A 57,671-nucleotide genomic window follows, 5' to 3' on the forward strand; every position below is an offset into this window, starting at 1 on the left:
TAACTATGTACACAGATATACAGATTATATATAATTATTTTTGTAGTTAAATTATAGAAAGAAGGGATTTAATTTGAAAAAATTAATGAGTTTTGGTATCGCCGCATCATTGCTTCTGTCACTAAGCCCTGCTGCTTTTGCGCAGGATTCAATTTCAGCAAATCAAACTGATAATGGTTTCATTAAAGTGGTTGAAAATACTGAGAATCAGGACGGGCATGTTATTACTCCTTTTGATGTTCAATTGATTAATCCAATACATCACACTGGAAAAGGAGCATTTGAGAAAACCTTCACCATGATCCCTGAGAATGGGGAAGACGCCAATGTGTTCGTTAAAAATAATGGAAGTTCAACAATTTATGTAGAGATTAAGAAATTAGGTTCTAGCACCTCTATAGACACTTCAGTTTCACCTGGTAGTCAAAAGACCTTGCAAATTTATTCTCAAAGTAAAAATTCATATAGTGTATACATTTACACCCAGGACGGTTCCCAAATGGACCTCAATATAAGCGCAAGACAATTCTAATTAATGTACAGAAATTACTAAGTGGCTTCATATACATCCGACTCACATAAAAAAGAAAAGGACTCTATCGGCTAAATTGAACTGTGACCCGTAAGATGGACACCCGAGCGCTATCAGATAATCAACCTTACGATCCGACAATATAGCCTAAAGCGCATGACACGCTACCTGTGCAAACTGTCTCACATCAGTGCAAGCGGCTATTATCGCTGACTTCATGCCGAGGAGAGACGCCAGTTGCAAGCTCGCGCAGATGAACATGACTTAGCGCTCATCAAGATGCATTTTGATGCCCTACATGGCAAAGCAGGAGCATTGGTAATTAAAATGAGGCTTGAACGGGAAAATGGTGTTATTATGAACCACTAAAAGATCCGACGGATCATGCGAACGTACAAACTTGTCGCCACGATTCGGCAAGCTAATCCATACCGTAAAATGGCCAAGGCGACTCAGGAACACCAGACATGCCCCAACCTGCTAAACGTCAGTTTGACCAAGGGGAACCAGAAAAAGTATTGCTCACAGATATCACCTATTTGCACTATGGTCACGGGCAGTGTGCCTACTTGTCTTGTGTGAAGGATGGGGCAACCAAGCAGATACTTGCTCACTATCTGTCATCTTCTCTGGAGCTCGTCTTGATGAAGCGGACGCTGCAGTTGTTAATTGAACGGTTCGATGGGAATGTTCGTCCTGAGGCCATCTTGCACTCTGACCAAGACATGCACTATACCCACCCCAAAATTCGCCTTCTGGTCCGTAAAGCAGGCTTCAGGCAGTCTATGTATCGGAAGGGAAATTGTTGGGACAATGCCTCTATGGAAACATTCTTCGGTCATATGAAGGGTGATCTGGAATACAAATCGTGCGCAACCATTCAAGAATTACGGGCATGCATCGATAACTACATTGCTTACTACAACTCAGGCCGCTACCAATGGGCGTTAAAAAAGATGATTCCTGACGAATTCAGAAGCCATCTATTGGCTGCCTAAGCGGGCTTTATTCAAAGTGTCCTCAATTGGGGTCACAGTGGTTACATACCAGCAGAGTCCTTTTTTACATCTACGCTAAATTCAAATTGATCAACGAAAAAAGCTCTCCCACCAACTAAGGGGATTAATTCACTTACTTGCTTGAACAGTTAACCTTTCTCATCAAATGGCCAGAAGGACAAGTTGTATTCCTAGGGAATTTAGAGGTTTCCAGGCTGTGAATCAGCCACTCCCCATGTTTCTCCGTCAACTTTATAATCGCTGCCTCTCCACTGAAGTATGTAGTCTCCAGAACGCAAACCGTCGCTAAAACCTTGGTCAGTAGATTTCCAAGTCACTGTATCATGAGGAGCGATTACTAATGCTTCAATATATAGTTTGTTCGAACCGCTGTGAGTTAAACTTACTCTTACTGGATGATCAGAGTGATTCTTCATACAAAGTTTAACATGACCCCATCCTTTAGGAACACTAAAGGCTTCTTTTACAGTTGCGCTTCCGCCCGATCTTTGAGAAATTATGTTGTTTCCACTAGTTTTACTGGGTGAAGCTGAAGCTGCACCTATCGTAGTTGCTATAGATAAAGATAAAATCAAGAACAGAAATATTCTTTTCTTCATCATTTCCCCCTCCTATTTTTTGATATAGTCTACCTTTAAGGGACACCGTCTACAATCTGGTAGGTTCTTTCACTTCTACTCTAAATTCAAACTACTTACGAGAGAAGTAAGATCCGTTAATCTTGATCGACTCTGGTGTAATCTTCTCCATTACGCCACCGTAATCCACAATATCTATCAAATCCCCACCCAACGGCTGTACTACATATACTCTTACTGTCTTAATGCAGCTTGTAAATAGTTCTATATCCGACTTTAACATTTTATATGTATGGTTCATGCTGATCACCTCAGATAGTTATTCTGCCGTATGTGTGGTAATTCCTGCACTAAAGAAAGCCCTACCAACCATAAGTTTGGCAGAGCTTTAGCTTTTAAAATCCTCCAATGGTAACGTTAGGCTGAATACTATGGTGGTGGTTAAAGGCTTGATCCGGCACAGTAACAATCAACAAAAAGCTAGCCGCAATGATTAGAAGCACCATTTTTTTGAACATTGTTTTCCCACACCCTTTCAATAAGATTGAAATACTCAGCTTTAGTTTCAGGAACCGCATGGGCTTGAAAACGAACAAATAACCCCATACAGTTTATAAAGTAAGTTTCATTATTTATTATATGTGACTTTACCATTGCATTCATCAAATATTTAAAGCCATCAATGTACTTCCCTCGATGTAAATAATAAAAACCTAACTCGTAACCAAACCACGCGATATAATCCGGTATCACTTGTCGGGTATACATATCATCTGATGATGGTTGTTGCGAAAAAGTCCCAATAAGAGTTTCAAATCGTTTAAGTATATCGTCTACATCTATGCTATATTGGTTTGCGGCAATTAAAACATTAAGCAGTTTTGATATCTTTTCATTTTCGTTAGTGTCTGATGTCGCTACAATATATTCAACATAATCATGCAGCACATTTATATCTCCATATAAAAGCTTATATACGTAAGTATTACCTTCTGCCCACTGACTGAACAAGTTCATCCAGTACTTAGTATCCTCGTCGTCCTCTTTAACCCAGTCTAAATCCGCATAGGTGTATGTATATTGTAAAGCTTGCTGATAATCGCCTCGGGCTTCACAAACACTGGCACACAACAGGTCAGCATAAGCAATGTATCCAAATAACGGTCCTCTTGTTTTCTTTTCTGGCGTTCCAACTTTGTGTTTCTCGTTATGGACAAACGAATATTGGATTTCAGCTTTAGCTCTCATTTGCCTTGCCATTTCGTCTACCTTGTCCCATTTACGCAAAGACCTGTACACGTTAGCTAAATCCTTCAATGCATCAAGTTGATCTATTTCATCTAGGCGTTCGACAAAAGCCTCAAAAACGGCTGCTACCCTAACATTTCGGCTTTGATCGTCTCCGATTTGAATGGTGAATATACGGTATTGGCAGACTGCCAAACGTTCAGAATGTTGATATCTCTCCGCTTCAGCCACACCTGCATAGAGCAGTAGTGCAGCCTCATGTCGTCCCTGCGCCAACAATCTTTCTGCAATTTCAAATAGCTTGGGTGAATACAGCAGATTATCCATGATGGCTCCCACCACTCGACGGATTGCATCCAACTTGTCCAACTCCGCACAGCGAAACAAAAACGGCTCGATTCGTCTCATATTGGGAGGATGGTCGATGATGAAGTTTTCTATAAACAGATCGTAAAACTCCCCTTCTGGTAAACCCATAGCCTCAGTGATTAAGTCAAGCTGGTTAACAGACATTGACTTATTACCTGTCACAATAGCACTTATTGTTCCCCTATTCATGCCTGCAAGTTGTCCAAATTGCGCTAAGCTCAAACCCTTTTGTTCTAGATAGGAAATATGCATTTTCGAATATTAAAATTTTTTCCATTTTGTTAATATAAAAGTACATTTTATTCCTTTTTATGTGCTTTGATTGGTCATTAGTACAAATTATACCATTCGAAAGGACGGTTTTTGATGAAGTTTAAAAACACATTAATCATTCTTACAGGTCTATTGGCTCTTACGGCAGTAGCTCCGCTGGCTGCTTCCGCCACACCATATATGGGGGTTGAATTACCAAAGGGGCGTGGAGGTATAGTTATCCAGTCAACTGGTCAAGAAGTACATGAGGTTCTTGGCGGGACAAGTCCGACGATGGAGTTTACTGTCAAAAAAGGTTATGGACATGTAAAGATTAAAGTGAAGAATACAGGAAGCAACACAATTTCGTGGAGCTTGCAGGGTAACGGGAGAGAATACCTTAATAAAACTGTTGGCAAAGGTGATACATTAACGTGGACTAGTCTTAATTCATACTCTAACGGGATGCCATCAGGGGAATACGTAATTCAATTCCGAGCTGGCGGTAACAAAGTTGAAGGCGAAGCTTGGGGTACTACTGGCCAGTACCCATCAGACATTAACTAACTAACCTCAAGCAGGGGAGTATCTTGGAGTTATATCCGAGACACTTTATGAATACAATGTTGCCATACTTAGTGTCTAGCAAAAGCCCAGCTACACGATTATCCTTTGGACTTAATTTCCCCCAACTGAATGCCTCCCTCTAATACAAAAAAAATACCCCACCAGCACAGCTAGCAGGGTCAGTGCACGTTTTTTGGAGTTGTACTGAGTGAAGTGAAAAAAGTGTGTGTGGTCCTTCAGCCTTTTCTTCACATAATTAAATCCAAAGTGATTTAGTGATGATAACCAACAAGATAAAGAGCACTAATATTGCTCCTGTAGAAGTCCACATACCACCAACTGGAGCTGGAGTTGTGTTGTCACATCCACTCATAGCTTTAACCTCCTTTACTTGTTGTACACCTTAATATATGTATCAATTCGTATAGTGACAGGGTATGCAGGTAAACAAAACAAAGGCTCACACCAGATAAACCGGCAGAGCCTAAAAACTTTTATAAAAGGGTTAGTGTTAAGATAACTACCAACAAAATAAAAAGTGCCAGGATAACAGTTATCGACATCCAAACTGTCCTGTCAGTATTCCCGCCACCTCTTTCAGCTCCACTCACACATAACGCCTCCCTTGTTTACTCCACAGGTTATGTGAGACATTGTTTAGGGAATGGACTTCTAGGTAAACAAAAAAAAACCACCAGCGTATGCCAGCAGGGTATCACCGATGCTTTCGGATTGCACAACGGTGCTTTCGTATGTGCTGTTACGATTATAGTACGGTTGGACTATTTTGTAAATAATTATTCCAACTTTCCCCAAAAAAGGTCAAATGATGTAGAATTATCAAGTGCGAATTACCTATGACATTTCTACTATGTGGGGGAGATGATCAATGGATATATCTGAAAGAGAATATCTTGCTGAGAGACTTGATGATCAGATTAATTGGTATGATAAAAAGAGTATAGAGTGTCAAAAATACTACAAACGGTGGAAAAGAGCGGAGATAGTTGCCGCTGCTCTGATTCCTGTTTTAACAAGCTTTTCCTCCGGATTAAGATGGATCGCCATTGTTATCGGCGCTCTAGGGGCATGTATAGCATTATTCGAAAGCATACTTAGTCTACACAAATCCCATGAAAATTGGATTGAATACAGGGGAATTTGCGAAACTCTGAGGCAAGAAAAGTATATGTATCTTACGAGAACAGGAATTTACAAGATCGCAGACGGGGCATTTAATTTGCTAGTAGAGCGTGTGGAAAGTGTTATTTCAAAAGAAAATGTCAATTGGGCTAATTTGCATGCAAATGAACAAAAAAAAGAAGAGCCATCAGCAGCAAGCGCCTGCTTCAAACGGCTCGTAAGTTTTCTGGAAGATATCAGGTTTACATGGATACTTTTCGCCGTTGATTCCAGTAATAACCCAATCTCCGGGCGAGGCTTTTAATGGACCTTCAAGCGTCTGAATAATTAACTCTTCATGAGTTTGGTAGGCTTCTACCACAACGGGCTTTTTTCTGAATTTATTCATACAATCTCACCTCTGCATTATATTATCATATGGAAAAGGAGCTTCATTTATATGGCATTATACAATATTTTCATCAGCCACGCTTGGAAATATACTGAACATTATGAGGATTATCAAGACCTAATTTTAAAAAAGATAGAAAATTTAAAGGGTTCTACATATTAGATATGACTAATATGTAGAACCCTTTCTTCTTTTACTAAAGCACCCGTTAGTACAATAAGTTCAATAAAAAAGACCATCAAAAATGATGGCCCTACTTCACAAACTATTACACAGTCATTAAAAAAACTAAGACATTAAAGCTAATAAAATCCTTCAACTTTAATTTTATTGTTCCATAACATTTCTAACAAATAATTGCTTGTTTTTATGAGCAATTGTACTTACTATCGCAAGTAATAGCCCCGAAATAACGAATACAATTCTAATTCCTAACAAATCTGCTAATACTCCCATAACAAGAGAGCCAACGCCAAAAATCCCAGTTCCGATAGCACCTAACGAGGTATAAACAGTTGATAACTGTTCTTTTGACACACTAGTTTGTATAACCGTTTGTTGAGGAATTTTTTTAATTTGTCCAAAAAGCTCTACACAGAGCGATAAAAGTAAGGAAATCATTGGAATGCTGTTTATGCTAAATAATATTGTGAATAAGAAACTTGCAAATGAACCGACAAAAATAAAGGTTCCTATTTTCTTTTCAACAAAAGAAGAAAATTTAATACAATAAGCACTTCCTAAAATCAGACCTAAAAAGTTAGCTCCATTGATAAATCCCCACCATTTTTCATCAACGTTCAAAGCCTCGTTGACAAACACATATAAAATAGCAGCTATCCAAACCGTTGCAGCAATTGTTTCCAAAAATTCTATCCAAGCAATCCTTCTTAATACTGGAGTGTTAGATAAAGTTTTCCAACCTTCTTTAATTTTTTCTAGTTTCCCTTTTTGCTCGGTTGTTTTATGGTTTACACTTTCTAAAAGGCAAAGTAATATGCTTGCAATTACAAATAAACATCCAACTAACCAAATAAGTTGTTGAGAACTCATAATAATTAGCAATGAACTTCCTACGAACCACATACCTGCTTGTATGGTCTGCGTAATTGTTTCTGCAATTCCATTAGCTTGAATTAGACATTCAGGTTTAACATAGTATGGAGTTAATGTCTGTCTTATTGGATTTGCACATCCGTCAAAAAAAGCAATCAATCCTATTATTAAAAAGATAAAATAATAATTAGCTGCTGTTAAACCAATTAACATAAACCCTAGAATAAAGAGTAAAATCGTCTTTACAATTTGTGACCCAGCAAGTAACCATTTAAGATTTAATTTCTCAACCAAAAGAGGAGTCAGCAGACTGGATATAAACATAGAAGAAGCAATCGTAAATGGAACAAACGATGCTGCAATTGCAGAACCTGTTAATACAAAAATTGTACTTATAACACCGACTATATATAATACATCGCCTATATTAGCGAGTGATTGACCCAAAAGTAATAAAGAAAAATTTTTATTCAATTTCATTATATATCCCCTATTATTTCATTCGAATTTGGCTTAATAGGGGTATATTAGATTGGACTATTCATTAAAATTTGACTCCTGTCATATATGGGACAAATCTGGGGATATAGATTTATCACAAATACAGCAGAAATGATCTCAGTTAAATCCTCAACAGGTCTGGTTAGATCCAGTTGTATGTCCAATGTGGATTTTATCTTTGCCATGGGTTTCGTCACCCCCTCAAGACGCAAAATAAGCCCCTGATTTATCAGAGGCTTTCATACTTATATCTTAAATTGGTTTTATTACTATAACGGTGCGGATTTTAAACAGAAATATTGCTCAGCAAAAATAAGGTTGTAGAGTGACTATACATCTTTAAGCTAACAGGAAGTAAAGTTCCAATTATGGTAATATGGAGGATGACCAAATCTTCTGTTTGAGTTAGGAGCGAGTTACCTATGGATCTACTCATAATTATTTTAGTGATCGGTTTTATAACCATAGTAAGTTATCTCAGGGCAATTCATATTTCTCTTCAACGAATTATAGAATATAAAGGTAAAGAAAATGACTAGCTATTTTCAAATATGCCCAGTTTCAATATTTTGTAATATATTGGCGTATAGCTACATTATAACTATTCGACTGTCTTAACTTAGGAGGTTCTAAAGAATGCCTTATCCAATGGTCCATTTTGCTATAGCTTTAGAACTTTGCTCGCGTACTCCATCTTCTAGTTTCTTAATTGGGAGTATTGCTCCAGATGCTGTCCATGTAAGGGGAGATGTGACAAGAAGCGAAAAGGGTATTACACATTTTGTTTGTGAAGATAGATTCCCTAGTAGTGAGGTACTTAAGGAAAGATGCCAGTATTATTTAAACCTTAATGTTGAGACTAACTGGACAGATTACATACTAGGGTATTTTGCCCATATCTATGCGGACATAAGATGGACGGAAACAGTCTATTCGAATTTTGAACGTGAGTATCAAGGAGAAAAAGATGAAATGAGAAAAATCTATAATATGGAAGCAAACCAAGTAGAATTTAATTTAATCAAAAGAGAAGAATGGGCAGAAGATGTTCTCAACAAGCTCTATGTAGGAAATGCCTATAGTATTGAACCATTGTTAACACAAATTGAAGTAAATCAGTACCGAGATATAAAACTACAATGGCTACGTAATAAGAACAATGAACCCCAGATAACCCCAATTTATTTAAAGGTAGATGTGGTTAAGAGTTTTGTTACAAAGACATCGCATGAACTTAACGACTTATATAAAGAATGGGGAATCGAGTCTCTATAAGTAAGACTTGTTTAAGCTATCGTGACACAGCAGTTTAATATCACACATCGTTGAGCAGGCACATAAGTCTGCTCTTTGGGTATTAGACACTAATTTGATTATTTTTAAAATGGAGTTGTTTATCATTTTAAAGCATTATAAGATGGTTTCAGACATCGATGTACTTTAAAAAGAAAGAGAAGAAAATATGAAGGCTGAAATTGAAAAAATACCGTCTTGTAGAATTGCATACATGAGACAGATTGGTCCGTATGGAATTGCAAATTCACAACTAATGGAGAAATTTAAATACTGGGTTGAATCGAATAAATTATTTAATAATAAGTCTATTATCCTCGGCATTGCCCAAAATAATCCTGCATTTGTGAAGCCGGAAAATTGTCGCTACGATGCATGTTTGGTTATTCCTGATGGTTACTGTGTTAATACTGATGAAGTAAGTCTAAGCAATATTAGTGGAGGAAGATACGCTGTTTTTAAGATAAATCATACAGCAGAAGCTGTTCAAAAGGCTTGGGGCGAAATATTTCTAGAGTTGAAAAACCAAAAGTTCAGATTAGATGAAACCAAACCTATCTTGGAGCGCTATACAATTGAACTTATTAATAATCATCGTTGCGAAATTTGCGTTCCGATTCAATAAACGTGTTAAGATACCTATTATTAAAGGTAGTCTAATACTAATCCCTCTCATAAAAGTAAAAGCCCTCTGTTTGGTATTATCCCCTTCTAGTAGACAAGAGAGAAAAGACATCTGTTAAGATGGACTTAATCTTGTTGAACGGAGGGGATTTTTCATGGCTAAAAAGGGACAATCATTCCGGCAATACTCCTTAGATGTAAAGATGGAGGCAGTCCGGTTGGTGAACGAAGAACATATGAGTATTCGTGAAGTGACGAAACAATTGGACATTCGTAATAAATCCCAAGTGCAAAGCTGGGTGATGAAACATCGAGCGGGGGAGAACCTCCAGCCAACGACCACAAGGCAGGGACGACCCAAAACGAAATTTTCCAGTATGGAAGAGGAGATGGCGTATCTACGGGCGGAGATTGAATATTAAAAAAGCAGTATCCAAATCTACACAAGGAGTGACGAGGAAAGAAGCGAGGTTTGAAATTATTGAGGGAATGCGAACACGATATTCGTTGAAATGGTTACTTGAATTAGCCCATGTTTCTCGGGCAGGATATTATAAATGGAGAAAGAATCAGCAAACAACCCAGCAGCGTAAGCAAGAAGAAGAGCTTCTGGAATCGCATATGTTGTCGATCCACCGGATCCATCCCTATTTTGGTTATCTGCGGATGACCGTTGCTTTACGTAGAGAAGGTATCTTGGTCAATCACAAAAAGGTGTACCGCCTAATGAAGAAATTAGGGATCCGTTCCGTCATTCGAAAGAAGCGGCGCTTTTTTGGCAAACAGGCATCTGTGGTAAATGCCAACCGATTAGATCGACAATTTCAGGCAGATTCTCCTTTATCCAAGCTGGTTACCGATATTACATACATACGAGCTGGAGAGCGGTTTGTATATCTCTCTGTCATTCAAGATCTGTTTAACAATGAAATCGTGGCTTGGCGTCTTTCGGAACGAAATGACCTTGCTCTAGTTAGCGAGACGCTAGACGTTCTAAGTAAGAACGTGAACATGGAGGGTGTCATTCTCCATTCAGACCAGGGTTTTCAGTATACCTCCAAGCCGTTTAACCGCAAACTTAAGCGGCTTGGCATGCTTGGGAGCCATTCAAGGCGTGGAAATTGCCTAGACAATGCCTGTATAGAATCCTTCTTCTCCCATCTTAAAACAGAGAAGATTTATTTAACGAAACCCGGAACCCTAGCGGAGGTAGAACAACACGTACGGGAGTACATTTCTTTTTATAATGAAAATAGATTTCAGAAAAAATTAAACAACCGTTCCCCGATTGAATACCGAGAAACGGTTGCTGCTTAAAGATGTCTTTTTAGTTCTGTCTACTTGACAGGGGTATGACCAGTTTAAGAGGGCTTTTTGTCACGGTGACGGTTTTTTCAATGCGCTCAATAAGTTTTTGATCGTCGCCTGCCGCACCTATTCTTCTATCGATGTCAGTCAATGACTTTTCAGATTTTGTAATATCATTATTAAGTATTTCGATCAATTCCTCCACAGTCCCAGAGTGCTTTACAATTAGTTCCTTGGACCAATTGGTATGTGGGTTATTCTTCAAAGCCATTGCTTGTGACTGCTCTTCAACAACCACATATGAAGAAGGGGTTCCTGTTGTAATTTCAATAGTTTTCCCCTTCACCGCTAGGTTCGTCCCCAAAGATTCTGAAATCGGGCGCAAAGGTACATACGCTGTACCATCGACGGCAAATAGCGTTTTCAAACAATGTTGTTCCATTTACGCTCACATTTTATTCCCCTAAAACCATCTTTCCAACTAGTGGAAATTTCTTGGTGATGGATCAAATGTAGCGTTCACAATTACATCATCGTACATATCACCTCTTAGTGAAGCAACATCGTTTCTCAACTCTCTGATTGTTTCCCCGAGATTTTCAATAAAATCTTCAACTCCGAGCTTAAGCCCACTTACAGTAGCTTCAGTAAAATTAACCTCATTTTGAAAATAAACCATATTATTCGTAGATTTAATATATCCCCCACCCATATTATCTACATGAAATGAATTCAAGTCCCCAAAAATACGCCTACCCTCTTTTGCTGTACAGAATAAGGCACCTGTAATAATACCGCCCTCTATCTCATTACCAATTAACTTACTGGCTCTAATAATCATCTTGGGCCCGTATCGCTGCTAATGCATTTCCTATCCTATATCCAAACCTTTAAGTATTTCTTTCCGGCGTGCTGGTTGCGAAGCAATGATAGCAGAAGATAGTTGAATAACAGTAATCAATCTAAGGAGCATGTCGACCTACGCGAGGCTTCATCCTAAATGAAACTAACGCAGCTTGTAGTTAAATTACTATTGTGATAAACTGGATGTAATTTAATGATGGGAGTTGAACGGATACATGTAGAACTTTCTTGCTTCGAGATCACGAAAAGAACGGACTCAGCGATTGGCTAGGGTCGTTTTATTTCGTCTCTGCAAGAAAGGTCTGCGTTTCGTTTGCGCTCCCTCTCCGGACAGTCATATGGCCCCCTTGTAATGGGGTCTTATTTCCTCGTATGGATTAGAGCCGCAAGAAAGCACCTTTCTTGCGGCTCTTTTTTATTTCCAAACGAAAGGATGATTGCCATGCCCGCCATTCAGGTAACCAATCTTACTTTTGCCTATCCAGGCAGCTATGACCCTATATTCGAAAATGTTCATTTTCAAATTGATACAGACTGGAAGTTGGGCTTTACAGGACGAAACGGTCGGGGTAAAACGACGTTCTTAAACCTGCTGCAGGGGAAGTACGAATACAGCGGTACGATCTCCACACCAGTCGCCTTTGATTATTTTCCGTTTCCCGTCGAACATCCGGAGTATTTGACTTTAGATGTCGTCGAAGAGATCGTGCCAAGCTATGAGAACTGGAAGCTGATGCGTGAACTGAACCTGCTTAAGGTTTCAGAAGACGTGTTGTACCGACCATTCGAATCGCTGTCCCAAGGAGAACAGACGAAGGTATTGCTGGCTGTGCTATTCATCCAAGACAATCGATTTCTGCTCATCGACGAGCCGACCAATCATCTCGATTTGCACGCACGCAAGCTTGTCGCCGATTATCTGAATACGAAGCGTGGTTTTATTCTTGTTTCACACGACCGTGCTTTTCTCGACCGCTGCGTGGATCATATTCTGTCGATCAACAAAACGAATATTGAAATCCAAAAAGGCAACTTCTCCAGCTGGTGGACGAACAAAACTCGCCAGGATACATTCGAAATAGCACAAAACGAAAAGCTGTACAAAGACATACAGCGTTTATCAGCTTCCGCTAAACGTACTAGTAGCTGGTCTTTCGAGACCGAAAAATCGAAAAACGGCACACGAAATTCCGGTTCCAAACTTGACAAGGGGTACGTCGGACATAAGGCAGCCAAAATGATGAAACGCTCAAAATCCATCGAACAGCGGCAACACACTGCTTTAGAGGAAAAATCGAAACTGCTCCGAAATATCGAACAGTCAGAAAGCCTTGCGATCTCTCAGCTCGTGTATCCCAAATCGGAATTGGCGATACTGGATCACGTTACGATTTACTACGGGGAAAGAGCAGTATGCAAGAACGTTAGTCTGACGATTGAACCAGGAGATCGGATTGCAATTTCAGGTCCAAATGGTTCAGGTAAGTCTAGCTTGCTTCACCTGCTTAACGCTGAGGAGCTGTACTATACAGGTACGTTTCAACGAGATCCGCAGCTTCGCGTTTCCTATGTATCCCAGAATACTTCTCATTTGCGAGGTACGCTTTCCGATTATGCAGCAGAGCACAGAATTGATGAAAGCTTATTCAAAGCCGTGTTGCGTAAGCTAGATTTCGCCCGCATCCAGTTTGAGAAGGATATATCAGCATTTAGCGGCGGGCAGAAGAAGAAAGTTCTGATCGCGAGAAGCCTATGTGAGGAGGCTCATCTGCATATTTGGGACGAACCGCTCAACTTTGTCGACGTGATTTCCCGGATGCAAATTGAGGATCTGCTGCTTGAATACACGCCCACCATTGTATTCGTAGAGCATGATCAGGAATTTCATGACCGGGTCGCCACGAAAACGATTGAACTCGGTGGGGATTAGAATTTTACAAAAGTGACTTGAATTAAGACGTGATTTCAATGGCAGAAACCTTGGCACAACAACTTTTATGAAAAGAGAAAAAATTGAACTAAAGGCACATGATAGTTCAAATCGAACATCGGCAGTCTAGGATTTTATTTTTTCGTCCATGGCTGCCGATGTTTTTATTGAAGACAGTTTAATAGTTATCTCAATAAGACTAAGAAGCTTATATTATTTTACAGTGGGTTTTGCTTCTTCTACTCTACTCTCACTGTCCATTATGGGAAATTCCGCTTCAAATGCTATTGCAAAACGGACAACAGGATCAATAAAATTTGATCAAGGAAGTATAAGCCAACTTGTTTTAGCTGTTTGTGACTTTTACCAGCAACCAAGATTACAATGTCGCCAAAGTAATATAAGTTTGGTAATCCCCCAATTGAAAGAAAAAATATTGAGTGAGTTGAATTTGTATTTGCTTAAGAGTGTAGAAAACTTATATACAGATATGGAGAAAGATTTATTCGTATCTATTTATGCGAACGTAATCCATGAGGCTGGTTATTTATGGGCTTCCGGTCATGCTCTCAATAGTAGCCTCTTCATCCATTTTGGATTCAGTTTGAATGAGCATAACTTCAGCGCCGTCAGTTCCGCGATATGATTTTCTAATAATCAGACCATACTTACCTTTTATAGCGGTTGTATTTAATGGTTTCAAGCTGTGCTCTTCAGCCGCTGCTGTTTATGCGAGTCTCCCTGCACTAGGTTGAGAATATGGATATCTTCTGCTTTCGCCTTAGCCGATATCTGTGATGGAGCTTCCGATTCGGCAGCATATGAATTATAAACAAATGCACCTATTACGAATGCGCCACCCAATGCTACAGCCACTAATTGTTGTTTCAACGCAAGTCCCTCCATGGTTTCTTCCAGCCTACTTAATTGCTTCTGGACTCAAATAGGAGGGATACCATCCCTACAAGGACTATGCTTTGTGTTATGCTCCTTTTTTTTATTATTGGCCCAATTAAGTAATGTTTGTTTCAACTGATTTGCCTTCTCTCCTACCCAATCTTTCGAATGAGACTTTCCTGTTTGTTCCTCAATGATAGATTCTACCTTTTCAAACTCGTTGTTCAGACAACTCTGCAGCACTCTAAGGGCAGTAGCTGAGAAGAGATTTCCGAACACCTTCTCAAACGCAGGAAATACCTGATCCAGTAAAGCTCTCGAGTTTAGCTTTGCCTGAACATACATCGAGGTTATAAACTCATGTTGTCTCGTCACATGCTGTAGCTCAGTGTACAACTCGTCCCATGTACGATGTGGCGTTACATCACCCCGATAGTACATGTCGGCCAAGTGCCATGCATCTGCAGCGTCGTTTTTTTACTTTTCGCAGTTGCGTGTTTCTCGCACGTTTAGATTGAAGTGGATTGATTATAAAATGCCTGTACTCCTTACGTATTAAATAGGAAACTAATCCTCGATGGTAATGGCCGGTTGCTTCCAAAATAATAACAGGCTCCCTGCCCGAGAGTACCTTCAATTCATCAAGTAATTCTCCCAATCGTTCAAAACCGCTCCCCTCGTGCGTAAAACTCTCCAATATTCCGTAAGGTTCATTTCTTCCTAGAAAAGCCTGAACGACGCTGGCTCCTTTAGCCACATCTAATCCTACAACCGGCTCCATAACACACTCCCTAATTTTAAAGTTGTCGTCACTCCCTCGATGGTCCAAACCCCATAGCTTCGCTTGTGATATGATACGAGATCCCTGTCTCAACCAGCTCAAACATGGTCATTGGGGGCAGTGAGAGAACTTTTTTCACGACGGGGCCCGCCCCAATAAAGCCCAAGTTCTCTCGGCTACCGCCATCATATGACGCCTAAGAAAAAAGGCCAACCAGAAATCTCTGGTTGACCTAATAATACGAAATAAAGGCCTAGCCTGTCGCTATTGCATTGAACTAACGTATCCCGTTAGTTCAATGGATTAATATACAACTAAAATCCAAACTCTGTTACTCTTTCAAGCCACTCACGCATAAGTGACTCAAATAATAGAGTCTGTTCAATCTGAAGATTATGGCCTGCTCGATCTAGAACGGCAAAGGTTGCTCTAGGATAATTGTCTAAAATTCTAAAAGCATCTATGTAACCAACAACTGCATCTTGTCTCCCAAGAGTAAATACTGTTGGTTTATCAAAAACTAATTCATCTATATTGGTGGAAAATCCATAATTTCTTTGAATCTTGCTAAGAAAATCGTAGTCAGCGATCTTACAACCTGCCATGATCTCTTCTGAATACCTTTTCCAATTATATTCATTGAGAACGACTTGATTTGCGCTAAAATCACTTACTTGCTCTTCACTTAAGGTGTCCATAAACTCGCGATCACTATGAACAACAAAATGCTCGGGAAGTATTCTTCTTTTGTGTTCAGGAATAATTAATGGGCAAATCAGTGCAGCCCCACCAATACGATCTTTATGTCTATTAATTATTCCTTTTGTAATATATCCACCGTATGATTCACCTGCTATGAGATAATCTTGGTTTGGGACAAGAGTTTCAATAAAATTTATAACTGCTTCTAGCATATCATCTGAATTACATATTTGATCGTAATCCTTTGTTTGTCCCATTCCAGGCAGGTCAAGATAGATACGACGCCAATTAGAATTATCTTCAAATATCGGTTCCATACACCCACTCATTAACCGATGGTCTGGTGTAAAACCATGGATCATTATAATTGGTTTGCCTTTACCAATTTCCTCGTAATATATATTGGCATTCTTGACTTTACAATATGGCATACAGACTCCTCCAAAATTGAGTTATTATTATAATATTCTTACACTAAAGAAGAATCTACATGTTTTATCAAGCAAACCAGATCTCCTTTCCGTTTCGTTTTGATTATATACTCATATATTATATATGTAAAGAACACTTGTTCTCGTTCTCGTTTCCGGAGTTAAACTAACCTGCCCGTTAGCGTAACAAACCTGCCATTGAATCCACGGCAGCCTCATGGTTTAGTTTATTGAGCTACCTTAACAAAGACCTCTTCTTTTGCTTCCCTTTTTACGGCTTCAATCAGTGTTTAGACAATCATTTTACATGTTTGAAATTTACAATTTTTCCCTCTAAGCCTTCCTCATCCTGGTCCCTTCCTCTTCCACCATGAGCTCCCTTCTAAAGGAAGTCTTTATGCATAGGTATACTCCGGTCCCAATCGTTCGATAACTCGATCTAACTGTCTGGTTAGATAAGGCGAAACGTCACCAATGCCAGACACTGCTTCTAACAAGGGAAAGGATTGCCCACCCCACGGGCCTTGTGGATCAAAGACTTGTCTACCGATTCGCAAGCCTTCTGTTTCCCTGAAGATGTTCAATCGTTCCAATCCTTCAATAAGCAGCCCGACCGGCAGCGTTTTGTTCCTACGTCGGGACCATTCTGCCAAGAAGGACATGCCACGTAATATATCATATTCAAAAAACCTCGGAAAACAAGGCTTCAGCCATTCCATATCGATGACACTTCTATTTTGTTTAGAACATACAAGACGATGCTCAATTAAATAACGTGCGCCTTCATCTAAGAAAACGACTTCCTGTTCAGTAAATTCACGGTCTGTATGCCATAAGATAGCTTCAAGCGGAGGAAGTGTCGAAACAATAGAGCTCTTTTTAGAATGAATATAAGCTTCAGGATCGCAGTTCAGTCCGCCATCAGGTAACTGATGCTTTAAGAGCCATTCGCGAATCCAAGGCAGTTCCTTGTCCAAATCACAGCCATACGCCATTAGAATCATATAGTATACGGCAAGTTCACAATGGCAGCAATCCATCTTCATCTTATCACATTCACTTGTTGGATGGTCATCGGGGAATATGATGAAGGTGGGCCAAACCTGAGTTTCGAGTAAATATTTTGCTCCAGTAATAGCAGACTCGGGAATTAGTTTCACCTCACCCATTTCATAAAGAGCAGCCATATGCCACCAAGCTCCATCCCATTTTCGACGGCTGCACTCGCCGTGAGTCATCCCCAAATGCGGAGTAGATTCAAGGAACTGTATAGATTCTTCGATTGCTAAACGAATATTTTGATTTGCTTCCATCTGGGTATCTCCTTTTTGATTACCTCTACTTCACACTTCAGTTAAGCAACGCCTCACCTCGTATACCCTTCCACTCTTAAAAAATTCGATATGTTATTAAACTATCCTGCCCGTTAGCTTAATGAGGCATCGTCAGAATATTACTTTATTTTTCAGTTTAGAACTTTATTTTCTTCTGACACCTATAATAAAGACCGCAAAGGCTTAAGCCCTTTGCTTCTGGCATTCTAAGTCCAATTTCTCCTTCTTGGTTTCGCCCCCGACCATAGTCGATCATCACAAAATCCAATGTTCGGTTGACAGACTTTTTGCTAAATTTTCTTTGACCTTGCGTCTTTTGTCAGCGAATGTTGTGGCTGATATACCATGAATACCTTTTTTATACTCTGCTCATATACTGTTGAGCTTTTAGATACAAAAGCTTTGCAGCAAGCCTTTCATGCACATCTCTAATGTTAGAGATTGCAAAACGGATATTGTTTGTAATGAGGAAATAGAACTTGTAATGAGCTGTTACTCTTTAGAGCTATCCACATCCAGAATGCCACCCAAGGGTGAGCCATCATCCAATCAGCTTATGGTCATGAGCGGCCACGCTCCACGGAATCGCTTATACTCTTCTGTTCTTTTAGGCTGTAATAGCTGAGCTCATGTTCAGGTTGCACACACTTTGACCTTTTATTGTCGTGGTAACCGTAGACCTTCAACAGACTTCTTGAGCCTGGCTATCTCGTTATCCTTTTGTTGCATAAGGGTTTCAACGGCGATTAAATCATCGTTCTAGCCCTTAGCCACCTGTTGAAATCTCTATACCCCCTTTCTATATCTAGCTGCTGTGGTGGGTCTGGATCAATCCTTCCACTATTGAATGGTTGTTGCTCCACATCTCATTTATATGTTTTTCCACACTCATCCGCCGTCTCGGCTCCATCCACTCTTTGCAGCATCAAATGGCATTTTACAGTCATATACAATTAAAAATCCCTTTCCGCATTACTGTAAGTACACTGTCCGAATGCGTACATGCCTCTTCTTTCATCCGTAGGAGTATTTTTAAAATCGAAATCAACATTTTCAGTGAGGAAGAAACCTCTACATCTGGCATCATTACAACGATGCTTCGACAGACATTGTATAAGGCTGTTTTCTCTTTCTTTACTCCCTATGAGCTAAAATATGATATATCCTTACTGCCCTCAACAATGAATATGTTCTGCATAAACTATCAAAAAGGAGATGAGAACATGACTAGATTGTTAGATGCTCGAACATCTCAAAACGCAAGTTACGGTAATACGATCTCAATTCCCTTGCCAGCCAATACTGCTGGTGCCATCGCGGAGCTTGGTTTAGATGTAACGGAATGCCCTTTACTCTGTGAGTGTCTCCGAAACAAACCCAAACGCTGTACAAGTCGTCACCATCAATGCTTCTGATTACAATATCCCTCTACCACCATCAAATGAATTGGTATATACCTTATATATATTTTGCACAGCAGATGCTACCCGAATAGGAATAGAAAGTTTTAATGCTGTTGCCTACTCGGATTAAAATTCACCGTAACACGGAGAACAAAGCCCTCTTATTTTTGTTTCATCTGCTCTTGGAGACAATAATTTCTATCTGTCGTTCATTTTTTGGTATAATTTACTTAAAGGGGGTGATCAAATGGGAATTATGCTTATTCTTATTGCTATTATTTTTTTCGCGCTTGGTATTTTAAGTAAACGGAAACCCACTTGGGGATGGCGTGCAAACGAAGCCTGGAAAATCAAAGGTGACTCAGAACCAAGCGACGCTTACATTGATGACATGAAATTTAGGGGCTCTGTATCTATTCTCTTTGGGTTCTTCTTCTTAGCGTGTGGACTTTTGGTTATCTTTCTGTAAGCTCTGCGATCTGTTATTAGTCATCACCCTCAAACAAAAAAATCCCTCAACGCTTAGAGCGCCAAGGGATTCCGCATTTTAGTAAAGCGTCAGATATTGATCACGTTCCCATTGATGTACTTGGGTGCGATACATATCCCATTCAATTTCCTTAAGCTCATAGAAGTAAGCCAGAGCATGATCACCCAGTGCGTCAGAGATCACCTCGCTCCGAATAAGCTCAGACAGAGCTTCTTTCAGGTCTGCAGGCAGACTAGGAATGCCTTCTTCAATTCGCTCTTCCTCGGACATCACGTAGATGTTGCGATCGATTGGGGCTGGCAAAGCCATCTGACGTTTGATACCATCCAAACCTGCTCTCAGCATTACAGCCAAGGCTAGATAAGGATTCGCTGCCGGGTCAGGGTTCCGAACTTCGACGCGAGTGCTCAGGCCACGAGATGCGGGGATCCGAATCATCGGACTGCGATTGCTTGCAGACCAAGCAACATAACAAGGCGCTTCATAACCTGGTACGAGACGTTTGTAGGAATTTACTGTTGGATTCGTGATCGCTGCCATTGCACGTGCATGTTTAAGAATACCTGCCATATAGTGGCGAGCTGTCTGGCTTAATCCGAGTTCATCCGTCTCATCATAAAATACGTTTTCATTGTCCTTAAACAACGATTGGTTGCAGTGCATACCGGAACCATTCACGCCGAACAAAGGTTTTGGCATAAAGGTTGCATGCAAACCATGCTGACGAGCAATGGTCTTAACAACGAGCTTGAACGTTTGAATCTGATCGGCAGCTTTAACTGCATCTGCATATTTAAAGTCAATCTCATGCTGACCAGGTGCGACCTCATGGTGGGATGCTTCAATTTCGAAGCCCATCTCTTCAAGCTTAAGAACAATTTCACGACGGCAGTTCTCACCCAGATCCATTGGAGCCAGGTCAAAATATCCGCCTTGGTCATTCAGTTCTGTGGTTGGATCGCCTTTTTCATCGGTTTTGAACAAGAAGAATTCAGGTTCTGGTCCGACATTCATCGAAGTGTATCCCATTTCTTCAGCTTCCTTAAGTACACGTTTCAAGATCCCCCGCGGGTCACCTGCAAATGGAGAGCCGTCTGGCTTGTAAATATCGCAGATCAAACGAGCTACACGATCTGAGGTTACCCATGGGAATACAACCCAAGTGTCCAAATCTGGATATAAGTACATGTCAGATTCTTCGATACGTACATAGCCTTCTATGGAAGAACCGTCAAACATCATTTTGTTATCCAAAGCTTTTTCCAGCTGGCTAACAGGAATTTCAACGTTCTTAATGGTGCCCAGCAAATCTGTAAACTGCAAACGAATAAAACGAACATTTTCTTCTTTCGCAATCCTAATGATATCTTCTCTGGTATAACTCACACTAACCTCTCCCTTTCTGTAACGACTATATGCAAATCGGCTGTATCATAAATGACTTAAATGATGAGACCGTTTTTAAGTAGAATAAACTTATGCCAAAAGGTAAGCCACAGCATTATCTTTTGTTGAAAAACCGTGATAATTCGCCTTGGATCAAAGATACCTGTCCTGGTCTTTTGCCTGCAACAAGTTGTTGCTTCAACAAACGATGAAGCTGAGTGTCGGACATTTCACGGCGTTTGACTTCCGTATCTGCAGTAATAACTGTAGCTTCCTCCGATTCCTTGGTAACCGGATTCATGACTTGTTTAATTCCTGCAATGTTTACACCCTTCTCGATCAACGCCTTAATTTCGAGCAGACGCTCTACATCATTAAATGAAAAAAGTCGTTGGTTACCTGATGTACGGGCAGGAACTATCAAATTATGCTGCTCATAATAACGAATCTGACGTGCTGACAAGTCCGTTAGCTTCATGACAATACCTATTGGAAACAAGGCCATATTTCTGCGAATTTCATCGCCCATTTGTCATCAACCTTCCAGTGATCTATTATTCACCTTATTGTACATTTAGCTGATGCAAAGTGTCAATGATATGTTAGAAAAACTCACAATAATTTACGTTCTTTCATCGTTTGCAGAGCCATAAGTACTCCATATTTGACATGAGAGTAGGTTAAGCCCCCTTGCATGTAACCAATATAAGGCTCTCGAATCGGAGCATCTGCGGATAATTCCAAACTTCCACCTTGTATGAATGTACCTGCTGCCATAATAACCGGATGCTCATAACCCGGCATATCCCACGGCTCTGGCACCACATGGCTATCCACGGCGGCTGCGCGCTGAATGCCCTGTACAAAAGCAATTAGATGTTCTGCTCCGCTAAAAGAAATGGCCTGAATCAAATCCGTACGCTCTTCATGCCAGGCCGGTTTGGTCTCAAAACCCATTTCCTCAAAGACTGCAGCTGCGAATATACTTCCTTTAACCGCTTGCCCCACCAATGTAGGAGCAAGGAATAGTCCCTGGTATATGCCTCGTGTAGTACCTAGCATCGCTCCTACTTCTCCCCCGATACCGGGTGCTGTTAATCGGTAGGATGCCAGCTCTACATATTGATGTTTGCCGCAGATATATCCACCCGTTTCTGCAATGCCACCACCGGGATTTTTAATCAACGAACCTGCCATCAAATCAACACCGACCTGAGTAGGTTCCAGCTTCTCAGTAAATTCCCCGTAGCAATTGTCTACAAAGACAATAACGTCAGGCTTTATCTTTTTCACTCGTGCCGTCATTTCTTCAATATCTGCCACACTAAAGGAAGCTCTCCAATCATAGCCGCGTGAACGCTGGATACCAATCACTTTGGTATTGTCATGGATTGCGGACTCCACCGCTTTCCAGTCCACTTTACCTTCTGCTGTCAGCGCTGTCTCTCCATAAGTAACACCAAAGTCCTGCAATGATCCTGTTCCGTCGCCGGGCTTACCAATCACTTTGTGTAAGGTATCATATGGTCGCCCTGTAATGTATAACAACTCATCCCCTGGTCGCAGCACACCAAATAAAGCCGTGGCGATGGTATGCGTTCCCGAGGCAAAATGCGGACGCACCAACGCTGCCTCCGCACCGAACACATCTGCATAGACTTCTTCCAGCACTTCACGCCCCCGGTCATTGTAAGCATATCCCGTTGAACCTGCAAAATGAAAATCGCTCACTTGCTTGCGCTGGAAGGCCTGAATGACCTTCCACTGATTTGCATCTACAATATGATCTATGTGCTGTATACGTTCTTGTATTTTATGTTCTACCGTTTCCTGAATTTGCTGAATTTCCGGACTAAAAACTACCATTTACCTTCTTGACCCTCTCTCTTCCGCAGCCTTAGGCTAATCATGTTATATTGTTGTTCAATTTTGAACGATAAGCATTATCATCTTATTGACCCAAAAACGTCATTAGATGTTAACTTTCTGTGAACTCACTGAGAGCATGACCATACTTTTCGTATTCGCCTCTTTGAATTTCTACCTCATAAATGACATCATTGCCATCATACTCTGTCAGCAGTACATCTCCAATTCGATAAAGCACAGATGTTAAATCCCCACGTTCCGCAGGAATACGGAATCTCAGTGTGTCACCGCTCAGATGCTCCTGAACCAGTTCGCGAATGCGTAGCAAATCCGCTTCATCAAATGCACTGATTTTCAAATAGCCTTCCCCGGAAGGAAGCATTTCCAATTGTTCAGGGGTGCAAGCATCTTTTTTGTTAAACAATACAATCTGAGGCTTGTCCGCAGCCCCAAGCTGTTGCAGAATTGACTCTACAACTTTCATTTGTTCGTCACGCATGTCTGAAGAGGCGTCCACGACATGTAAAATGAGATGGGCCTCATTGGCCTCTTCCAAAGTGGCCCGGAAAGAGGCTACCAAATCATGAGGCAGATTTTGAATAAATCCTACTGTATCTGTGAGAATAACTTCTTTGCCACTCGGCAATTCCATTGTTCTGGAGGTAGGATCGAGCGTTGCAAACAGTTGGTTCTCAATATATACATCGGCAGCTGTCAGTTGCTTCAACAGTGTTGATTTCCCGGCATTCGTATAGCCAACAAGTGCCACCTGAACGATGCCAGCCTTTTGTCTGCGCTCCCTGTGTAAATACCGATGACGCGTCACTTCCTCAAGTTGGCGTTTCAGATCACTAATTCGGTCACGAATGTGACGACGGTCCGTCTCGAGCTTGCTTTCACCAGGACCACGTGTTCCGATTCCGCCACCGAGCCGTGAAAGGTTTTTACCGTGTCCAGACAGTCGAGGCAGTAAGTATGACAACTGCGCCAGTTCAACCTGGATAATACCTTCCCGTGTTTTTGCACGCTGAGCAAATATGTCCAGAATTAACTGTGTTCGGTCAATTATTTTGAGATCCAGGCTCTCTTCCAGATTTCGTACTTGAGCTCCCGAGAGCTCCTGATCAAAAATAGCTGTATTCGCTCCCAATTCTTCAGCAACTGCACGCAATTCATCTACTTTTCCTTTGCCAATAAACCATTTCGAGTCTTTGGATTCCCTATTTTGTGTGAGGACGCTCAGGACTTCAACTCCCGCTGTTTCAGCCAGCTTCACCAGTTCTTCCAGCGAATATTCCGTATTGATGCCAGATCGTTTGACTTCATCCGTAATTAAACTGACCAGTACCGCCTTATCCTGCATTTCGGTTTGTGTATCATGAGTGGAGTTCGCCATATTGTTTGCTCCTTTATTTTCATGTCAACTCTCGAACAGAAACCGACCTGATGTCAGGCCGGCCCTCGTTCGATGTCATACAATTCGATATGATTCAGATTCCTATTATCGCCTATCTTTTGTCCATTTTCAAATCCTCTGGTCGCAACGTCATCAACTCCTGCTTACCGGGTTGCCCGCTCCTGTACTGATTAAGCAGCCTGACAGCTTGGTGTCGAATCGCTTTTTCAATCACATTACGAACATAACGTGCATTACTAAATGCATGGAGACTGTCATTTCGCTCATTTAGCAAATGCTCCTTCATTTTGAGTATAGACTGAGGCATGAGAATATAATCCCTTTCCTTAGCCATCAATTCCGAAATTTGAATGAGCTGATCCACAGTGTAGTCAGGAAAATCCAACTGGATTGGAAACCGAGAAGGAAGACCAGGATTTGTCCGTAAAAAAAAGTCCATTTCTCCCGAATACCCTGCGAGGATCAAAATAAATTGATTTTTTTGGTCTTCCATGGCCTTTACCAGGGTATCAATCGCTTCTTTTCCAAAATCCTTTTCCCCTCCGCGTGCTAAACTGTAAGCCTCATCAATGAACAGCACGCCGCCAAGAGATTTCTTTACCAGGTCCCGCGTTTTTTGTGCGGTGTGGCCGATATACTCACCTACCAAATCAGCCCTCTCCACCTCAATCAGATGGCCCTTACTCAGCACCCCCATTTTTTGCAGCATTTTAGCGATAATGCGGGCTACTGTCGTTTTCCCCGTACCTGGATTTCCTTTGAAAATCATGTGATATACGTGTGCGTTGCTCAACAGACCTGCATCAGTGCGCATGTGGGCGATTTGTAAAAAGGCATATACCTCAAATACCAGCTCTTTGATGTTATCCAAGCCGACGAGATGATCGAGTTCTTTCTGAATTTCCTGATAAAGACTGAGATACTGCGGTAGCGCCTGCGACTTGGTCGAAGCCACTGATTCCGTCTCGTCCACAGTCACCGAAGCGATCGGCTCCGGGCTACGCAGCACGACATTGATTTGTCTGGAAGGTCTCTCCTCCGACCGCTTGCCCGCGGCGATTCCCCGTCCGTTCATGCATCCATCACCTCAACATTTCTTCAGGCACAGCTTACCCTATTAATGTATTCGGTCCAGCATGTCCTTATTAGCATAAAAGCAACGAGAACGTGCACTAAGCCTTCCCTCAATTCAGGCAATCCAAGTTTGAGCACTGATCCACCACCGTTGCAGCGTCCATTTAGCGTAAGCCAACACTTCTCTTGATTGATGGATTGGCATATTCAGCACTTTGGATTCGGTCAGAGCCATCTGAGGATGATCAAAATTCAAAAATTGAGCAATCTCCATCGCCCGAGGTCCATGATAGCTATGTGTGATGATTACGGTGGAGTTCCAGTCATATTCCTTCATGATACGCTGGCTGTAGAGCAGATTTTCGTAAGTACTGGTCGCCTGGTTTTCTAATAGAATATGCTGTACAGGGACTCCTCTATCTACCAAGTAGCGTTGCATCCCCTCGGCCTCCGTGTACGGAAAATCAGGTTGATCCAGTCCTCCACTTACAATTAGGCGCTGCACCGTCCCGTTGCGATATAACCGCAAGGCTTCTTCTAATCTTTCTTTTAAACCAGGACTGGGTTCAGCTCCCCACATAGAAGCACCTAGTACGATACCAATTTGTGCATGCTGGAGTGGATTGGTAGAGGCAGCTGTATTCATATTCCATACTCGGATACCTGCCCATACGAATCCGACCAAAAAGAAAATCATCAAACCAAGTATGAAACGCTTCGATACCATAAATATTTTCCCATTGCGACTTTGCCTGCTTTTTGGCTCATGAAGTTGGGGCCCAGTGCTTTTAATCCACTGCAAAAATTTCACCGTTCTCTCTTAAAATCACCGTTGTGAAACCATTCAGCCCGGTGTTTCAGCGACATTTTAAAATAGGGGAACATATGAGCATCGATCTGATGTAACAAGTCAGCCGCCGTTCGGTTAGCCAATTCTGCTTCTTGCGTAGAAATATGCCCTCGTTGTAGCGCCTCCTCCAGTTCATCCTCATCCACCAGAAAGATTTCACCGTTTTTAAGCACGACCACATCCAAATACAAATCATCAAACCAAGGAACTCCTTGATCGGTTACTCCTTGATTTCGGCAGGTGTCAATGTACCATTCAACGATTTGCTCTCGATTGTCAAACATAGCAGTCACCACATAATGCTTACCTTTGGGATAATATTGTAACCAGGAATAACCTTTATCGGCTATGCAAAACGTATGACCACCATAACTTTTCCATAATGGCTCCTTGAGACTCAAAATAGTATACAGGGTCACATATCCTGTAAACGCATCACTTTCTACATACCGGCAAGCAAACTTGCGATTGGTGATTCTGCGCCAGTTGGCCCGGTCTCCGAATTTGCGCTTCATAAATGATGTTCCTCTCCAACATTGGTAAAACCAGCTTACCATATTTAAACTGTACACTCAAAAATAACCCCTGTATTACAGCAAAAAAGGTATTTTCAGACTGTCAAAACAGTCCGAAAATACCTTTGATTTGAAGCCACTATCATCTTACATAAAACATATTTGCTAATCCCGGTTGTGACGTCCACGATTGGAGTTTGAATGACCGTTGGATGTGCCTTCCTGACTTCCATCCATAATAGCACCTGTGGTAGATGCATCTGTATTTTCTGGATTGGTCATAGTATTTTCATCAGTTATACCTGAATCCGGTGTAGTCGTCTGACCATTCCCCGTATTTGTATCGTTTCCGTTCCCAAAATTGTCGTTACTGTTGCCTGTGCCTCCAGTACCATTTCCATTGTTACCTCCAGGAGACGTTGGAACTTGGTCAGTACCAGTACCGTTATCAGTACCTCCAGGAATCGTATTCCCCTGGTCTGTGCCGTTCTGACCGTCTATATTCTCGCCATTATCCGGTACGATTCCATCCTGATTAGGATCGTTTCCTGGCTGCGGATCTATCGGAGTAGTCTCTACCGGAATTTCAACACTAATCGTATTGGAAGCTGCGGATTCTTTACCATCCGCTCCATAAGCTACGACATAGTATTGATACGTTTTTCCAGCTACAGGAGACGTATCTTCACCACTCGTGCCTCTCATCGCCTCCATAATCGTCCGGAAGCTTCCTTCGGAAGACTCTTTACGATAAACACGGTATTGTACATTGTCTCCCTCTGCCGCATTCCAAGACAACGATACAATTTGGGTATCCTGACTATAAGACCCGCTCAGTCCGCTAGGAGCGGTGGCCTGAACCGGCTCTTCTGGCTTCTCTTCAACCGGTGGTTCATATCCCTTCGGCTCGCTAAATTGCGTTACCGGATGCCCCTTGAGAGCTTCACCCATGACCCTTCCGAAAAAGGCAGCCGACTGCCCACTGTAGTTTCTCAACATATGCTTACTGTCCGGCTTGTCATACCCCATCCATACAGCTCCGGTATATTCCGGCGTATAACCGACAAACCAAATGTCCCGGTTACCACTGTTGCCGCTGATTCCACTTTGGGTCGTACCCGTTTTACCAGCTACAGGCCAGTCAATACGTGCTTTGCGACCTGTACCGCTATTGACCACATTTTGCATCATTTTTGTCATTTCATAAGCCGTTTTCTCACTCATAACAGATTTGGATTCCTCATTATGAGTATAAACCACTTGATCATCACTATTATTAATTTGTTTAATGGAGTAAGCTTTTTGGAATTGTCCCTTATTGGCAAAAGCGCTATAGGCCTGCGCCATTTCGAGGGTATTTGTTCCTTTGCTTAATCCCCCTAATGCGATAGCAAGCGAGTGATCATTTTTGTCCATCGGTATGCCTACGCTCTCGGCGAATTGAACCCCTTTTTCCACACCGATTTGGTTCAACAACCATACAGGTGGTATATTTTCAGACTTCGTAATGGCATCAATCATGCTGATGGTCGAAGAGTAACCATGCAAGTTTTTCGGACTGTATCCGTTAAAGCTCTGCCGTTCGTTACTCAAAGGAGTATCTATCGTAAATTTACCGGATTCAAGAGCTGGCGCATAGGCTACAATCGGCTTAAAGGCCGATCCTGGCTGTCTGCGGCTCTGTGTCGCACGATTGAAGGTTCCCTTTTTATAATCCCGTCCGGGTGCCATCGCGGCAATACCACCTGTTTGGTTGTTAATAATAACCATAGAGGCTTGAACAGGCTGATCGTCTGGACTCTTTTCGAACATATCATCATCTGCCATCGCTTGGTCCAGCGCATTTTGAGCCTGAGCATCCATTGTCGTATGAATTTTATAACCGCCAATAATCAGATCATTGCCGCTGACTCCTGGCAAGGCATCCTCTGCCTCATCCATGACATATTCCATAAAATTTTGATACTTTTGCACTTTTTCCGGTTGTTTGTAATCGTAATTTATAGCCTTGGCCTCTTCCATTTCCTGCTTGCCAATCATTCCCTGCTCAAACATCAGCTGGAGAACCACAGCACGTCGGGCCTTTGAGTTTTCCGGGTTACTGATCGGGTTATACTTGGAAGGCCCTTTTGGAATAGCTGCCAGTGTAGCAATCTGCCACAATTTTAGTTCTTTTAAGTTCGATTGCCCAAAATAGCCTTCCGAGGCTGCTTTAATACCGGAATACGAGCGTCCAAACCAAATCCGATTCAGGTATAGCGTAATAATTTCATCTTTAGTCAAATTCCGCTCTAGCGCCATTGCGATGGATACCTCTGTCGCTTTACGGAAAAAGGTTTTGTCACGTGTCAAAAACAAGTTTTTGGCCAACTGCTGAGTCAGCGTACTGCCGCCCTCCACCGCAGAACGAGCAACGATATCCTTCACTGCCGCCCGACCGATAGACCAAATATCAACTCCTTGATGCTCCATAAAACGCTTATCCTCAGTTGCGATAAAAGCTTTTTTGAGCAACGGTGGAATTTCTTCACTCTTCACTGGGTCACTTTTTTGCACAGACAGCTCACCCATGAGCACACCGTTGCGGTCATAAACCTTTGATGTCTCGTTCACTGTAATTTTGTCCTTGTTGGCTTTGTAGATTTTTTCGCCATTAACCATGACAAATAAATAACCACCAAGTGCGCAAAATATGGCTAATGCTGCTGTAATAAACAGCGTCCACCCAACTCGCTTACCTGTTATTTTCTTTTTCTTGCCCTTCGGCTTCTCTTTAGATGTGTTTCTATTGCGATTGCCGGATCTGGACAATGAATCGTTTGGCATTCCCCTGACTCCCTTTCGCGAATAATCATTATGTCACCGAGCCTAAGCTTAGAGCTAGCTGTCGGCAGCATGAAAGTAAACGGAATGAAAAGAACAACCCTGATCAGGTTGCTCCCGGTCACATTCCTATACAGTTAGACGAGACGGACGCCTGAAAAGTTTCATTACCCGGGCGTCCGCCCAGCCGTAATCAGTTATCGCTAGCGTTATCTTGTTGTACAAGCGATACGTTGCGTTGCGGTGTAAAGGTGGAGATGGCATGCTTGTAGATCAGCTGTTGCTTTCCATCCGAATCGATAACAATTGTAAAATTGTCAAATGCTTTAATCGTTCCTCGCACCTGGAATCCATTGATGAGGTATACCGTTACAGGTATAGAATCCTTGCGCAATTGGTTCAGAAACGTATCTTGGATATTAATAGACTTGTTCATTTTAGCCGTACCCCCAATAATCATTTGGATTGTTTTGAAGTATATTCAAGGTCTGTCCGGAACTTTCCTGCTATAATTTCGTGTATTCGGGCTACATGAGCAGAAAAATTTTCGAAATCAGTGACATCTACCCACTGGATATCCTTCATATGGCGAAACCACGAGAGCTGTCGCTTCGCAAAATGACGCGTATCCCGTTTTAGCCAAGTCACCGCCTCCTCCAAAGACACCTCTCCCCGCAGGTAGGAGGATATCTCTTTATAGCCTAGACCTTGCATGGAGATGGCATCGCTTCGCACTCCCCGTTCCATTAAGGAGGTTACCTCAGCAACAAGCCCTTGATCGAGCATCCCGTCAATTCGGTCTTCAATACGTTTATATAGCATTTGCCTATCCATTGTCAAACCTACGATGCAGAGTTGGTAGGGAGATTCCTTTTTTTGACTGGCAAGTTGAGAGCTAAGTGTTGTTCCGCTAACATGGTAAATTTCCAGCGCTCTCACGACTCGACGACGATCATTAGGATGCAGACGAAGTGCACTTTCGGGATCAACTGCCTGTAGTCGCGCATGAAGCGCTTCGGCCCCAAACTGATCGGCATAGTCAAGCTGTTCCTGGCGAAAAGCTTCATCAGCCCCTACCTCAGAAAACTGGTATTCATAGCAAACCGATTCTACATACAAACCCGTTCCGCCTACGATGAAAGGTAGCTTTCCCCTAGATTGAATATCAGGTATGAGACGACGACAGTCTTCCTGAAATTGGGCTACTGAATATGGGTATTCAGGCTCATGAATATCGATTAAATGGTGCTTGATTCCTTTCATTTCCTGTTCGGAAATTTTGGCAGTTCCAATGTCCATATGACGGTATACCTGCATGGAATCCCCGGAAATAATTTCTGCTTCAAATTGTCGAGCCATTTCGATGCTTAGTTTCGTCTTGCCAACCGCAGTCGGGCCAACAAGAACAAGTAGTTTAGGCTTAGATGCCACTGTCAATATCAATCACTCCGTACACTGTTTTCGTTGTGCCCCGTTGCTCCACACGGAAGCCGAGGCGGGCAAACTCTCCGCTACCCCTTTTTTCTTTCATTACGATTGTTTTTCGTGCAACCCTTTTCGCATGAGCAATACTTTCTTCATTCAACGCATCTGGATTAGCCAATCCTCTCAATGGACCGATTGCACTGGAATCAAGCAACGGATCACGGAACATGGGGTCAAAATAAATAATATCTACACTTCGATTCGGCAAGCTACGCAAATAGTCCAGATGATGACCATAACGAACGTCAATGTCTGAAAAGGCTTTATCCACTGCAGCGTTACCGGAACGGTAATGCCTCATCCCATCCTTGATTAATGCATAGACAGGGAAGGAACTCTCCACAGCTGTAACTTGTCCAGAGCTTCCCGTTCCAATCGAGAATAGAAGAGAATCCGTACCGAGCCCTGCCGTGCAATCGAGCACCGTATCACCCGGGGCAAGTCGGGCAGCCGTCAACATCGGATCAGCCTCGCCCTTTAATACCCTTTTAGCTCGAATGAATCCCATGCTTGGATGAAAAATCATCGGTGATTGTTCCGGGCCAATCAGCCTCACCCCGCCCTGCACCAGCACCAGAGCCTGACGGACTCTGTGAGCAGCGATTAGCTTAGCTACTGATATGCCGCGACGTGGAGCGTACAGCACCCCAAGCTCGGTTGCAAGCAACTTTGCGCGCTCCACAACCTCGTCCGAGGGAGAATCTCCTGTCGTGACCAGTAATTCAGCTTGCTTCTCACGAAGCATCATCTGCTTTTCTTCTTCACGGTTTTCCCAATCCTGCAACATATTTATACTCCCTTACATTACTCTTTTAAACAGCTTCTCCAGATCATATGTGGAAAAGGAAACAACGATGGGGCGCCCATGGGGGCAGGTATAGGGTTGTTTGCAGGCTGCCAAACGCTCTATCAGCACGGAAGCCTGTCGGTCAGTCAGCTTCTGATTTGCCTTAATCGAAGCCCGGCAGGAGCACATGATTGAGGCTGCTTCCCGCAGTTTAGCAAGATCAATGGCTTTTTCCTCCAGCACCCATCCGGCCATTTCCTCAATGACATCCGCTTCTTCTCCTTTGGGGAGCCAGTACGGATATGAGCTGACACGGAAGGTTTGCCCGCCAAAATGCTCCAAATACACCCCCGCCTGTTCAAACCAGTGCAACCTCGTTTTCAATTTTTCCGTCTCGGAAGGCGTAAATTCCAATGTAATTGGCAGTAACAGCTCCTGTGATACTGATTCAGGATTGCCAAATTTTTCGTAATAAAATTCGTAATTGACCCGCTCATGGGCGGCATGCTGATCAATTAAATACAAGCCCTGGTCATTCTGCGCAATCAGATAGGTCCCATGGTGCTGACCGATTAAATTCAGCTCAGGAAAAGTAGGCACCTCAGGGGCTGCCCCCGACAACGCTGTCAATTGCTCTGTATTTAGATGCTCCTGGCGCGGCTTCTGATCCGTGAATTTAGTAGTGTTGTCTGCAATTGGTGAAACAGCAGGACGGTAAGTAGCAGAAGCAGCCGTTTCCTGTATCCCTTCGCTGTACGAGGAAGAGACATCTGTTTCGGCATGATCTCCTGTGGATATCCGAGTAGTCGTCCCATCAGGAAGCGACACGCCTCCTCTAACATCACCCTCGTTGTTTTCTTCCACAAAATCTGCATCCAGCTCATCATCACTAATACTTTGACGAGCGAGAGTGTTGGCCTGTCCAATGACGGAATGGCTCCCCCTATTCGGAAGTTGCTCATGTTCATGGCTAAACTTCTTACTCTCTTCATTACTTTCATTACTGCTTATATTATCTGCAGAAGTATCTACTTTTGCACTATTTCCTTTCGAGAAATGAAACTGCTCCTGCACAAATGAGCCGCTATCCTTGCCGCCAATTTCGCGTTTGACTGCCTTTGGAATCAGCACTTGCTGCCCTAAAACAGCTTTTACCGAATCTTCAACCAGCTGAAACAGTTCAGCTTCTTTACTGAACCTCACCTCCAGCTTGGCTGGATGGACATTAACATCCACCAAAGAAGGATGCATGTCCAGTTGGATCACAGCCAGCGGATAACGATTAATCGGCAACAAAGTATGATACGCCTTGAGCAGTGCCTGATTGAGCCCATAGCTCCGCACAAATCGTCCATTCACTACTGTCGAGATTGCATTTCGATTCGATCTGGTCCACTCTGGGCGACTGACATAGCCGCTAATTCGGTAATCAAGGCTCTCTCCTTCCACCATCAACATTGATTTCGCCGCAGAAGTTCCGTAAATAGCAGCAATCACTTGGAGCAAATCACCATTGCCCAGCGTTTGCAACAATGTATTACCATTATGCCGCAATGTAAAGGCCACTTCTGGGTGCGAAAGCGCCATTCGATACAATACATCCGAAATGTGTCCCAATTCCGTCTGGATCGTTTTCATATATTTTAGCCGTGCAGGTGTATTATAAAACAGATCGCGTACGGTAAAATCCGTCCCCTGCCTTCCAGCAGCATCCTCGTGAAGCATCAGTTTACCGCCCTCAATCACCAATTTACGGGCACGGCCGTCATCTCCTGCTGCTGTGAGTAGCTCTACTTTTGAGACAGCCGCTATACTTGGCAATGCCTCTCCCCGGAAGCCGAGACTTGTGATCTGGAACAAGTCTCGGCCATGTCCGATTTTGCTTGTCGCATGTCGATAAAATGCCGTTTCCACGTCCTCAGGCTCTATCCCACTGCCATTATCCGTCACCCGAATACTTTGCAGGCCGCCCTCTTCTACCCATACGTCCACTCGTGTACCGCCCGCATCAATCGCATTTTCCACCAGCTCCTTCACGACGGAGGCTGGACGTTCCACGACCTCACCGGCAGCAATCTGATTCGCAATATGCTCATCTAGCACTCGAATTTTAGACATCCTTTTAACCTCCTCCTGACTTCAAAGTGTGATGAAAAATAAGCAAAATAATAATGTCTAATATTCTTAATTACAGACCATTGGCCTTATTCTTTAATTCATTTAACAGTTGCATCGCCTGTAAGGGTGTCATATTCATGACATCAGCATTTTTCACCTTCCGCAAAATTTGGCGCACGATCGGATTAGCTTCTACCGTCTCTGAGTGTGGCTTGGAGGGAGCAAGGTCCTGCTCTCCGAAAATGGACAGCTGTACCACGTCAGAAGCTGCATGCTCCAACTCACCTGAATCTTCCACAATCTGTAGAGTATCTTCTTTTACCAGGGTAGCTTGCTGTGATCCAGACTGGATTGGTGGTGCAGTTTCTCCGTTTGCTCGCAATGTCTGGTCCGCATATTTTGCGGACATTGGAGAAATCTCTTCTGTCCCTGGCACTGTACGAAGATCAGTCCCTTCCTTCGCTCCTCTTGCTGTCTCGGTGCCTGCCGTTACTTGAGCTGCCGCCTGTTCAAAACCATACAGCAGACCATTTGCTCGCTCAATAATGTTATTAGGCAAACCTGCAAGTCGGGCACAATAAATACCATAGCTACTACTAGCCGCACCCGGTATGAGCTTGCGTAGGAAATTCACCTTATCGCCGCTTTCCTGCACGGCCATGGAATAATTTCGCAGCGAAGTCAGACCTTGCTCCAAATGGGCCAGCTCATGGAAGTGCGTAGATACCAGCGCCTTACAGCCAATCGTATCATGCACAAATTCGATGACCGCTTGTGCAATTGCCATCCCTTCGCTGGTGGACGTTCCTCGTCCCAGTTCATCAATTATAATCAGACTTCGTGGAGTTGCCTTGTCCGTCATGACTTGAATATCTGCCATTTCGACCATAAACGTACTCTGTCCGCCAATGAGATCATCCGCTGCGCCGATCCGTGTGAAAATGCGATCCAGCATCGGCACTTTAGCACGTGCAGCCGGGACAAAGCAGCCAATTTGAGCCATAATCGCAATGAGTGCAACCTGACGCATATACGTACTTTTCCCAGCCATATTCGGACCGGTGATGAGTAGAATATGCGCATCGGCTTCTTCCAACACTGTGTTGTTGGCGATAAAGCCGCCATCTTTCATGACGGCCTCCACAACGGGGTGCCGTCCCTGTTCCACCACAAAGTCATATCCTGTTGTCAGCTCAGGTTTTACAAACCCTCGTTCCGCGCTAACCGTCGCCAGCGACTGATACACGTCAATTTCAGCAACTTGCTCTGCCAGCTTTTGCAGGCGAGGAATTTCAGCGTTCAGTTTACTGCGAAGCTCAGAGAAAAGCGTGTACTCCAGATCCACCATTTTATCCTCAGCTTCCAGAATTAGCGATTCCTTTTCCTTCAATTCTGGTGTGATATACCGCTCAGCATTCGCCAACGTCTGTTTGCGTTCATATCGACCTTCCGGTAATGAAGCCAAATTGGATTTGGTCACCTCAATGTAGTAACCAAATACTTTGTTGTATCCGATTTTGAGTGACCGAATGCCGGTTGCTACTCGTTCTTTGGCCTCCAGCTCAGCAATCCAACGCTTACCGTTCACACTCGCCTCACGCAGTTCGTCTAGACGCTGATGGTAGCCTTCCTTTATAAGCCCTCCATCTCTTACGGAAATCGGGGGTTCATCAGCCACTGCTTCCTCAATCAGCGTACACAGGTCTGCACAGCTGTCCAATGTTTGTGCAATTCGTCTCAGCGTATTCGACGGAGATTCAGCGCACAGCTCGCGTAAAGACGGAATTTGGGCCAGAGACAGCTTGAGGGCGATCAAATCTCGTGCATTAGCACTACCAAAAGCGATCCGTCCTACCAAACGCTCTAGGTCGTAAATCTCTTTAAGCTGAGCACGTACATCCTCGCGGAAAATAAACTGGTGGTATAGCTTGTCTACCGCTTCTAACCGTTCCTCAATTAAATTGCTACTCAACAGCGGCTTGTCGATCCAACGACGCAACAAACGTGCGCCCATGGATGTCTCTGTGCGATCCAGCAACCACAGCAACGAGCCTTTCTTGGAGCGTTCACGCACCGTCTCCACCAGTTCCAGATTCCGGCGGGTAAATGGATCCAGAATCATAAAATGATTAGGCTCATAGACCGAGATTTGGGTCAGTTGACCTAACGATCTTTTTTGCGTTTCATTTAAATAGGAAATCAGGCGCGATACGCACCGTCTGCGTTCCTCCGTAAGCCTTGCCCACGTGGCTTCACCAAATTGATCCCGTACCAGATCATCCTTGGATTTGTCCCAAGCCGTATACACAACCCGCCTTCCAACAGGAGACATACGGGAGGTCACAAAATCAAGCAAATGACCATCTCCCAACATTTCGGACGGCTCATAAATGTTAATTTCATCTAATAGCCATTCTTTCGAATCAGGTACGGAAGTCACATAGAGTTCACCTGTCGACAAGTCGCATGCCGCCAGCGCCAGCATCCCGTCCGTCTCTGTGACACATACCATGTAGTTGTTGGATTTATCACCCAGCACCTTGCCTTCCATGACCGTACCCGGGGTCACAACACGGACAATATCCCGCCGTACCATTCCCTTGGTAGCTGAGGCTTCCTCCATTTGTTCACAGATGGCCACCTTATAACCCTTCTCAATGAGGCGTTGTATGTAATTTTCTGCTGAATGATAAGGCACGCCGCACATCGGAATTTTCTCCGCGACGCCACCCTCACGACCAGTCAGTGTAATTTCCAGCTCCTTGGATGCAAGAATCGCATCATCAAAAAACATCTCGTAAAAATCCCCTAGGCGGAAAAACAAAAACGCATCTTTAGCCTGCTCTTTTATAGATAAATATTGCTCGATCATCGGTGTATATTTAGACATACCGTTACCTAACCCCCACACTTTGTTCCGTTTAAACTCATAATTACCTTTCATTATATCAAAAATGACAGTCGATAACATGAAACCCTCTCGGGTGTTGACACTTGATTTTACGAAAGCTTCCAGTACGGGCGCAAATCCCGTGTTTCATCCCATTGTTTTCCCTTGCGAAGGCTATCCAGAAGTGGCGCTATATAAGCTTCATATTGAGAAAAGATATCTAGTGAAATCATATCTAAAATAAGTGGCTCCATATACTCTCTAAGTACAACCTGATTCCCTTCATAAAAAGCTCTGTGAGCCTCTTCTTCTCCCAGCGGCCTACGCTGCAAACGTGAGTATTGGGAAGCAATCAGAAACGCCATCCCAATCACACCTTTCGCCAGCTGTGGCGAGATTAGAAAACTGGGCAGTGTTCGATATTCAAAGCCTCCATAAGACTGACGGCGAAAATCGCCCAAATTGCCATAATGCGGTCTGCGCCGAGCCGAGCGCTTGTCTTCCAGCAGCGCCAGAGGCAACGCCAAATAGTTATCTAGTGCCCTGAGCAGGGCACCATTTAGCGGAACCCCGCTGAAATGCAGATGTCCGCCCAAGGGAAAACCCGGTTGCGGCATTCCGCCTGCCTGCCAGATGAGCGTATGGTCATCTATCTGCCGAGCTGCTATCGCAAAAGCTTGGCGCAGGTGCCTCAGCAGACGGGCCGGATCTTCACTTGGTGCAGGACGAAGCTCAGCGACTGGGTATAGCGTTCGTCCTCGGCGGGTAACGGCATCGCAGCCGGCTACGCCTAATCGGCCCAAATATCGAGAGGCCGGAACAACCCTCCCCTCTGGCATACGAACCAGCACAAATTCGGGATCCATTCCGATTAATAGTCGCGCTCTGCCCCGTTCCGCTGAAAGTTCCTCTCCCGGAGCATCCTCTTCACGAGCAGCAGCTTCATATAGCGTGGCCAAACGTCTATCGTTCAGCCATGGCTGTGCCAAGACATGGCGAACCTGACAATTACGTTCTCCAAGCGGCCTCAGCACTACCTCACCACTGTCCAAACCGAGAGTGTACAACGCACGTACAGCCAGCCGCTCCATCCGGACATAGAGCGGTGATTGATAATCTAGTTCAGACCGATCATATGCACTAACCTTAGTAGAACCTTCGAGGGCACGTCTACGGATTTCCAGCACCCGTAGTTGATGGATTTGCACCGCGTAGCCGATCGCAAAATCTGCTGTACTCTCATCCAGCCAACGAACCGAAATACCTGAGCGCTCCAATCTGCGCATTTTTTCATCGTCCGTCATCTGTCTGAAACGTCTGAGCGCCTGTCCCGGTTGCCGCATCATAACTCCCCCTTACCGATCTACGTACGGACTTAAACAATCCAAACGACAAAAAAGGAGGGCCTTTGCCCCCTGCGCAATATCAGCCGGCGCAAAGAGTAAAGTGGCCCTCTTTTTGGTCACTCCTGTCAGAGCTCGTCGTCAATGAGGTCGGGGTCGAGCTCCTCATAGTCCCCCTCTTCCGCTCCAAAATCAAAGTCCTTGTCAAAATCGTCACTGCTGCCATACGGGAATACTTCTACAACAATCTTCGTTTCCGCCACCAGCTCCACCGCAAATTCCCGCTCGACCCGGATCATTACGCTGCCACCTCCAGAAGACACACTGGCCTCGACGCAACTTGGCTCCTGTGTAGCTTCGGCGGATACTTCCACTGTAGACGCCCGGTGCTTCGGATCAAGATACGAGAGCGGCACATTTTCTACGTACGACACCGTTTCCTTAGCCACATCGGTCTGCGAGTTTTTATCGTATGAGTACCAAATATTGATATCATACGTCCCGATGACCTCAATGCCGTCTCCAGCCGCCACAGCTTCATACTGGTGGTTAATAATCCATGCCCCCAAAATACTGGTCGGATTATTCGGCGGAGTTACGGTATGGGTTACGGTAGAGAATCTGCGACCTTTACCACAGATCGCTTTGGTAATAATCTCTCTACGATTTTTATGACTTAATGCCATTCTTGAACCTCCTCCATACAATCAATCATTCCATACATATGTATGCAGGTTGTGGGCGAATGTTGAGTGAATAGGCGAAAAGGAAAAAATATTATTTGTATAAGCATATGCCGCCATGGCTTGAACTCATGCACGCCAATGTGTTACATGCTGCTCAACGATCTGTAAAAATTCGCTGAGAGCTGGCGATTTCCACTTCTTCGTATGATAAGCGACCTGAGTAGCCACCTGCTGTTCACTGTCATCCCAGGCTAGACGTGCCATTTTCCCTTCTCGCAGCTCATTTTGTACCGTAACCAGCGGAAGCAGCGCAATACCCAGTCCAGCCATGACGCATTGTTTGATGGCTTCTATGCTCCAAAATTCCAGACTAGGGTCTGCAAAAATACCGTGTTTGTTCAAATACTGCTCAAAAAGGATTCGGTACGTACATCCAGCCTCCGTATGCAAAATGGTTTCGTCCTTCAAGTCGGCAGGCTCTACCTGAGTATAGGCAACCAGCGAATGCTTCAGTGGAGCAACCAGCGCCATCGGCTCATGAATAAGCGTGGTGATATTCAGTTCCCTATCCTCCGTCTCAGGTTGAAGCAAAAAAGCCAAATCCAATTCACCGGAACGGATCAAATCACGTAATTCCCAGCATTCGCCGGGTTTAAGTACAATTTTAACCTTTGGGTACCGCTCCCTGTACTCACGGATCAGACTCGGCAAACGAAAAGCAGCCAGAGACTCTGGTGCTCCTATTTTTAGCGTTCCTGCTAATTCTGTTTCTGAACGAAGCGCATCCTTGGCCATAGCATGCATCTTGGAAATTTCCTGCGCATAGGGCAGCAGGCGTCGTCCGGCATCGGTCAGCATAATTTTCTTGCCAATGCGATCAAACAGCGGCGTACCCAATTCCGTCTCCAGTGTTTGAATTTGAGCAGTAATACTTGACTGTGCATAATCCAGTATACGCGCTGCTCGCGTAAAACTGCCTGCCTCCACTACATTTATAAAGGTAAACAAATGCCGCGATTCCATAATCCGCTCCTTCAATCGATTTTTCCGATGCAAGCAATCGTAATATTCCGTTTTTCCGATAGATTGATTATCTGATAAGCTGGAGAAAATAACAAGAGAAAGAAGGCTTTTCTGCATGACGAATGAAAATAAACTTCAATCCACTATTGGTCTTCCACAGGCCATTGCGCTCTATATCGGAGCTGTATTGGGTTCGGGGGTATTGATTGTGCCTGGTCTTGCCGCCCAAATGGCGGGTCCAGCATCGTTGCTGGCATGGGGATTCATGACCCTGCTCATTCTGCCAATGGCGCTTTCCATGGGACTTCTATCCGCGAAATTCCCAAATGCGGGAGGGGTATCGCATTTTGTGACGTTGGCCTTTTCCCCACGTGCTGGTGCTTATATCGGGTGGTTTTTTCTCATGTCGGTTCCAATTGGGGCCCCTGTTGCCGCACTTACCGGAGCCGGCTATATGACCGCAGCTATGGGCTGGGGAGAGGAAAGCCGCATAATGTTGGCCGCTGCCATGCTGGCGGTGGGCCTGGTCATCAACTGGATTGGTATGAAGGTAGCCGGACGTATTCAGATTGCCGTCGTTATAGCCATCGTTGCCGTCCTGATATTCGCTATTGCCGCAGCACTCCCTCAGATGAAAACTATTCACTTCACGCCGTTTGTTCCACATGGCTGGCTTTCTGTCGGCCAAGCAGCTGCGATTCTGTTCTGGTGCTTTATCGGCTGGGAGGCTGTGTCCCATATGTCAGAGGAATTTACCAATCCCGAGCGGTCTGCCGTTAGAGGTGTGACCATTGCAGCCGTCATTGTAGGTTTGCTTTATTTCCTTACTGCGCTTGCTACGGTAGGCACACAAAGTTACCTTGCAGGGGGTTCGGATGCTTCGCTCATATGGGTGATTAGTCGGGCTATCGGGCCATGGGGTGCGATCATTGCGGGCTTGACGGGGATCTTTATTTGTACCGCTACTATTATTGCTTACGTGGGTGCCGCTTCACGAGTCGCTTATGCTTTATCTCGACAAGGACAGGCCTTTCGCTGGATGGGCGTGTTATCCCAACGCTTCTATACCCCCATCGGGGGCATTGCTTTTCTTAGCGTCTGCTTCGTGATCATTATGGTGTTGTACAGTAGCGGTGCTGTTTCACTCACCAACCTGATCCAATTGCCGAACGCTACCTTCATTCTGACCTATCTAGGGGGTTGTGCAGCAGGAATCAAGCTCCTACGTGGGAGTCGTTGGGGAGTTTCCATTAGTTGGATTTCCTTCATTTCCACGGCAGTTGTTTTCCCCTTTGTCGGGTGGGCCATGCTTTACCCTTGCCTGATCACCGTTGTCTTGTGGATCACAGATCGAATTCGGCATAAACGGACTTTCACTCATCCGAATTCTGCCGTTACTGAACAAGAAAAGGCTACTGTCCGTCGTGGATAGTAGCCGCTCAAGGTCCTTACTCTAATTTTTCACCGGAGTAGGGGCCTTGTCCTTTTTAGCGATTTTCAAATACTGGTGAAGCTCATGTGTAAGCTGCAATAATGCTGAACGAATCTCAAATTCCTCCCGAGTTGCGGGAAGCTCCATGGCTTTAAATTCTTCACGAACCTGCTCCAACAGCTTCTCGGTCTGTCCTGTATAATGTCCAGCCAAAACGTCGTTGCTAAGCTGGTCGAACAGCTCGGCCAGAAGCTTGGCCTGCGGCATGTGCTGATACATTTGTGCGATCAACTGCATCATGTTTTGAATCGAATCCAGCTGTTCTTTGCGCATATAAAAATACACATTCCAGCCTTCTTGGGGACGAAGCATTTGATTTTCCAATGAACGACCCGCCTCAGTGACCCCTTTGGTGATCACGCTGTCCGCTTCAATAACTTCCTTGCCATCCCATATGTATGCCGGACTACGCAGCGTGTTGGCCATATTTCTGAATATAACAGAAAATGTCCGATCCACCTCCTGCCGGATTTGTTGCATTGTATTATCAGAACGCGGCATATAAGCTAGATTGACAACCATCGCAGAACCCAGCCCAATCACCAGCAGAGCCAGCTGGGTCAGCAGTACCTCCATATCAATCACACCGCCGCTGAATACTCGGAAAACCACGACCGAACCCGTGACAATGCCTTCCTTAAAGCCCACCCGTACAATGACCGGAAACGCCGTTAAAATATATAATGCAAGCACCCAATCATGGAATCCGAATACCACAAACAAAACACAAGCAAAAAGAAGTCCCACGACGGATGCAAAAAATCTCGCCGAAATGGTGCGGAGACTTCTCTTGCGTGTGACATCCACCCCCAAAATTGCTAAAAGCCCTGCCGAGGTGGCTCCGTGAATGCCTACTCCCTCCGCAATAAGTACGGCCATTAATGCGGCAATAGCCGTTTTAATCGTACGAAAGCCCATGAAAAAATTCTGTCCCCTCTAGATGAAATCTGTTTTCTCATTTTCATAAATATTAAGTATTTCATTTTCATGGTACTTTATTTTCACGTTTTGCACAAATATTCAGAAATTTAATAATTACCGATGAGGGCGACCTGAAAGCAAGCGGTGCTCCACATACACAACTGCCTGGTACATCAATGTAGCTACGACAGCAATGATCAACAGACTGGACATGACCAGTGTGAAATTGAACACCTGAAAACCATAAATGATCAAATAACCTAAGCCATTTTTAGCAACCAAAAATTCACCAACAATCACGCCAACCCATGCCATGCCGACATTCACTTTCAGCGTAGAGACAATTGCGGGAAAGGAGGCAGGCAAAATCACCTTTTGAAACGTATCCCGGCGTGTTCCTCCAAACGTGCGAACCACTTTGACCAAATTGGGATCGACTTCCTGAAAACTGTTGTATACCACAAGGGTCGTAATGATAACCGTAATGGAGAGGGTTGTCATCAGAATCGCGGTAAAACCAGCCCCAAACATGACGATAAATATTGGCCCTAGCGCTACCTTGGGCATACTGTTAAACACAACCATATATGGATCAAGTACCCTTGATAAAAACGGCGACCACCAAATAAGTACCGCGAGCAATGTGCCGAGCAGAGTACCGAGCAAAAAACCTGCCATCGTTTCTCCAACAGTGACACCTACATGTCCCCATAATTCCCCGCTGACCGCATCCTTGCCAATCTGAGTGAAAATTTTGCTAGGATAGCTAAACAACAATACATCAATCCACTTCAAACGACCTGCAATTTCCCACAATACAAATAAAAGCAGCAAAATAGCTATCTGCACACCTGTTACTAACCACTGTTGCATACGCCTGTTACGCAAATACGTCTGATGCAGTCCTTGAATCCAACGTTGCTCAGGCTGATCAGCTTCGTTCTTCATACGTTAACTCACTCCTTTGCTCCCGAAGCCTCCAGTTCCCGCCATATTTCATGAAATAGCTCATTAAAGCCCGGCTGTTCGCGCGCATAAAAAGGCTGCGCTTCCCGAATGGAATCCGGAATCTCGAAAGTACGCCGGATATGACCAGGATTTCGCCCCATCACTATAACCCGATCACTGACTGCAATGGCCTCGGCCAAATCGTGCGTGACTAAAATCGCCGTTTTCTTTCGTTCGCGCAAGGTTTGCACAACGAGGTCCTCCAGTTGCAGCTTAGTTTGATAATCCAGCGCGGAGAACGGCTCATCCAGTAGCAGCAATCCCGGATTCGTCGCCAGCGTCCGTACCAGCGCCACACGCTGGCGCATTCCTCCAGACAACTGGGATGGATGCAAATGCTCCTTTCCTCCCAAACCCATACCTTCCAGCAATAATCGCGTCCGCTCACGCGCAGCTTCATCTACTCTGTTGCTTAGTTCCAGACCTAACAATGCGTTATCCATGATCGTCCGCCACGGGAAAAGATAATCCTGCTGCAACATGTAACCGACCTCAGGACTCGGGCCACTTACCGGCTGACCTTGCAACATAACTTGACCTGCCGCTGGACGCAGCAGCCCGGCGATCATGGACAGGATCGTCGTTTTTCCGCAGCCGCTTGGACCGACTAAACTGACAAATTCCCCTGTATTTACGGAAAAATCGATATTCTCAACCGCCAATGAAGCTTCCCGATCTGTTACGTATACATGGGTCACTTGCTCCATTCTCACCATCGGGATCATCACATCCGCAGTGAGACCACTCTGTTCCTCCGTCATGGTGAACCTCCTGCATCCACAGCTGTATCCGTAGCTTCGGTTGTGCTCTTTTTCACATCTGTTTCAGTATTCCCGATAGAGTTGGAGGAGATCGCCTGTTTTGCAAAACTTGGGTTTACCAGCTTATCTAGTGCAACCGGGCTTTTCAGCTCACCTGCCGAAGCCATGACATCCTGTAAATTATTCCATTCCTTTTCCTCAATCATCGGGTTCATTGCATAGGTACCCTGTTCCTTATAGCGCTTGATACTACTCGTCAAAACAGCTAATTCTGTATCCTTAAAATAAGGTGTAATAGCTTCGGTGATCTGTTCAGGTGAATGCGCAGCAATCCACTGCTGTGCCCGATATATGGCATTTGTAAATTTCTGAGCGGCTTCGCTATTGGTGTTTAGATAGCTTTGCTTCGCCATATATACCGTATACGGCAACTCGCCACTCTCTACGCCGATAGAGGCAACTACCCGACCTCGACCTTCCTTTTCAAAAATAGACGCCTGTGGCTCAAACAGCTGCACATAATCCCCTGTACCCGAACCAAAAGCAGAGGCGACATTGGCAAAATCAATATTTTGAATCAGCTTCAGATCCTTATGCGGATCAATGCCGTGTTTGCGAAGCGTAAATTCAAGTGACATTTGTGGCATTCCGCCCTTGCGTTGTCCCAAAAAACTTTGTTGTTTCAGCTTTTCCCAGTCAAAGCTATCCTTTGTTTGCCGAGCAAACAAAAAGGTTCCGTCCTTCTGTGTCAGCTGAGCGAAATTAATGATAGGGTCCTCTGCTCCTTGCTGATACACATAAATAGATGTTTCCGCGCCGATCAGCGCGATATCTGCCTGATTGGACAACAACGCCGTCATCGCCTTGTCTCCGCCAGGGATCGTAGCCAGTTGGACATCCAGTCCCTCCTGAGCAAACATCCCCTGGCTCAAGGCTACATACTGCGGCGCATAAAAGACCGTACGGGCTACCTCGCCAAGTCTGATCTCAATCGTCTGCCCCCCCTTGGGGGCACACCCACTGAGCAACAGTAATCCGAGTAGTGCCGCAGCCACCACTGCTTTGCAACGAGCGCCGTAATTCATCCTTGTTCCCTCCCCACCTTTACATCGTTGACTTCATATATTGTTATGCGGCTGACGTTATAATGGTTAACTGTATACAAAAACCCCGCATTTGCCTATGAATGCGAGGTTTTTGTGTGCGATTGTATAAGAGCTCTAAATCAGAGCTTGTATATGGATGTATATTTATCTTCCAGATAGTCGGCGAGATAATCAGGATTCAGATCCTCACCCGTAATGGCTACAATCAACTCAGACGGCGTCCGGCTCTTGCCGTAACGGTAAATCCGTTCAGTCAGCCATTGCTTGATCGGCTCCAGCTCACCAGCAGCAATCAGCTCATCCAGGTTCGGCAGCTCCTTACGCAGAGTCGCCAAAATCTGGGCTGCATACATATTGCCAAGTGAGTAAGAAGCAAAATAGCCAAAATCACCACCGGACCAGTGAACGTCTTGAAGTACGCCCAGCCCGTCGTTCGGGGGTAGAAGCCCCAGGTATTCTTTATATTTTGCATTCCACACTTCGGGGAGACGCTTTACATCCAGCTTTTCATTAAACAGCATTTTCTCAATTTCATAGCGGACAATGATATGTAAATTATATGTCAGCTCATCCGCTTCAATACGAATCAATGAATTTTCCACGCGGTTGACTGCCCGGTAAAATTGCTCTGCCGTGACCTTCTCCAAACGATCAGGAAAATGCTTTTGCAGATCATCGTAATACCGATCCCAGAAAGCACGACTGCGTCCGATTTTATTTTCCCACAAGCGGGACTGGGATTCATGAATCCCCATAGAGGTTCCTCCGGACAGTAGTGATCCTGCCAGCTCAGGAGCAATGTTTTGTTCGTACAGTGCATGGCCTCCTTCATGCAGCGAGCTGAAAATAGCACTGGTTACATCATCTTGCAAATAGTGTGTTGTTATACGCACATCACCTGGATTTAATCCTGTCGCAAAAGGATGCACACTCTCATCCAAACGACCTGCATCAAAGTCATAACCCATCTGCCCTAAAATGAACAGACTGAACTTTTCCTGCTGCTTCACATCAAATACCCCGTCTAAAAAGCTCTTATCCGGCTGGTTGGGTGAAGCCTGAATTTTAGACAAAAGGGGTACAAGGCGCTTTTTGAGTCGATCAAAGACAGCATCCAGCTTTTTAACCGTCATCCCTGGCTCATATTGATCCAAAAGTGTGTCGTACTCTGTATCCTTAACACCCCAGTAGCCGATAAACTCACGCTTCATGTCTACGATTTTAGACAAGTACGGTTCGAATCCAGCAAAGTCGCTGTGTTCCTTTGCTTCCTCCCACTTGCTTTCTGCCTGAGCCGCTAAAATGCTATACTCCCGGTAGCGGTCTGCTGGGACTGAACGATTCAAGTCATAATTTTTGCGACATTCCTCTACCAATCTGCGATCATTGTCCTCCAGTTGCTCCAGCTTGTCTTTTGCGGCAAAAAATTGCAGCAACTGCCCCATTTCATCTGAGATCATCAGCTTGAACATTTCCGTGGACAGCATCCCCAACGTCTCGGACCGAATGTCAACTCCCTTGCGTGGAGCTCCTGTCCGTAAATCCCAGTGCAGCAAGCCGACTGCTTCGCCATAACTGCTGATTTTGTGTGAGATTTCCTTTAAAGCCGTCCATTGATCCAACGTCTGTTGCTCCATAATTAGGGTCACCTCTTTAACTTAAAATGGTTAAAACTTTACAACTACCTATACTTGATGATACTTATATTAAAAAGTATAATCAACACACAACATGTACGACCAACTCCTAATACCTGGATCAACGTTGGGCAGTACATATTGCACTTTATTAGAATCTGGAGGGAACTATCGTGGATCACATCCAAGAAATTTTAGAGTACAATCGTGTTTTCGTAGAAAACAAAGAATACGAGGCCTATAGAACGGGCAAGTTCCCTAACAAAAAAATGGTCATCATAACCTGTATGGATACGCGGCTAACGGAATTGCTCCCCAAAGCCATGAACCTGCGTAACGGGGATGTCAAAATTATTAAAAATGCGGGTGCCATTATTTCACAGCCTTTTGGAAGTGTAATGCGCAGTGTGCTAGTCGCTTTATATGAGCTGGGAGCAGACGAAGTACTCGTTATAGGTCATTATGAATGCGGCATGGCTGCACTAAACGCTGATCATATGGTTAATGAGATGCTGGAACGTGGAATTTCGCAGGAAGTGCTAAGTACATTAGAAAATTCAGGTATTAAGTTAAATAAATGGTTGAAGGGTTTTGACAACATTGAAGAAGGGGTACAGACTACAGTGAAGCTTATTAAAAACCACCCCCTTCTCCCTCCCAATACGCCCGTTCATGGTATGGTAATACATCCGGATACAGGCGCGTTAACCCTTGTTGTTGATGGGAATAACCAGTAAACAGAATCCTTATCCTCAAAAGTTATCAGGGTAGTTCAGGCGCGTATATACGTGCTTAAACTACCCTGTTTCTATGAAAAAAAGCACATATACATACCGAATGTCCCCAGCCAATTTTGGCTAACCTGTGAACGACTGGTGTGAAAGTTGTCAAACCATACAGTTTCAGTGTACACTTTTTATGGAGCCGCAGATTACCTGCCGCAGAGCTGTTACAACCGTTACTTTGATGGATGAAGGAGATAAGATATATGAATTTACTATCGTATGGTCTGTTGGGACTTCTCGCCAGAGAGGAATCCTCCGGCTATGATCTGATGCTGCGTATTCAGCCTTTTTGGCAGGCCAAGCACAGCCAGATCTATCCGCTACTGGCCCGTATGGAGAGCAAGGAACTGCTAGCCTCCCGATGGATTCAGCAGTCCGACAAGCCTGATAAAAAGATGTATACCATTACGGACAAGGGAATCCATATGCTTCAGCAATGGTCTCAGGAAACGTTAGCTGCTCCGGTTACACGGGATGAATTAAGCCTTCGACTATTCTGTCTCTGGTTGACGGACAAAACTAGCGCCAATCGTATGCTAGAGGAACGCAAACGTTATTTTATTCAGAAAATCCGTCATCTAGAGGATATACTGAACGACATTCCCGCAGAAAATTTACACTTTGGCAGTAAGAATTTCGGTGACTATATTCTAGTACAAAAAGGGCTTATGAATGCCAAAGCAGGCCTGGAATGGTGCCAAATGGTGCTGCGCATGCTGCTTGCCGGTGATGTCAGAGCGGACACTAATCCGTTTTTACTTAAACCCTAAAGCAAAATGCTTTTATCAATCCATGCATGGGATTTATGTACGTTATCGTTTAATTTTTTAAAATTTAAAATTCTTTGAAACCCTTTTCCATACTATATCGTATTACGGGTAAGCGGTTGTTTGACCTATAACACAAATTACTAGGGGGATTATATTTACATGAAAAAGACATTCACTTTGAAAAATATGATGATGCTGATGATGGCTTTCACCCTACTCATTGCTATGATCGCACCATCTACAGCTGATGCAAGGCGTGGTGGCGGATTTAAATCCGGACCAAAATCATACCAATCTACACCAAGCAAGGCGAATGACAGCAGCGGCATCAATAAGTCTGATAGCGGAACTAAATCTAGTGCGGCTACGGGCAACACAAGCAGAACCGGTGGGTTCCTCGGTGGCGGTGGCGGGTTCCTCAAAGGTATGATGCTGGGCGGCTTGGCAGGTATGCTTTTCGGCGGATTGTTCGGCAACATGGGTGCATTGGGCAGCTTACTTGGCCTGGCCGTTAACGTTCTAGCTATTTATGTCCTGATTATGGTTGGTGTAGGGATCTACCGAGCTATCAAAAATCGCCGTAGACCCGATGATTCTCGTGGAGGACGTTACTAAGTTATGATTTTAAGCATGGATGAGATTGTCAATGCCATTTGCCTGCATATGGCTGAACGCAAGGGCGTACGACCGACCGATGTGGTTGTGGAGCTAAGCTGGGAAGAGGATACAGGCTATACAGCCGAAGTTCATGTCCAGGGACGCAGTCAATATCTGGTGGAAGCCAATATGATTGAAGCCATTCTGAGATATCTTCATTCCGAATACAATATTCGTGCCTATCGCGAGCAGGTCAGATTGGATCTGGATGAAGAAATTACCGCTATTGTCCAAACTTAATTAAATTGCATAGGACCGTCGTACAAACTTGTTTCAAAACAAAAGAACCGCTCTTTGCCTGGTGGCAAGGGCGGTTCTTTTTCTGCTCTTTTCTCTCTAATAGATCGTCATGGTTGTACGCGGCACCCTTTCAAGCAAACCACTACCATACATTTCCCGAAATGGCTGCTCTTCCATATGGATATAACCGATATAACAGCCACATTCTTTCATCCGGCACGGACGCTGGGCGCTCAGCCCCTCCAGACCGTCTCTGTACAGGTGCCCAATCACACGTCGATCCTGATAGCAGTGTTTTACTCGCCCGTCACCTTGGACGTAGAATACATCTGCTCCCGCGCGACATGCTCTCCCCTGGCTGCTATAATCCTTTAAATTCCATTGAAAATAGGGATCTATCTCAGTTAATTCGGTAACCTCGGCATCCGTATAATAATGTGGTCGGTCCTTGTAGGCGTTGATCCACATATAAACTTCTTTTGGAAGTTGCGCCCGCAAGGAACGAATAGCCGGGAACGCCTGTCTCAATCCAACTGTACCGACACTATAGGAAATGCCAAGTTCATATAGCTTCATCGCCTGCGATATAAAAGCTTGCTCTTTGGTTTCTCCAGGATGATAAGTAGCCCACAGCGCAGCCGTATCTGGATTTAGTTCGTTTGTCCAATCCAGCTTAGCCGATAGATTCGTCTGTACCGCCACTTTTTCCACATGCGCCATATGAGAAAACTCAATCATAGCCTTACGATACCAGGAATGAATCAAGGCTTCTCCGTACGGATTAAAAAAAATGGAGAGCTGGTGCCCCAAAGCACCCTGCTCCCGTACCCAATCAGCAAAACCCTCCAACTGCGCCCGATCCTTGTTCAACGTTTCCCGACTATCGACGTTTTTACTGAATGGGCAGTAAGGGCAAGCATAGTTGCACGAGGTCAACGAACCACGATAATATAAGGTCGATCTCATGCGCCTACATATCCTTCCATACGCTCGCGTACTGATGTGGAGATCATCCAGTCTCCAATCGCATCGGAATAGGCCATTCCTTCCTCCGTAAGTCGAAGCGTGCCCTCCTCGACCACAGCCATACCCGATTCCAGTAGCAGCGACATTCCTGTAAAATCGTCTTCCAGGGATACACCAAAGCGCTCTGCATAGGCACATAGCTCCAAACCTTCCCGATGAAGAAGCGCCTTCAGGATAAAGCGCCGCTTACGCTCATCCGCATTTAAAATAAAGCCGTAGTCAGCCAGATCATGACGCTCCGCCGCCACATAATCCGCGATAATACTACGTGTAGCTGCTGTACTGACACCATACCGGCTGGCATAGTGTACATCGCGTGTATAAGAGCGTGCACCACACCCCAATCCAGCCATGCTCTCCTCCTGGCAACTGTAGGGTAAAAGCTCTTTGCTAGATGTACCCTCATTTTTAGCAAAACGGCGCATGGAATATTGTACATATCCTGCCTGTTTGAGTCGTTCGCGCGCTACTTCATACAAGCTGAGGCGAATATCATGATCCAGCCCAGTATAGCCAGGCTTTAAAATCGTATTTTCACGAATGTATAACGGGTAAAGAAAAATCTCTCCTGGCGAATAGGACAGGGCTTCCTCGAGAGAATACAGCCAGGTTTCCACCGTTTGACCAGGCAGACCATAGATCAGATCCACGTTGAGCAAAGGAAAATTGTATTCTACCAGCCGCTCAAGTGCATCTCTAACAAGCTTGGGCTTCTGAGGTCGGTATATGGCGGCACTTTCTGATTCCACAAAGCTCTGGATTCCCATGCTGACACGATCTGTACCGCGGCGCTTGAGCACCTCCAGCCTATCCTCAGTTACAGTATCGGGAGAGGTTTCGACTGAAATAGAAGCTCGCTTGGGGTCCAATCCCATAATATTTTCTGCAATGTCAAATAAACGCTCCACCAAAGGAGCCTCCAATAAGGTCGGCGTACCACCGCCAATCGCAAAACGCGAAAAAGGCCGACCGCCCATAATTGGGGCCCATTGCCGAGCTTGTCTTTCTAGCGCATCCACATACTCCTTGTGCACATCCTGGCGCTTATCCGGTAAAGTGAACAGGTTACAAAATCCACAGCGAGCTGCGCAAAACGGTATATGCATATACAAAAAATAGCTTTCCAACTCTTCTTTCTCCCACAATTCCTGCAATGAGAGCGGTGTATCGAACGAACGATAGGCCGTTTTATGCGGGTAAGAGTACAGATAGGAGCGATAGGGAGCTTCTCGGATCGTACGTGCCCATTCTACAGGAGTATCCGGCCACTGAAATCTAGTCGTTACTAATTTTGTGTCCATTCCTGGAGAAGTTTGGGTTGCTGCGCCTATCGGATGTAGGTGATTCAGATTCATGGCTTTCATTTCTGCTCCTTCCTCGCGCTGGATTGGATTCTTGATCATTTATCAGTGCAAACTACTTTTCTTTTTGTCCTACAGTATAAAATCGCGGTAAGGCACATTCCACACTACCTCATGCGCCAGACGATGCCCTTCGTAGCCGTCTTCGCCATAAGCTGTACCATGATCGGAAAAAGCCATGCAAAACGTCTTGCCACGCTTACGCAAAGCATCAAACAAGCGTCCAAGTTCACCATCCACATACCGCAAAGCTGCTCGTTGAGACTCTACTGAATCTTTTGAAGAGCCCTTTACAAAATAATGATTAGGCCCATGGATTGCTGATACATTCAGAAACAAAAACAAGCGCTGTGCAGGGTCTGCCTTTTCCAACAGCTTCAAGGCATGATTCACCTGATGCTCTGTTGAACGAGGGTTGGTAACGCCAAAGTTCATGCGCCAGTAGCTCTCTTGAAAATATCCGGGCAGCACCTTGGCCAGCTTGTTCTTCTTCGTGAAAAAAATAACGCCACCGATACAGATCGTCCGATAGCCCTCGTTCTCCAGCCCGGACACAATGTCCGGAGCATCGAACAGCCAGGTATGTGGATGCGTTCGCAATCCCGTATCCTTTGTGTGAAACAGCCTGATATGTGAAGCCTTATCTGTATTGGCCGGAGTCGGTAAAAATCCGCCAAAAAAAGCATGGTGTGCAGCATATGTAAAGCTCCCTGGTGTATGGCGCTTTTCCCACGACCCGGAGCCGCATAAATTCGAGCAGTTTTCTTCCTCCAGCTTGGCTACGTCATAACGCAGGGTATCCAGTGTAATCATGACAATATCATGAGAGCCGACAATTTGATTCATATCAGTCATTATCTGTCTTTCCTTTCCAAAACTACGCTCCTATTAGCAAGGTGCAGCATTTCCCATTCATATGGATTCCAACCCTGATACTCAACCCGATACAGTAAATCACCGAACGGATTAACATCCAATACATAGGGACGACCACCGTGAGCCGGAACGAGCACATCCAGTCCAGCAACCATAGATGACGGAAAAACCCTCATGGCGGCTTTTGCAGTATGCTGGACCGATTCTACCGTATTCTGTGGTAGTCCGGCTTCCTCTAGCGAGAGTCGCTCATTACGCAAATGTAGATTTGTAATGGGGCTGTGACTCAAACGTAAAACCGCATGACAAGCTTCTGATTCACACACGAGTTGACGCACATCATAAACACGTCCGTTCAGGATCGCTTTGGGAATCCAGCGTTCCACATGTACCCCTTCCAAACATAGCCAGTTAAGGATGGCATGAATGTCCTGCTTGTCTGTATAACGACGCAATCGTCCGGCATTATAATACACACGCTGTCCGTGTATGATCTCTGTTCCAATCGTAGTTACCGCCAGCTCTGCATGTGTCTGGGGATGTACCTGATATGCCATAACACCAGAAGCACCTGACCCGCAAAATATTTTCACAAATACGCGGTGAAACCCACTCTCTTTCATAGCTGTATGCAGATCGACAGCATCACGAAATGCACCGCCTGAAGCTGTAAGCACAGGCGGGACCCTGATGTCTGCCTGGTCTAATACGGCGCTACAACGCCGTTTGTCAAACATGACGGCTACTTCCGCAGGATCGTTCATCCAGCGCGACGAAGGCCAGAGCCGATCTACTTCATGCCGCAGCCAAGCCAGCAGACGGCAATAGCCCCGGAACCATTGCGCCGGGTGCCAAATGCGACCATGCTGCTCCTGCAAACGGCGCGCTTCTGCCGCCAGTATACCTGTGCCATGTGCCCATTCCGGCCATGGCAACAAAGAATCGTCTCCCTCGGCATCCGGGGCGCCCAGAGCAATCAATTCCCGCTCTACCTCAAAGTTTTCGCCCGGTGCATCCAGACGTAGCAATGGACCTCTGTCCACCCGCCCTGCCATTAATTGATCAATGCTCTCTTGCACATGGACACTGCCATTCACGCTATCTTGCGCAGCTTGTGCAGCTATCCTGACCATCAGTTCGCGCAGACTGTGCTTCTCTCGAATGGCCCCCAACACATCTGTATAGGAAACCTCCAGAGCTGGCGGAAGCATTAATCTGCTTCGTGCTTCCTGCAGCCCCGTAGTTCGACGATTCCCCGAATTACCGAACAAGATAAACGGCTCGTTGACATTACTATCCCACATCTTCATCATAGAGCCGCCTCACTTTTATTCTTTTTAATTTTAAATTCAATCCGTTTTAGAAAATCCATTGGAACAAATTACTCTGTCAGTGATGGATAGCGCCAATCATCTTCTTCATCTGCTTCTTGTTGATCCTCTACGTTCACAGATAAACCTGAGCTTTTCCAGCGTTCCATCATTTCACTAGACATATAATGATAGCTCAAATCCAGATGTTTTAGCCCTTTTATACTTTCACTAGCCAGCAGCGCTTCTGCACCTTGATCAGACAATGTACCTTGTGAGAGATCTAGCACTTCCAGTTGTCCAATCACAGGGGCATTAGCAGCAGCAATGGCAATTTCATCCTGTATCTCACTGTCTTTGAGTCCCAAGTATGTAAGTTTGGGAAAAGGATTGCTGTCCAAAAACGGTAAAATATCTTCCAGTTTACCGTCAAAACCATAATCCTCGACACCCAAATACAGCTCCAGCTTGCGCAGTTCAGGCAGTTCGGCATTAATGATTTGCTGAAGAACGCTCACAGGTAGACCGCCACAAATAATAACCAATTCTTGAAGATGATTATGGCGAAGTGGTTCCAAGCTCAGATCCTGGCTTCCTTTAATATGTAAGGATTCAAGCTTTGGAAACGCTTCTAACAGCGGCGACAGATTCGTTTGGTTAATCCATGATACCTCACACTCATCATATTCCATATCACCAATAAACAGCTTGCGCACCTTAGGAAATTGATCTTTCAGCTTCACTAACACCGGTATAAAATCATCTGGTGAGTTTTCATAGGCGCCTCCCCAATCTCCGATGATCAGATCCGTAACTTGGGCACTCTCCGGCTTGGCTGCCAGTTCCTCAATAGATTTAGCCATCGTTTGGCCATTATCATAAGCTTCATAATCTACAACCAATTTCACTTCCATCTCACAATTCCTCCGATCGCTTGTCTGAGATCTCGTAAACTATCTATTTCCAATTTAGTCTATCCTATTCTACCAATGTTCGTCAAAAAAAGTCCCAGATCGACATTAATCCTATGTAAAATGTGCAAATGAAATAAAAACAAGACAGCCCACTTACGGGCTGCCTTGGGATGTATCCATAATAAATTTCTACTATTATAAAGAACGCAAGTTTAGAACCAAGTTATTGGGTAATTGTAATCGGTGAGTTATCGGACAGCAATGCCAGATTATTCACGATCACATTCTCTTCCTTGCTCAAGCCACTGGTAATGAGTGTTTGTGAACCTGTCGTTTGAACAGTCTTCACTTCCTTGCGTTTCGCATGGTCGCCGTTTACCACATATACATATTCTTTACCTTGATCCTTTTGCACTGCCGCAGTAGGAACAACAATACCTTCTTGCGCATTGGCAGCGACAAAGCTGATATCAGCCAACATGCCGGATTTCAGTTTCATATCTGGATTGGCTACTGAGATTTTTACAGGATAGCCTTTTCCGCTTGCATCCAACGGGCTTACATTTTTGACTGTACCTGTTGTTACAATGTTGGAAGCTGCAACACGAACCTGTACCTTGTCACCTACTTTTACATTGTTGATCTGTTCCGCAGGGACATAGATCAATGTATTGACCGTACTCAGGTTAGCAATGACAAGCGCAGGAGACTGAGCGGATACCATTTCGCCCACTTCTGCATTTTTCGTACCCACAATACCGTTGATCGGTGATGTAACAACGGTGTCATCCAATGCATCCTGAGCAATGTTTACATTCAGTTGTGCCTGCTTAAGAGATTGTTGGCTAGACTCAATGCCAGCCGTATTTTGAGATACTTTAAGTTGATTTTGCGCATTGCTGTAGCCGCTGTTGGCATTACTGTAGCTATTTTTTGCTGACTCATAGCTGTTGCGGGCTGTAGTTAGGGCCTTTTGAGCCGCTATCAATTGATCTTTTGCATTAGCCTGCGCATTTTGTGCATTATTATAAGCCGCTTCCGCATTCACAACTGCGGTTTTTGCTTGTTCTAATTGTGCTTGGGTGCTCGCACCAGCATCAAACAGACTTTGTGTACGGGTTACATTCTTTTGTGCATCTGCCAATGCTTGCTGTGTTTGTTTCACCGTATTGGCTGCCGAGGAGACACTATGTGTCGCTTGTTCTACGGCTGTAGTTGCTTGATTAATAGCTCCCTGAGCCTGATTGATTGCACTTTGGGATTGAATCACACCGCTTTTGGACTGCACTAAGCCCGAAGTTGCTTGAACCATCGTTGATTCATGGGATGCTTGAGCGGTGCTTACGCCTGCTGCTGCTGCTGCGGCGGCGGCACGGGCTTTTGCAACATTGTTACGCATATCCTTATCGTCAAGCTTGAATAGTACTTGACCCTTTTTAACCTCAGAACCAATATCCACAGGCAGCTCAACCACTTTACCGCCTACTTTAGGCACAATATTGACTGTTTCCGAAGGAGTTACCGTACCTGTATAAATATTGCCCTGTCCGATAATCCCCTGCTGTGCTTGACTAATTTTAACCGGTACGACCATGTCCTGAGCCGCTCCGCTATTACTGGAGCAGCCTGCCAGCACTGCGCCGCCGAGGACTAAAGCCGCTAATGTACTTTCTACTCTCAATATTTTCATGATAATTCCCTTTCTTTCTGTCCGTGGAAATAATGTAAGCCATCCAGTCGATATTTTTGTATTTCTCTTTTTTAAGCTTCCGGCTGTGTCTTTGCTTTCTTCCTCTGAATAAACAAAAAGATGAGTGGAATCGTGCAAAACAGCGGTATAGATGAAATGAGGAACGTATCCCCAATTCCTCTCGATGTAGCATCCAGTGTGATTAAACTACTTATGGATGACATCCATGAGCTACCCAATGTCGCTTGTAGCGTATGAGCCGAGTCTTGTGTAATGGACTCCGAAATTTGCTGGGCATGGGCAGCTGAACGGCTTTGCATAATGGCGGTCAGTACCGCAATCGCCATAGATGCAGCCACGGTACGTACCAGATTGGACGCTGTAGACGCATTGGCTACCTTGCTCGGATGAACAGCATTCATGCCGACCGTGGACAATGGCATCATGCAAATACCAATTCCCAGACCCCGTAATGCCATTACGGTTTCCAACCAGGCATGCGAAGTATCTGGCGTAAGCTGATGAAGATGATAGGTCATAAAGCTGGTTAACGTCAGGCCCACAAGTCCCAAAGGCACAATGCCGAACTTATCGAACAGCTTCCCGGCAATAGGCATCATCGCCGCCATGGCAATGGCCTGTGGAATGAGGATAATACCAGTATCAATCGGTGACACGCGCTGAATATTTTGCAAAAACAACGGTGTTAGGAACGTTCCTCCGTACATCCCCATCATGACCAGACTGGAGGCGATAACACTAATCGTATATTTTGAATTCTTGAATAATGAAATTTCAATTACAGCATTATCCTTGCCGCTTTCTACATAGATGAGAAAGACAAGTGCCCAGAAAGAAATAAACAGCAGAGATACAATCCCAAAAGAAGTCCAGCCATCACGCTGGCCGTTTGTCAGTGCGTACAAGAGTGTTCCTGCACAGGTTGCCGCCAGTAAAAATCCTGGCAGATCAAACGGTTTCGGCGTAACCTTAGGCGGCTCCTTGATGAGAAGGATGACCATTAAAATGGCAAATAAAGCAACCGGCAGACTGACAATAAACAAGAAACGCCAGTTAAACCATTCAATTAAGTAGCCACTCAGCGTAGGCCCTACAGCTGGTGCGGCCATTGCAGCGA

At 44.5% G+C, this 57,671-nt stretch carries 56 protein-coding genes and 1 pseudogene (1 of these 57 running past the window's edge); 16 read left to right on the top strand and 41 right to left on the bottom strand.

Features of this window, described 5'->3' with window-relative positions; all coding sequences use genetic code 11:
* The first annotated feature begins 73 nt into the window (after positions 1 to 73).
* From EGM68_RS14210 to EGM68_RS14215, 3 genes are all read left to right on the top strand, one after another.
* Positions 74 to 532 carry a hypothetical protein gene (locus tag EGM68_RS14210; protein ID WP_129549455.1) on the top strand — a complete coding sequence of 153 codons (459 nt, stop codon included), beginning with the start codon at positions 74 to 76 and terminating at the stop codon, positions 530 to 532.
* 237 nt (positions 533 to 769) lie between these two features.
* Complete coding sequence (locus EGM68_RS26395; protein ID WP_276311643.1) at positions 770 to 901, top strand: hypothetical protein; 132 nt, start codon at positions 770 to 772, stop codon at positions 899 to 901.
* A gap of 98 nt (positions 902 to 999) precedes the next feature.
* Positions 1,000 to 1,530 (top strand): IS3 family transposase, encoded by a 531-nt coding sequence (locus tag EGM68_RS14215; protein ID WP_129549456.1) that lies wholly within the window; start codon positions 1,000 to 1,002, stop codon positions 1,528 to 1,530.
* A gap of 200 nt (positions 1,531 to 1,730) precedes the next feature.
* Here the strand turns inward: EGM68_RS14215 and EGM68_RS14220 are convergent, their stop codons facing one another.
* The 3 genes from EGM68_RS14220 to EGM68_RS14230 form a co-directional block, all read right to left on the bottom strand.
* Complete coding sequence (locus tag EGM68_RS14220) at positions 1,731 to 2,153, bottom strand: hypothetical protein (protein WP_043885989.1); 423 nt, start codon at positions 2,151 to 2,153, stop codon at positions 1,731 to 1,733.
* 88 nt (positions 2,154 to 2,241) lie between these two features.
* Positions 2,242 to 2,430 (bottom strand): hypothetical protein, encoded by a 189-nt coding sequence (locus EGM68_RS14225; protein ID WP_129549457.1) that lies wholly within the window; start codon positions 2,428 to 2,430, stop codon positions 2,242 to 2,244.
* A 179-nt stretch (positions 2,431 to 2,609) separates the two neighbouring features.
* Positions 2,610 to 3,998, bottom strand: a complete 1,389-nt coding sequence (locus tag EGM68_RS14230; protein WP_129549458.1) for a helix-turn-helix domain-containing protein — start codon at positions 3,996 to 3,998, stop codon at positions 2,610 to 2,612.
* 114 nt (positions 3,999 to 4,112) lie between these two features.
* Between EGM68_RS14230 and EGM68_RS14235 the strand changes: the two genes are divergently transcribed.
* A complete protein-coding gene (locus EGM68_RS14235; RefSeq protein ID WP_129549459.1) occupies positions 4,113 to 4,565 on the top strand; it encodes a hypothetical protein in 453 nt (150 codons plus the stop codon).
* Positions 4,566 to 4,821: 256 nt separating this feature from the next.
* On the opposite strand, the gene EGM68_RS26170 is transcribed toward EGM68_RS14235, so the two are convergent.
* Positions 4,822 to 4,896, bottom strand: a complete 75-nt coding sequence (locus EGM68_RS26170; RefSeq protein ID WP_233902336.1) for a YjcZ family sporulation protein — start codon at positions 4,894 to 4,896, stop codon at positions 4,822 to 4,824.
* A gap of 558 nt (positions 4,897 to 5,454) precedes the next feature.
* On the opposite strand from EGM68_RS26170, the pseudogene EGM68_RS26175 reads away from it, so the two are divergent.
* Positions 5,455 to 5,853, top strand: a pseudogene (locus tag EGM68_RS26175) (DUF4231 domain-containing protein); the annotation flags it as partial.
* Positions 5,854 to 5,895: 42 nt separating this feature from the next.
* Here EGM68_RS26175 and EGM68_RS26180 read toward each other — a convergent pair.
* Positions 5,896 to 6,096, bottom strand: coding sequence for a hypothetical protein (locus EGM68_RS26180; protein ID WP_129549461.1), 201 nt, complete (start codon positions 6,094 to 6,096; stop codon positions 5,896 to 5,898).
* Positions 6,097 to 6,426: 330 nt separating this feature from the next.
* On the bottom strand, positions 6,427 to 7,635 hold the full coding sequence (locus tag EGM68_RS14255; protein WP_129549462.1) for an MFS transporter: 1,209 nt from the start codon (positions 7,633 to 7,635) through the stop codon (positions 6,427 to 6,429).
* A 657-nt stretch (positions 7,636 to 8,292) separates the two neighbouring features.
* Between EGM68_RS14255 and EGM68_RS14260 the strand changes: the two genes are divergently transcribed.
* The 3 genes from EGM68_RS14260 to EGM68_RS14270 all read left to right on the top strand — a co-directional run bounded on the left by EGM68_RS14260 (position 8,293) and on the right by EGM68_RS14270 (position 10,890).
* The gene (locus tag EGM68_RS14260; RefSeq protein WP_129549463.1) at positions 8,293 to 8,931 is read left to right on the top strand and encodes a zinc dependent phospholipase C family protein; all 639 of its coding nucleotides are present in this window, start codon (positions 8,293 to 8,295) and stop codon (positions 8,929 to 8,931) included.
* Positions 8,932 to 9,118: 187 nt separating this feature from the next.
* A complete protein-coding gene (locus tag EGM68_RS14265; RefSeq protein WP_129549464.1) occupies positions 9,119 to 9,574 on the top strand; it encodes an AraC family transcriptional regulator in 456 nt (151 codons plus the stop codon).
* Between the two features lie 154 nt (positions 9,575 to 9,728).
* A protein-coding gene (locus tag EGM68_RS14270; protein WP_129549465.1) for an IS3 family transposase occupies positions 9,729 to 10,890 on the top strand; the annotation gives its coding sequence in 2 pieces (ribosomal slippage) (positions 9,729 to 9,994 and positions 9,993 to 10,890; 1,164 coding nt in all).
* Positions 10,891 to 10,900: 10 nt separating this feature from the next.
* Here EGM68_RS14270 and EGM68_RS14275 read toward each other — a convergent pair.
* Both EGM68_RS14275 and EGM68_RS14280 read right to left on the bottom strand, forming a co-directional pair.
* A complete protein-coding gene (locus tag EGM68_RS14275) occupies positions 10,901 to 11,308 on the bottom strand; it encodes a stalk domain-containing protein (RefSeq protein ID WP_129549466.1) in 408 nt (135 codons plus the stop codon).
* 54 nt (positions 11,309 to 11,362) lie between these two features.
* Complete coding sequence (locus EGM68_RS14280; RefSeq protein WP_129549467.1) at positions 11,363 to 11,722, bottom strand: hypothetical protein; 360 nt, start codon at positions 11,720 to 11,722, stop codon at positions 11,363 to 11,365.
* Between the two features lie 465 nt (positions 11,723 to 12,187).
* Between EGM68_RS14280 and abc-f the strand changes: the two genes are divergently transcribed.
* Entirely contained in the window at positions 12,188 to 13,675 is a 1,488-nt protein-coding gene (gene abc-f, locus EGM68_RS14285; RefSeq protein WP_040103550.1) for a ribosomal protection-like ABC-F family protein, read from the top strand.
* A 148-nt stretch (positions 13,676 to 13,823) separates the two neighbouring features.
* Positions 13,824 to 14,321, top strand: a complete 498-nt coding sequence (locus EGM68_RS26185) for a hypothetical protein (protein ID WP_240664049.1) — start codon at positions 13,824 to 13,826, stop codon at positions 14,319 to 14,321.
* 53 nt (positions 14,322 to 14,374) lie between these two features.
* On the opposite strand, the gene EGM68_RS25895 is transcribed toward EGM68_RS26185, so the two are convergent.
* From EGM68_RS25895 to EGM68_RS14315, 5 genes are all read right to left on the bottom strand, one after another.
* Complete coding sequence (locus EGM68_RS25895; RefSeq protein WP_206099028.1) at positions 14,375 to 14,566, bottom strand: hypothetical protein; 192 nt, start codon at positions 14,564 to 14,566, stop codon at positions 14,375 to 14,377.
* A gap of 48 nt (positions 14,567 to 14,614) precedes the next feature.
* Positions 14,615 to 15,013 (bottom strand): transposase, encoded by a 399-nt coding sequence (locus EGM68_RS26400; protein WP_276311740.1) that lies wholly within the window; start codon positions 15,011 to 15,013, stop codon positions 14,615 to 14,617.
* Positions 14,997 to 15,353 (bottom strand): IS110 family transposase, encoded by a 357-nt coding sequence (locus EGM68_RS26405; RefSeq protein ID WP_129549469.1) that lies wholly within the window; start codon positions 15,351 to 15,353, stop codon positions 14,997 to 14,999. Before EGM68_RS26405 ends, EGM68_RS26400 begins: the two co-directional genes overlap by 17 nt.
* Before the next feature lie 314 nt (positions 15,354 to 15,667).
* Positions 15,668 to 16,486 carry an alpha/beta fold hydrolase gene (locus EGM68_RS14310; RefSeq protein WP_129549470.1) on the bottom strand — a complete coding sequence of 273 codons (819 nt, stop codon included), beginning with the start codon at positions 16,484 to 16,486 and terminating at the stop codon, positions 15,668 to 15,670.
* Between the two features lie 395 nt (positions 16,487 to 16,881).
* Entirely contained in the window at positions 16,882 to 17,799 is a 918-nt protein-coding gene (locus tag EGM68_RS14315) for a prenyltransferase/squalene oxidase repeat-containing protein (RefSeq protein WP_129549471.1), read from the bottom strand.
* A gap of 1,671 nt (positions 17,800 to 19,470) precedes the next feature.
* On the opposite strand from EGM68_RS14315, the gene EGM68_RS14330 reads away from it, so the two are divergent.
* Entirely contained in the window at positions 19,471 to 19,692 is a 222-nt protein-coding gene (locus EGM68_RS14330) for a DUF6199 family natural product biosynthesis protein (RefSeq protein ID WP_064964227.1), read from the top strand.
* 78 nt (positions 19,693 to 19,770) lie between these two features.
* Here the strand turns inward: EGM68_RS14330 and glnA are convergent, their stop codons facing one another.
* The 16 genes from glnA to EGM68_RS14410 all read right to left on the bottom strand — a co-directional run bounded on the left by glnA (position 19,771) and on the right by EGM68_RS14410 (position 39,979).
* The gene (gene glnA, locus EGM68_RS14335) at positions 19,771 to 21,099 is read right to left on the bottom strand and encodes a type I glutamate--ammonia ligase (RefSeq protein WP_013371539.1); all 1,329 of its coding nucleotides are present in this window, start codon (positions 21,097 to 21,099) and stop codon (positions 19,771 to 19,773) included.
* Between the two features lie 115 nt (positions 21,100 to 21,214).
* Positions 21,215 to 21,628, bottom strand: coding sequence for a MerR family transcriptional regulator (locus EGM68_RS14340; protein WP_007430683.1), 414 nt, complete (start codon positions 21,626 to 21,628; stop codon positions 21,215 to 21,217).
* Positions 21,629 to 21,711: 83 nt separating this feature from the next.
* Positions 21,712 to 22,965 (bottom strand): methionine gamma-lyase family protein, encoded by a 1,254-nt coding sequence (locus EGM68_RS14345; RefSeq protein WP_013371540.1) that lies wholly within the window; start codon positions 22,963 to 22,965, stop codon positions 21,712 to 21,714.
* A 112-nt stretch (positions 22,966 to 23,077) separates the two neighbouring features.
* Entirely contained in the window at positions 23,078 to 24,364 is a 1,287-nt protein-coding gene (hflX, locus tag EGM68_RS14350) for a GTPase HflX (RefSeq protein ID WP_013371541.1), read from the bottom strand.
* A gap of 112 nt (positions 24,365 to 24,476) precedes the next feature.
* Positions 24,477 to 25,460, bottom strand: a complete 984-nt coding sequence (locus tag EGM68_RS14355) for an AAA family ATPase (protein WP_040103543.1) — start codon at positions 25,458 to 25,460, stop codon at positions 24,477 to 24,479.
* Between the two features lie 114 nt (positions 25,461 to 25,574).
* Positions 25,575 to 26,270, bottom strand: coding sequence for a YdcF family protein (locus EGM68_RS14360; protein ID WP_129549472.1), 696 nt, complete (start codon positions 26,268 to 26,270; stop codon positions 25,575 to 25,577).
* Positions 26,267 to 26,824, bottom strand: coding sequence for a ribonuclease FAU-1 family protein (locus EGM68_RS14365; protein WP_013371544.1), 558 nt, complete (start codon positions 26,822 to 26,824; stop codon positions 26,267 to 26,269). The genes EGM68_RS14360 and EGM68_RS14365 overlap by 4 nt, the downstream gene beginning before the upstream one ends.
* 165 nt (positions 26,825 to 26,989) lie before the next feature.
* The gene (locus EGM68_RS14370; RefSeq protein ID WP_129549473.1) at positions 26,990 to 29,650 is read right to left on the bottom strand and encodes a PBP1A family penicillin-binding protein; all 2,661 of its coding nucleotides are present in this window, start codon (positions 29,648 to 29,650) and stop codon (positions 26,990 to 26,992) included.
* A gap of 190 nt (positions 29,651 to 29,840) precedes the next feature.
* A complete protein-coding gene (hfq, locus tag EGM68_RS14375; RefSeq protein ID WP_013371546.1) occupies positions 29,841 to 30,083 on the bottom strand; it encodes an RNA chaperone Hfq in 243 nt (80 codons plus the stop codon).
* A gap of 20 nt (positions 30,084 to 30,103) precedes the next feature.
* Positions 30,104 to 31,084, bottom strand: coding sequence for a tRNA (adenosine(37)-N6)-dimethylallyltransferase MiaA (gene miaA / locus EGM68_RS14380; RefSeq protein ID WP_058829674.1), 981 nt, complete (start codon positions 31,082 to 31,084; stop codon positions 30,104 to 30,106).
* Positions 31,068 to 31,919, bottom strand: a complete 852-nt coding sequence (locus EGM68_RS14385; protein ID WP_129549474.1) for a class I SAM-dependent methyltransferase — start codon at positions 31,917 to 31,919, stop codon at positions 31,068 to 31,070. The genes miaA and EGM68_RS14385 overlap by 17 nt, the downstream gene beginning before the upstream one ends.
* 12 nt (positions 31,920 to 31,931) lie before the next feature.
* Positions 31,932 to 34,037, bottom strand: coding sequence for a DNA mismatch repair endonuclease MutL (gene mutL, locus EGM68_RS14390; protein ID WP_129549475.1), 2,106 nt, complete (start codon positions 34,035 to 34,037; stop codon positions 31,932 to 31,934).
* 70 nt (positions 34,038 to 34,107) lie between these two features.
* Entirely contained in the window at positions 34,108 to 36,927 is a 2,820-nt protein-coding gene (gene mutS, locus EGM68_RS14395; RefSeq protein ID WP_129549476.1) for a DNA mismatch repair protein MutS, read from the bottom strand.
* A 110-nt stretch (positions 36,928 to 37,037) separates the two neighbouring features.
* The gene (locus EGM68_RS14400) at positions 37,038 to 38,273 is read right to left on the bottom strand and encodes a putative amidoligase domain-containing protein (protein ID WP_129549477.1); all 1,236 of its coding nucleotides are present in this window, start codon (positions 38,271 to 38,273) and stop codon (positions 37,038 to 37,040) included.
* A gap of 125 nt (positions 38,274 to 38,398) precedes the next feature.
* On the bottom strand, positions 38,399 to 38,956 hold the full coding sequence (locus EGM68_RS14405; protein ID WP_013371552.1) for an outer spore coat protein CotE: 558 nt from the start codon (positions 38,954 to 38,956) through the stop codon (positions 38,399 to 38,401).
* Positions 38,957 to 39,082: 126 nt separating this feature from the next.
* Positions 39,083 to 39,979 (bottom strand): LysR family transcriptional regulator, encoded by an 897-nt coding sequence (locus tag EGM68_RS14410; protein WP_025675099.1) that lies wholly within the window; start codon positions 39,977 to 39,979, stop codon positions 39,083 to 39,085.
* Positions 39,980 to 40,094: 115 nt separating this feature from the next.
* Here EGM68_RS14410 and EGM68_RS14415 point away from each other — a divergent pair, with 115 nt between their 5' ends.
* Complete coding sequence (locus tag EGM68_RS14415) at positions 40,095 to 41,411, top strand: amino acid permease (protein WP_058711880.1); 1,317 nt, start codon at positions 40,095 to 40,097, stop codon at positions 41,409 to 41,411.
* A 21-nt stretch (positions 41,412 to 41,432) separates the two neighbouring features.
* Here EGM68_RS14415 and EGM68_RS14420 read toward each other — a convergent pair whose 3' ends face one another.
* The 5 genes from EGM68_RS14420 to EGM68_RS14440 all read right to left on the bottom strand — a co-directional run bounded on the left by EGM68_RS14420 (position 41,433) and on the right by EGM68_RS14440 (position 46,904).
* Entirely contained in the window at positions 41,433 to 42,389 is a 957-nt protein-coding gene (locus EGM68_RS14420) for an aromatic acid exporter family protein (RefSeq protein WP_013371555.1), read from the bottom strand.
* 117 nt (positions 42,390 to 42,506) lie between these two features.
* A complete protein-coding gene (locus EGM68_RS14425; RefSeq protein WP_013371556.1) occupies positions 42,507 to 43,340 on the bottom strand; it encodes an ABC transporter permease in 834 nt (277 codons plus the stop codon).
* Between the two features lie 8 nt (positions 43,341 to 43,348).
* The gene (locus tag EGM68_RS14430) at positions 43,349 to 44,161 is read right to left on the bottom strand and encodes an ABC transporter ATP-binding protein (RefSeq protein ID WP_025675097.1); all 813 of its coding nucleotides are present in this window, start codon (positions 44,159 to 44,161) and stop codon (positions 43,349 to 43,351) included.
* Positions 44,158 to 45,246 carry an ABC transporter substrate-binding protein gene (locus EGM68_RS14435; protein ID WP_040103536.1) on the bottom strand — a complete coding sequence of 363 codons (1,089 nt, stop codon included), beginning with the start codon at positions 45,244 to 45,246 and terminating at the stop codon, positions 44,158 to 44,160. Before EGM68_RS14435 ends, EGM68_RS14430 begins: the two co-directional genes overlap by 4 nt.
* A 140-nt stretch (positions 45,247 to 45,386) precedes the next feature.
* Positions 45,387 to 46,904, bottom strand: a complete 1,518-nt coding sequence (locus EGM68_RS14440; RefSeq protein ID WP_025675095.1) for a carboxypeptidase M32 — start codon at positions 46,902 to 46,904, stop codon at positions 45,387 to 45,389.
* Positions 46,905 to 47,077: 173 nt separating this feature from the next.
* Between EGM68_RS14440 and EGM68_RS14445 the strand changes: the two genes are divergently transcribed.
* From EGM68_RS14445 to EGM68_RS14460, 4 genes are all read left to right on the top strand, one after another.
* Positions 47,078 to 47,641 carry a beta-class carbonic anhydrase gene (locus EGM68_RS14445; RefSeq protein ID WP_025675094.1) on the top strand — a complete coding sequence of 188 codons (564 nt, stop codon included), beginning with the start codon at positions 47,078 to 47,080 and terminating at the stop codon, positions 47,639 to 47,641.
* A gap of 251 nt (positions 47,642 to 47,892) precedes the next feature.
* Complete coding sequence (locus EGM68_RS14450; protein WP_013371561.1) at positions 47,893 to 48,459, top strand: PadR family transcriptional regulator; 567 nt, start codon at positions 47,893 to 47,895, stop codon at positions 48,457 to 48,459.
* 159 nt (positions 48,460 to 48,618) lie between these two features.
* Positions 48,619 to 49,074: a hypothetical protein gene (locus EGM68_RS14455; protein ID WP_013371562.1), complete on the top strand. Its 456-nt coding sequence runs from the start codon at positions 48,619 to 48,621 to the stop codon at positions 49,072 to 49,074.
* A 3-nt stretch (positions 49,075 to 49,077) separates the two neighbouring features.
* On the top strand, positions 49,078 to 49,356 hold the full coding sequence (locus tag EGM68_RS14460; RefSeq protein WP_013371563.1) for a YxcD family protein: 279 nt from the start codon (positions 49,078 to 49,080) through the stop codon (positions 49,354 to 49,356).
* 96 nt (positions 49,357 to 49,452) lie between these two features.
* On the opposite strand, the gene EGM68_RS14465 is transcribed toward EGM68_RS14460, so the two are convergent.
* The 7 genes from EGM68_RS14465 to EGM68_RS14495 all read right to left on the bottom strand — a co-directional run.
* Positions 49,453 to 50,322 carry an STM4011 family radical SAM protein gene (locus EGM68_RS14465; protein WP_129549478.1) on the bottom strand — a complete coding sequence of 290 codons (870 nt, stop codon included), beginning with the start codon at positions 50,320 to 50,322 and terminating at the stop codon, positions 49,453 to 49,455.
* Positions 50,319 to 51,746 carry an STM4012 family radical SAM protein gene (locus EGM68_RS14470; protein ID WP_129549479.1) on the bottom strand — a complete coding sequence of 476 codons (1,428 nt, stop codon included), beginning with the start codon at positions 51,744 to 51,746 and terminating at the stop codon, positions 50,319 to 50,321. The genes EGM68_RS14465 and EGM68_RS14470 overlap by 4 nt, the downstream gene beginning before the upstream one ends.
* Positions 51,747 to 51,815: 69 nt before the next feature.
* A complete protein-coding gene (locus EGM68_RS14475) occupies positions 51,816 to 52,598 on the bottom strand; it encodes an STM4013/SEN3800 family hydrolase (protein WP_013371566.1) in 783 nt (260 codons plus the stop codon).
* Positions 52,598 to 53,932 (bottom strand): STM4014 family protein, encoded by a 1,335-nt coding sequence (locus EGM68_RS14480; RefSeq protein WP_129549480.1) that lies wholly within the window; start codon positions 53,930 to 53,932, stop codon positions 52,598 to 52,600. Before EGM68_RS14480 ends, EGM68_RS14475 begins: the two co-directional genes overlap by 1 nt.
* Positions 53,933 to 54,000: 68 nt before the next feature.
* Positions 54,001 to 54,843 carry an STM4015 family protein gene (locus EGM68_RS14485; protein ID WP_129549481.1) on the bottom strand — a complete coding sequence of 281 codons (843 nt, stop codon included), beginning with the start codon at positions 54,841 to 54,843 and terminating at the stop codon, positions 54,001 to 54,003.
* A 223-nt stretch (positions 54,844 to 55,066) separates the two neighbouring features.
* Positions 55,067 to 56,533 carry an efflux RND transporter periplasmic adaptor subunit gene (locus EGM68_RS14490; protein ID WP_025676820.1) on the bottom strand — a complete coding sequence of 489 codons (1,467 nt, stop codon included), beginning with the start codon at positions 56,531 to 56,533 and terminating at the stop codon, positions 55,067 to 55,069.
* 71 nt (positions 56,534 to 56,604) lie between these two features.
* Positions 56,605 to 57,671 carry the 3' portion of a DHA2 family efflux MFS transporter permease subunit gene (locus EGM68_RS14495; protein ID WP_016822117.1) on the bottom strand. 451 nt of this gene lie beyond the right edge of the window, so 1,067 of the gene's 1,518 nt are visible here — the last part of the coding sequence; its start codon lies beyond the right edge, outside the window — the gene reads right to left on this strand; its stop codon occupies positions 56,605 to 56,607.

Source organism: Paenibacillus sp. M-152, from assembly GCF_003856555.1.
Classification (GTDB): domain Bacteria; phylum Bacillota; class Bacilli; order Paenibacillales; family Paenibacillaceae; genus Paenibacillus; species Paenibacillus polymyxa_C.

Bases quoted from the DNA above. Each gene is read 5' to 3' on its own strand.
- EGM68_RS14280 (WP_129549467.1), bottom strand. From the start codon at position 11,722: ATGATTATTAGAGCCAGTAAGTTAATTGGTAATGAGATAGAGGGCGGT.
- EGM68_RS14405 (WP_013371552.1), bottom strand. From the start codon at position 38,956: ATGGCATTAAGTCATAAAAATCGTAGAGAGATTATTACCAAAGCGATC.
- EGM68_RS14260 (WP_129549463.1), top strand. From the start codon at position 8,293: ATGCCTTATCCAATGGTCCATTTTGCTATAGCTTTAGAACTTTGCTCG.
- EGM68_RS14470 (WP_129549479.1), bottom strand. From the start codon at position 51,746: ATGAAAGCCATGAATCTGAATCACCTACATCCGATAGGCGCAGCAACC.
- EGM68_RS14365 (WP_013371544.1), bottom strand. From the start codon at position 26,824: ATGAAGCGCAAATTCGGAGACCGGGCCAACTGGCGCAGAATCACCAAT.
- EGM68_RS14225 (WP_129549457.1), bottom strand. From the start codon at position 2,430: ATGAACCATACATATAAAATGTTAAAGTCGGATATAGAACTATTTACA.
- EGM68_RS14235 (WP_129549459.1), top strand. From the start codon at position 4,113: ATGAAGTTTAAAAACACATTAATCATTCTTACAGGTCTATTGGCTCTT.
- EGM68_RS14480 (WP_129549480.1), bottom strand. From the start codon at position 53,932: ATGATGAAGATGTGGGATAGTAATGTCAACGAGCCGTTTATCTTGTTC.
- EGM68_RS14485 (WP_129549481.1), bottom strand. From the start codon at position 54,843: ATGGAAGTGAAATTGGTTGTAGATTATGAAGCTTATGATAATGGCCAA.
- EGM68_RS14420 (WP_013371555.1), bottom strand. From the start codon at position 42,389: ATGGGCTTTCGTACGATTAAAACGGCTATTGCCGCATTAATGGCCGTA.
- EGM68_RS14415 (WP_058711880.1), top strand. From the start codon at position 40,095: ATGACGAATGAAAATAAACTTCAATCCACTATTGGTCTTCCACAGGCC.
- EGM68_RS14465 (WP_129549478.1), bottom strand. From the start codon at position 50,322: ATGAGATCGACCTTATATTATCGTGGTTCGTTGACCTCGTGCAACTAT.
- EGM68_RS26180 (WP_129549461.1), bottom strand. From the start codon at position 6,096: ATGAATAAATTCAGAAAAAAGCCCGTTGTGGTAGAAGCCTACCAAACT.
- EGM68_RS14340 (WP_007430683.1), bottom strand. From the start codon at position 21,628: ATGGGCGATGAAATTCGCAGAAATATGGCCTTGTTTCCAATAGGTATT.
- EGM68_RS14450 (WP_013371561.1), top strand. From the start codon at position 47,893: ATGAATTTACTATCGTATGGTCTGTTGGGACTTCTCGCCAGAGAGGAA.
- EGM68_RS14220 (WP_043885989.1), bottom strand. From the start codon at position 2,153: ATGATGAAGAAAAGAATATTTCTGTTCTTGATTTTATCTTTATCTATA.
- EGM68_RS14385 (WP_129549474.1), bottom strand. From the start codon at position 31,919: ATGTTGCAGGATTGGGAAAACCGTGAAGAAGAAAAGCAGATGATGCTT.
- hfq (WP_013371546.1), bottom strand. From the start codon at position 30,083: ATGAACAAGTCTATTAATATCCAAGATACGTTTCTGAACCAATTGCGC.
- mutL (WP_129549475.1), bottom strand. From the start codon at position 34,037: ATGTCTAAAATTCGAGTGCTAGATGAGCATATTGCGAATCAGATTGCT.
- EGM68_RS14355 (WP_040103543.1), bottom strand. From the start codon at position 25,460: ATGAACGGACGGGGAATCGCCGCGGGCAAGCGGTCGGAGGAGAGACCT.
- EGM68_RS14440 (WP_025675095.1), bottom strand. From the start codon at position 46,904: ATGGAGCAACAGACGTTGGATCAATGGACGGCTTTAAAGGAAATCTCA.
- EGM68_RS14230 (WP_129549458.1), bottom strand. From the start codon at position 3,998: ATGCATATTTCCTATCTAGAACAAAAGGGTTTGAGCTTAGCGCAATTT.
- EGM68_RS14265 (WP_129549464.1), top strand. From the start codon at position 9,119: ATGAAGGCTGAAATTGAAAAAATACCGTCTTGTAGAATTGCATACATG.
- EGM68_RS14345 (WP_013371540.1), bottom strand. From the start codon at position 22,965: ATGGTAGTTTTTAGTCCGGAAATTCAGCAAATTCAGGAAACGGTAGAA.
- EGM68_RS14215 (WP_129549456.1), top strand. From the start codon at position 1,000: ATGCCCCAACCTGCTAAACGTCAGTTTGACCAAGGGGAACCAGAAAAA.
- EGM68_RS14410 (WP_025675099.1), bottom strand. From the start codon at position 39,979: ATGGAATCGCGGCATTTGTTTACCTTTATAAATGTAGTGGAGGCAGGC.
- abc-f (WP_040103550.1), top strand. From the start codon at position 12,188: ATGCCCGCCATTCAGGTAACCAATCTTACTTTTGCCTATCCAGGCAGC.
- EGM68_RS14255 (WP_129549462.1), bottom strand. From the start codon at position 7,635: ATGAAATTGAATAAAAATTTTTCTTTATTACTTTTGGGTCAATCACTC.
- EGM68_RS14330 (WP_064964227.1), top strand. From the start codon at position 19,471: ATGGGAATTATGCTTATTCTTATTGCTATTATTTTTTTCGCGCTTGGT.
- EGM68_RS14425 (WP_013371556.1), bottom strand. From the start codon at position 43,340: ATGAAGAACGAAGCTGATCAGCCTGAGCAACGTTGGATTCAAGGACTG.
- mutS (WP_129549476.1), bottom strand. From the start codon at position 36,927: ATGTCTAAATATACACCGATGATCGAGCAATATTTATCTATAAAAGAG.
- EGM68_RS14370 (WP_129549473.1), bottom strand. From the start codon at position 29,650: ATGCCAAACGATTCATTGTCCAGATCCGGCAATCGCAATAGAAACACA.
- EGM68_RS14455 (WP_013371562.1), top strand. From the start codon at position 48,619: ATGAAAAAGACATTCACTTTGAAAAATATGATGATGCTGATGATGGCT.
- EGM68_RS14490 (WP_025676820.1), bottom strand. From the start codon at position 56,533: ATGAAAATATTGAGAGTAGAAAGTACATTAGCGGCTTTAGTCCTCGGC.
- EGM68_RS26405 (WP_129549469.1), bottom strand. From the start codon at position 15,353: ATGGAGCCGGTTGTAGGATTAGATGTGGCTAAAGGAGCCAGCGTCGTT.
- EGM68_RS26185 (WP_240664049.1), top strand. From the start codon at position 13,824: ATGGCTGCCGATGTTTTTATTGAAGACAGTTTAATAGTTATCTCAATA.
- EGM68_RS14460 (WP_013371563.1), top strand. From the start codon at position 49,078: ATGATTTTAAGCATGGATGAGATTGTCAATGCCATTTGCCTGCATATG.
- EGM68_RS26400 (WP_276311740.1), bottom strand. From the start codon at position 15,013: ATGTACTATCGGGGTGATGTAACGCCACATCGTACATGGGACGAGTTG.
- EGM68_RS14400 (WP_129549477.1), bottom strand. From the start codon at position 38,273: ATGATGCGGCAACCGGGACAGGCGCTCAGACGTTTCAGACAGATGACG.
- hflX (WP_013371541.1), bottom strand. From the start codon at position 24,364: ATGGCGAACTCCACTCATGATACACAAACCGAAATGCAGGATAAGGCG.
- EGM68_RS14430 (WP_025675097.1), bottom strand. From the start codon at position 44,161: ATGACGGAGGAACAGAGTGGTCTCACTGCGGATGTGATGATCCCGATG.
- EGM68_RS14310 (WP_129549470.1), bottom strand. From the start codon at position 16,486: ATGCCATATTGTAAAGTCAAGAATGCCAATATATATTACGAGGAAATT.
- EGM68_RS14475 (WP_013371566.1), bottom strand. From the start codon at position 52,598: ATGACTGATATGAATCAAATTGTCGGCTCTCATGATATTGTCATGATT.
- EGM68_RS14435 (WP_040103536.1), bottom strand. From the start codon at position 45,246: ATGAATTACGGCGCTCGTTGCAAAGCAGTGGTGGCTGCGGCACTACTC.
- EGM68_RS14315 (WP_129549471.1), bottom strand. From the start codon at position 17,799: ATGGAAGCAAATCAAAATATTCGTTTAGCAATCGAAGAATCTATACAG.